Origin of the sequence: Microbacterium sp. MMO-20 (genome assembly GCF_037147735.1) — a bacterium.
Classification (GTDB): Bacteria; Actinomycetota; Actinomycetes; order Actinomycetales; family Microbacteriaceae; genus Microbacterium.
In genome coordinates this window covers 1-55,339 of record NZ_JBBCUU010000012.1, presented here as the reverse complement: position 1 = coordinate 55,339, position 55,339 = coordinate 1, and the positions used below count along the sequence as shown (strand labels likewise).

The window sequence follows — 55,339 nt, the reverse complement described above, 5'->3', positions numbered from 1 at the left end:
CAGCACAAGGCGAACGTGACCCGGATGCCGCGCCGCCGCCGCCTCGCGCGTGCGGCGGCGAGCGGCACGCCGGTGGTCACCTACACGCTCATGGGGGCGTCGATCTTCTTCTACCTGCTGGGATTGATCCCGGGCGGGTTCGGCAATATCGTTCAGGTCTGGCTCGCCTTCAACGGCCAGCTGGCCTATACGCAGCCGTGGCGACTCGTCACGGTCACCCTCGTGCATGCGAGCGTGTGGCACATCGCCCTCAACATGCTCGCGCTCTGGGCACTCGGACGCAGCCTGGAACCGCTGCTCGGTCGATGGCGCTTCCTCGCGCTCTACCTCCTGAGCGCTGTGGGCGGCTCCGTGTTGACCGCTCTGCTCGCTCCGACGACGTGGGTCGTCGGAGCCTCCGGCGCCGTCTGGGGTCTGCTCGGCGCGATGTTCGTGATCGGCCGGCACATCGGGGCCAATGTCACGGCGATCGCGGTGCTCCTGGGGTTGAACCTTCTCATCACGTTCCTGCCAGGGTCCGGCATCGCGTGGCAGGCGCACATCGGTGGCGGACTCGTCGGCGCGCTCGTGGGGTTCATCTTCGCGCGCACGCGCGCCATCCGGCAGCAACGCACACAGGTGTGGCTCCTCGTCGCCGTCACGGTCGGACTCGTCGCGCTGCTCGCGGTCCCGCTCCTCATCTATCGCTGAGCGGAGAGTTATCCACACCTTCGTCCACAGATGGGGATGAATAACACCGGTGTAATTCACACCCCGTGGAGGAAGGTGTGGAGAGCGATCAACGCCAGCGTGTCGTCATGAGGAACCCGACGAAGGCGATACCGAACCCGATCACCAGGTTCCAACCGCCGATGCCGGGGACGGGCAGCGCCTGACCGCTGAGGTAGAAGACGATCACCCAGAGCAGTCCGAGGATCATGAGGCCCAGCATGATGGGCTTGAACCACACCGGGTTGGGGGCGGCTTCGCCCTCCGGGCGCTCGGTGAGCTGCTCGTCGTCCTTGCCAGATCGTGCCATGCGGCGATTCTACCTGCCAGCCTCGGCACAGCCGAGCTGTGCGAGAATCCGACTATGGGGGAAACCGCGACGACGACACGGCGGCCACGCCGCGTACCGCGTCGGCGCGCATCGTTCGTCGGAGTGCTCGGCGAAATCCTCATCACCCTCGGCGTCGTCGCGTTGCTCTACGTGGCCTGGCAGATGTGGGTCGGCGACTGGATCATCAGCGCCGAGAAGCACAAGGAAGCCAGCGCGCTCTCGCAGAGCTGGATGACACCCTCGCCGACGGCCACCGACACGGCACCACCCTCTCCGACACCCAGCGCCAGTGCCGCCCCGGTCGAGACGGTGGTTCCGGTGCAGGCGCAGCCCGACCACGGGACTCCGTTCGGCGTGATGTTCATCCCCCGTTTCGGGCCGGCGTGGCAGTTCACGATCGCTGCGGGAACGTCGCGCACCGACATCCTGGATCAGGGTGAGATCGGGCACTACGCCGACACCGCGATGCCGGGCGACGTCGGCAACACCGTCTACGCCGCGCACCGCTGGACCTCGGGGGCCCCCTTCGACCCGATCGACCAACTCGTCATCGGCGATGCCATCGTCATCCAGACACCCGACGGCTGGTACACCTACCGATTCCGCACACTCGAGTATGTGCAGGACACTCAGGTCGAGGTCCTGCTGCCGGTCCCGCAGCAGGTCGGCGTCGCGGCGAACGGACGGTATCTGACCCTCACATCGTGCGCCCCGAAGCTCAACATGCTCGAGCGCATCATCGCGTACGCCGTCTTCGACAGCTTCACCCCCACCTCCGCGGGCCCGCCCGCTTCGCTCGCCGCGCCGACCGTAGGAGCCTCGTCCTGATGTACGCCGCACTCTGGCGCCTTCTTCCCGGTCCCGCATGGGTGCGGGTGCTCATCCTGCTCGTCCTCGTCGCCGCGATCCTCTACGGGCTCTTCTGGTACGTCTTCCCGTGGGCGCAGCAGTTTATCTCCCCGCAGGAGTCGACCATCGGTGGCTGATGTCCTCGTGGTCGACAACCACGACAGCTTCGTGCACACGCTCGTCGGCTACCTCCACGAACTCGGAGCGACGACGCGGATGATCGAGGCGGATGCCGTCGTGGACCCCGTCGCAGAGGTGCAGGGCAGTCGCGGCATCCTCGTCTCGCCGGGGCCGGGCCGGCCGGAGGACGCCGGCGCCTCGATCGATGTCGTCCGCACGGCGGCGGCGCGCGGCATCCCGCTCCTCGGTGTGTGCCTCGGCCACCAGGCGCTCGCGGTCGCGTTCGGCGCGCGCGTGACGGAGGCCCCCGAGCTCATGCACGGCACCACGAGTGCGGTGCAGCACGACGGCGACGGAATCTTCGCAGGACTGCCCTCCCCCCTCACCGCGACGCGCTATCACTCGCTTGCGGTCGATGAGGCGACGCTTCCGGACGACCTCGTCGTGACGGCGCGCACGGCGTCGGGCGTCGTCATGGCGCTCGCCCATCGGACGCTGCCGTTGTGCGGGGTCCAGTTCCACCCCGAAGCCGTGCTCACGGTGGGGGGCTATCGACTGCTCGGGAACTGGCTCACGCAGATCGGCGCCCCGACGCTCGCGGGTGCGGCGGCGCGCGGAGCGGTGCTGACGCCGCACCGGCTCGTCGGCTGAGTCAGCGCCGCGGCGCACGTCGGATCAGGGCCGGCCGGTGCAGACGGTGAGCTCGACCGTCGAGTGGATCGGCACGTCGCCGGGGGGGAGGGACTGGGCCGAGACAGTCGGATCGCCGCGCCCGGCGGGGCAGGACGCGTCCTCCACGACCGAGGGCGTCAGCTTCACATCGTCGGCAGTGAGCGTACGCTGGGCAGCCTCGACCGTGTACCCCACGACGTCGACGAGGGTCACCGTTCCGCTCGCGACGACGAGGTTGACGGCGGTGCCGATGGGGATCTGGTCGCCGGGTGTCCGATCGGCGGAGATGACCGTGCCGGCGGTGAGCTCCGGATCGTTCCGTGTCGTCACCGATCCGAGCGCGAGCTGGGCCGATGTCAGGGCCGCGGTCGCCGCCTCGGTGGACAGACCTGCGAGCTCCGGCACCGTGCTCACCTCTTGGCCCGTCGAGACGTACACCTTGACCGTCTGGTCCGGCGCCACGGTGATGCCCGCTGCGGGCTCGGTGCGGATGACGTTGCCTGCGGCGATCTTGTCGCTGCTCTCCTCCAGGCGATTCGCCTGCAGGTCCTGTGCGAACAGCATCTCGTTCGCGCGCTCCCACGACATGTCGACGACGTCGGGGACGACGCGCGCGTTGTCGGGGATCGTCGTTCCGGGTCGGCTCGTGACGACCCAGAACAGCACCGAGATCAGGACGACCGCGAGGACGGTGATGCCCGCCCAGATCCACGCCGCGGGCGGACCCGCCTGCGTGCGCTTCATGGTCGTGTCGGTGGAGAGCTGGCGCAGCGATCGGGCGGTCTCCGCGGCGTGGCGCGGGTTGTCGCCGTACAGCTCGCTCGTCAGCGCACCGACCTGCTTCTTGCTGGGCACGTGGCCTTCGGCCGTGGCATCCAGCGCCTGGCGGAACGCACCGGCATCCTGGTAACGCTGGAACGGATCCTTCGCGAGCGCGCGGAGTGCGACGGCATCGAGCGACCGCGGGACGGTCTCGACGATCTCCGACGGCGCGAGGGGCGTCTCGCTCACATGCTGATACGCGACCGCGACCGGGGTGTCGCCGCGGAACGGCGGCCGACCGGTGAGCATCTCGTAGAGCACGACACCGGTCGAGTACACGTCGGCGCGGGAGTCGACGGGTTCGCCCTTCGCCTGCTCGGGCGAGAAGTAGGCCGCGGTGCCGATGATCGCCGTCGTCTCAGCGACCGTGGAGGACGAATCCGAGACGGCGCGGGCGATGCCGAAGTCCATCACCTTGACCTGACCGTCGCCGGTCACCATGACGTTGCCGGGCTTGATGTCGCGGTGCACGACGCCGGCGCGATGCGAGTACTCGAGTGCCTCGAGAATGCCGTCGGTGTAGCGCAGGGCATCGGGGATCGGCACGGGGCCGTCGTCGATGATGTCCTTCAGCAGATGCCCCGACACCAGCTCCATGACGATGTAGGGCACCGGATGGGTCGTGCCGTCGGCATCCGTATCGCAGTCCTCGCCGGCATCGTAGACGCGCACGATCGTCGGATGCGACATACGCGAGGCGGCCTGCGCCTCCAGCCGGAAGCGCGTGCGGAAGGCGGGGTCGGCGGCGAGCTCGCGCTTGAGGATCTTGATCGCGACCTGGCGTCCGAGGGTGACGTCCTGACCGCGGTAGACGCTGGCCATGCCGCCGCGCCCGATCAGCTCGTCGACCCGATAGCGGTCGGACAGCACGCGCGACTTCACAGACACTTCTCCCCCTGGCAACACTCCGCCGCCAGCCTAACCGACCGCGTCCGAGTACTTCCCGTCAGCTGCCGGGCGTCGCTGACGGCGTCGGCGTGATCGTCGCGACCGTCTGCGCGGAGCTCGGCGACGTGCGCACGTTGCCGGAGCTGTTCTCGCACTCGACGACGTAGTCCACGACGACCGTCCCCGAGGGCCCGGCGATGATCACCGCCGGCTGCTGACCGATGAGGAAGGAAGCCTCGGTGCCGCCTCCGGCCTGGAACGTCCCCCCGCTGACGGTGAAGACGTAGTTGGTCGGCGTGTACCCGGCGGGGCACGAGTAACCCTGCCAGGTGGCGTCGAGCTCGCCGCCCGCCGCGACAGAGGTCGCGCTCAGCGTCGGCGATCCCGGCTGAGCCATGGGCGTCTGGTCGGCGTACACGGTCAGCGTGACGACTGTCGTCGCGGGGACGTTGCCGCCGCTCGGGTCGGTCTTGTAGACCTTGCCGACCTGGTCCTCCGAGGGGGCGGCGTCGCCATCGGCGCAGGTTGCGGCGGCGGTGAATCCGGCGGCGGTGAGCGCGCTCTTCGCCTCGTCGCAGGTCTTGCCCTTGAGCTCGATCGCGCCCAGGTTGATGTTGGCGACCGTCGGCGACGCGCTCGGTGTCTTCGAGGGCGGCGCCGAAGACGGGGCCGACGAGGTGGTCTCCGCCGGTGCCGGCTTCTGGTTCGCGAACAGGGCGAAGAGCGTCCCGCCGAGGACGAGCAGCAGGAGCACGATGAGCGCGATGAGCGGCCACGTCCACGGGCTGCGCTTCTTCTTGGCGGGCTCGGCTGCCGGGTCGGCATCGGTGGCGACGGCCGCCGCGGCAGGAGCGGCGCCCGCCATGGGCAGGATGCGCGTCGTGTCTTCACCGCTGCCGGCCCCACCCGGTGTGAGCAGCTGCGTCGCGGCATCCACACGTCCGGCGCCCGCGATCGCCGGGACGATCGCGACAGCGCCGGCGATGTCGCCGCGACGGAGGGCGGTCGCGGCCCGAGCGACGGCGGACGCCGTTGCAGGCCGGTCCTCCGGCTTCTTCGCGATCATCGACATGACGAAGTTGCGCACCGGCTCGGCGATCGTCTCGGGCAGGGGAGGCGGGGCGTCGTTGATCTGCGCCATCGCGATCGCGACCTGCGACTCGCCCGTGAAGGGGCGCTTGCCGGCGAGGCACTCGTACGCGACGATGCCCAGCGAATAGATGTCGGTTGCGGGGGATGCCGGGTGGCCGGAGGCCTGCTCGGGCGAGAGGTACTGCACCGTGCCCATGACCTGGCCGGTCGCGGTCAGCGGCACCTGGTCGGCGATGCGGGCGATGCCGAAGTCGGTGATCTTGACGCGCCCGTCGGGCGTGATGAGGAGGTTTCCGGGCTTGATGTCGCGGTGGACGAGGCCGGCCGCGTGCGCGGCCTGCAGAGCTGCCGCGGTCTGGGCGACGATGTCGAGCGTCTTGTCGGTGGAGAGGGTCGTCTCGCGCTCGAGGATCGTCGACAGTGCCTCTCCCGGCACGAGCTCCATCACGAGGAAGGCCGAGCCGTTCTCCTCGCCGTAGTCGAAGACGCTCGCGATGCCCTCGTGGTTGACGAGGGCGGCGTGACGGGCCTCGGCACGGAAGCGCTCGAGGAAGCCCGGGTCGCCCATGTACTCGTCCTTGAGGATCTTGATGGCGACCGTGCGCCCGATCACGTGATCGGTGGCCTCCCAGACCTCGCCCATCCCGCCGATCGCGATCCGCGAGTCCAGTTCGTAACGTCCCCCGAAGCTCACACCTTGCGTCGGTCTCATCTGCTCAGCACCGCCTCTAGTACTTTCTTCGCGATGGGGGCCGCGATCCCGTTGCTCGTCCCGGACTGTCCGAGCCCTCCGCCGTTCTCGATCATGACCGCGACGGCGACCTGGGGGTCATCCGCCGGGGCGAAACCGGTGAACCAGAGAGTGTACGGATCACCTGGTCCGTGCTCGGCCGTGCCGGTCTTCCCGGCGACGTCGACGCCGTCTATTCTTGCACCGCTCGCTGCGCCGTCGCTGACATTGGCGATCATGAGCGAGGTCATCGTCGCGGCATCCGCATCGCTCAGCGCACGATCGAACTGTGCGTCCTCGAACGTCTGCTGCACGGTGAGATCGGGCGCGACGACCCGATCGACCATGCGCGGGTTCATGACGATCCCCTTGTTCGCGATGCCGGCGGCGACAAGGGCCATCTGCAGCGGCGTCGCCTGCACGTTCTGCTGGCCGAAGCCGGTGAGGCCGGTCTGCGCGTCATCGAGGGGGCCGGCGGGGTAGACCGAGGCATCCGTCGTCAGCGGAATCTCGAACGCGGTGCCGAAGCCGTACTTCTTCGCCTCGGCGCGGATCGCGTCGTCGCCGAGCGCGATCGCGAGTTGCGCCATCGGGATGTTGCAGCTGAGGCGAAGGGCCGTCGCGAGGGTGACGGTGTCGCCGGGGCCGCACGCGCCCCCGTCGAAGTTGTGGATCGTCTGCGACGTCCCGGGCAGCACATAGCTCGACGGGTTCTGGAACGTGGAGTCGGGCGTGAACTGTCCCGAGGCGAGGGCGGCGGATGCCACGACGAGCTTGAACGTCGATCCGGGCGGGTTGAGGCTCGAACCGATCGCACGGTTCCACAGCGGGTTCGTCGCGCTCGCCACCAGGTCGTCGTACGTCGCGTTGACGGCCTCGGCGTCATGGACGGCGAGGGTGTTCGTGTCGTAGCTCGGACTCGTGACCATCGCGAGGATGCGCCCGGTCTTCGGCTCGATCGCCACGACGGCCCCCTCGTAGTCGCCGAGGGCCTGGTACGCCGCGCGCTGGATCGCGGGGTCGAGCGTCAGCAGCACATTCGAGCCGCGCGGCGGCTGCCCCGTGATGATGCGGTCGATGCGGGAGAGGAACTGCGATCCGGCGGTGCCGGACAGCTCGCTGTTCATCGCGCGCTCGATACCCGTCGCCGAATTGAGAACGGGGTTGATGTACCCCGTCACGGGAGCCCACATCGCGGCATCCGTGTATTGGCGCTGCCAGCTGTAGATGTCGTCCGACGGTACCGACTGCGCGATCACCTCGTCGCCCGCGATGATCGACCCGCGTTGCACCTCGAACGAGTCGTAGAGGGCACGGCGGTTGTGCTCGTTGTCGGCGAGGTCCTGCGCTTGGACGACCTGGATCCAGCTCGTCGCGCCGAACAGGGCGACGAACATCGCGAGCATGATGAGGCTGAGGCGCCGGAGCTCTTTGGTCACCCGATCACCACCCGCGGGCGCGAGCGGACCGCATCGGAGATGCGCAGCAGAAGCGCCACGATGATCCAGTTCGCGATGAGCGACGATCCGCCGGCGGCGAGGAACGGCGTCGTGAGTCCCGTGAGGGGGATGAGCCGCGTGACGCCGCCGACCATGATGAACACCTGCAGCGCGATCGTGAACGACAGGCCCGTCGCGAGGAGCTTGCCGAAGTCGTCCTGACCCGCGAGACCGACCCGGACGCCGCGGCTCGTGAAGACCATGTACAGACACAGGATCGCGAACACGCCGATGAGTCCGAGCTCCTCGCCGAGGCTCGGGAAGATGTAGTCGCTCTGCGACAACGGGGTGAGGCCCGGTCGGCCCTGGCCGAGACCGGTGCCGATGAGGCCGCCGTGCGCCAGTCCGAAGATGCCGCTGACGAGCTGATAACTCGATCCGTCGACCGTATCGGGGTCGAACGGGTACAGCCAGTTCGTGAAGCGCGCCTGCACATACGGCAGGATGCTCGTCGCGGCCGCGACGCCGATGGCGGCGAGCGTCAGGCCGATCACGACCCAGCTGGTCTTGCCCGTCGCGACGTACAGCATGGCGACGAACATGCCGAAGATGAGCATTCCCGTGCCGAGGTCGCGCTGCAGCACGATGATCGCCATCGCGCCGGCCCACAGCAGGAGGAGGGGGCCGAGCTCGCGCGGGCGGGGCCACGTCATGCCGAGGAACCGCGTGCCGACGGAGGTCAGCGCTTCACGCGTGCGCACGAGGTAGCCGGCGAAGAAGATCGCGAGGCAGATCTTGGCGAGCTCGCCCGGCTGGAACGAGAAGAACCCGCCGATCGAGATCCAGACGTCCGCGTTCTGATCGGTGCCGAGGCCCGGGATGAACGGCAGGAGCAGCAGCAGGATGCCGGCGAAGCCGAAGACGTAGGTGTACCGCAGGAGTACCCGGTAGTTGCGGAGAGCGATGACGATCGCCACGGCCGCTGCGATGGCGATCGCGAGCCATGCGAGCTGGCGGGTGGAGTACGCTGCCCAGCCCGAATCGCCGTCCTCGATGTCGATGCGGTAGATCATCGCGAGTCCGAGACCCGACAGCACCGTCGCGATCGGCACGACGAACGGGTCGGCCTGCGGCGCGCGGTAGCGCAGCACGATGTGCATGCCCAGGACGAGCACCGTGAGGCCGCCGCAGTAATACAGGAAGGTCCAGTCGATGTGCCCGGTCGCGCCGAGCTGCACGAGCGCGACGGCGGACGCGTTGATGAGGAACGCGAACACCAGCAGACCCAGCTCGCGGTTGCGCTGCGTCTGCGGCATCCGGATGCGTCGGAGCGCCTTGATGATCGTCGTGTCGGTGGTGACGGGTGCGGCCGTGTCGGTCACGGTGAGCCCCCTTCCGTCGTGTCCGTCCCGTCGCTCGTGCGCAGGGTGTCGACGATCTCCTGCGCGTCGGCGAGCGAGCGGGCCGAAATCGTCTGCTGCACCGCGAGGCGTTGGTAGAACGGCAGATCGGCGAGCAAAATGCCGGTGTCCTCGTACGGTGTCGACAGCGAGATCGGGCCGAGATCCTGTTGGATGCCGCGGTAGATGACGACCGAGTTCTCGTCGGACCCGACGAAGTAGCGTGTCTGCGTCCACGAATACGCCGCCGCGAGTCCCGCGATGAGAGCGGCGATCACGACGACGAGGCCGACGATCCACCAGAGGCGGCGGCGGCGCGAGCGGCGTCGGTCCTCCTCGATGAGCTCCTCGAGGAACTCGGGCGCCGGCTCGAAGTGCGTCGGCTCGTTGGCGGCCTGACGATTCGGGTGCAGCCAGCTCGTGCGTCCCGGCCGCGCCGCCGGCACCTCGACGCCCTGCGGATTGGAGGCCGACCCGACGATCGTCGCCGTGCCGCTGAACATCGGGTGGCTGCCGCCCACGTCGACGATGACGACCGTGACGTTGTCGGGAGCCCCGGCATCCAGTGCCTGCTTGAGCAGCAGATCCGCCGTGCGCCCGGGAGGAAGGTGCTGATCGAGGGTCTTCGCAGTGTGGGCGTCGTCGACGACGCCGGAGAGGCCGTCGGAGCACAGCAGCCAGCGGTCGCCGGGCTGGGTCGGCATGATGAACGTGTCGACCTCGGGGTCGGGGTCCATGTCGCCGAGAACGCGCATGAGGACGGAGCGGCGCGGGTGGTAGCGCGCCTCTTCCGGTGTGATGCGTCCGGAGTCGACGAGCCGCTGCACGAACGTGTGGTCGGTCGTGATCTGGGTGAGGGCGTCGTCGCGGTAGAGATAGATGCGCGAATCGCCGATGTGCGCGATGACGGCGTAGTCGTCGACGAAGTCGAGGGCGCTGACGGTCGTGCCCATGCCGGCGAGCTCGGGGCGCTCGGCGACCGTGTCGATGAGGACGGTCGCCGTCGAGGCGATGGCCTGCTGCAGCGCCTGCTCGGCTTCGGTGGGGGTCGCGAACGGCTGGTCGAGGTCCTTCAGCCGATGGACGGCGATGCTGGATGCCACGTCGCCGCCGGCGTGGCCGCCCATGCCGTCGGCCACGACGAACAGGTTCGAGCCGCTGTAACCCGAATCCTGATTGTTGGAGCGCACTTTCCCCGTGTGGGAGATGGCGGCGCTCGACCCCTCGAAGACCATGCCGGCGCCGGGCTACTTCCGCAGCTCGAAGGTCGTCGCGCCGACCTTGATCGGGGCGCCGATCCGCACGGGGACGGGACTCGCGACGCGCTCGCCGTCGTGCCAGGTGCCGTTGGTGGAGTCGAGATCCTGCAGCATCCACTGATCGCCCCAGAGGAGGAGGCGTGCGTGGTGGCTCGAGGTGTAGTCGTCGCGGATGACGAGGCCCGATTCGCTCGAGCGCCCGATCGTGAGCGGTTCGCCGGTGAGCGGCAGTTCGAGGCCCGACTTCGGGCCGCTCGTGATGACGATGCGCGAGACCGCATCGCGTGTCGCCTTCTGCGGACCGGCGGCGCGCGCTGCGGGCGCGGACGGCGTGGGAGCGGCGACGGGGGCCACGGGTGCTGTGACGTCCGCGGCGGCTGCGGCGGGGCCGGCGGCAGGCGCGGGGTCGGGGAGTTTGCGCACCTTGACGCCGAAGAGGTCGGCGCGCAACGAGTAGACGACCGCGAAGACGAAGGCCCACATCAGGATCAGGAACCCGATCTGCAGCAGGAGCAGGGTGAGCTGGCTCACGTGAGTCCGCCGATCCCGAAGGCACGCGTCGCATCTGCGGCCGAGGTTGTCGGACGAGGGGGCGTCGCCTGCGCGATCACACGGAAGGTGATGTCGGTGCGCCCGATCGTGATGATCCCGTCGGGGGGCAGCGGGGCCTCGGAGATCTTGCGTCCGTCGAGCTGGGTGCCGTTGGTCGATCCGAGGTCGCGGACCATCGCCCGTTCCCCGTCCCACAGGATCTCGACGTGGCGGCGGCTCGTCCCGGCATCCGCGATCGTGATGTCGGCGTCGGTGCCGCGGCCGATGACCGTGCGGCCCTTGGTGAGAGGATGCCGCTTGCCCTCGACGTCCACGACACCGCGCCACGCGACCTGACCGGCCGCGGTCTGCGAGACGATGCGCAGTGTGCCGGTGGGCAGCTGCTCGTCGGCGGCGAGCGCGATCGAGACGGGCCCGGCGAACGAGAAGCCCTGCGCCTGCGCGTGCTTCTGCACGAGGGCGAGGAGTTCGTCCTCGAGGGTCGTGCCGAGCGAGCCCATGCGCTCTGCGTCGGCGGGGGCGAGGCGCACCTCGAACGCGTTCGGCGCGAGGATGCGGTCGCGGCTGACGACGGCGGCCTTGGCATCGAGTTCGGTCCGCAGCGCAGCCGCGATCTCGACCGGTTGGATGCCGCTGCGGAAGGACTTCGCGAACGCACCGTTGACGGCGCGCTCGAGACCCTTCTCGAAGCTGTCAAGTAGTCCCACGGGGCTCCTCTGGCTGGCTGGCCGGTGCGTACATGCTAGTTGGCCAGCCTGAGTGCGAGCGCATTCGGCGATTCTGAGGGTCCGCGCGCCCGTGATATCCTCGGGAAGTTGAGTTCCCGTCATGCGGGAGCGCAGCACGCGCGAGTGGCGGAATAGGTAGACGCGCTGGCTTCAGGTGCCAGTGCCCGCAAGGGCGTGGGGGTTCAAGTCCCCCCTCGCGCACCATTCACATCGACCCCCGCCGGGATGTCCCGGGCGGGGGTCGCTGCGTTCACGGGGCCGTCGACTCACGCGATGCCGTGCAGGTATCGGAGCATCTGCTCGGCACCGTCGGAGTCGCGGACCGCGATGCATTCGCGAAGCCGCACGTACCCCTCGTTGCGACTCAGCGGCCCGGCGAGGAAAGGGCGCCAGCCGTGCAGGTTGCGCTGGATCGCGAGGGCAGCCTCGCGGATCACCCCGATGAACATCGCATTGCCCGTCGCCTTCGTCACCTCGACGAACATCTCGGTGGATGCCTCGAACAACCCCACAGCGTCGGCGCGCAGCGCGGCGGCGACCACGGCATCCGCCAGTGCGACGATCGCGGCGTGCTGATCGTCACTGCAGCGCTGCAAAGCGATGCGCAGCGCGTTGCCCATCAGATACGCGGTGAACTCGCCGGTCTCGTCGCGGAGCCGATTGTCGGGAGTCGAGACACGGGTATAGCGGCCGACGGCGATCTCGACGAGCCCGAAACGCTCGAGGCGCTGCAGGGCTTCGCGCACGGGCGTACGGGAGACGCCGAGTTGGCGGGCGAGATCGACGTCGCGGAGTCGTTGTCCGGGGCGGAGGGTGCCGTCGAGGATGGCTGCGCCGATGCGTGCATGCACCTCATCACCGAGGATCATGCCGCCGGCGACCTCGATCGGGGAGAGGGGGGCGATCATCGAAGTGAATTCTACGATCGGTACTGATGAAGCGGAGACCGATCGCCGCCGCAGCTTCTGCACGCACGGTCTGCTCGCGTGTTCGTAGCGATCTCACGGCGGATTCCCACGCATTCCGGCGCCGGGTGCGCGGGATCCCTCAGTACAGTGGGCGCAGTCGCGCCGAGCGCGGCCTATCCGGGGGGATCCGTCGACGCCCGAGCGACGCGCATCGCGCGAAACGCTCGGGCGTCGAATGGTTCATGCAACGTTTGTGTCACCATCACCGTCATAGTCCTGCGCGGCGAGCTCTCCCACAGTACGGTTGAGGCGTCGGCGCGTCTGCGTCGGCATCGCACGTCAAGTAAGGCAGTCATGGCAACGCAGGGCACCGTCAAGTGGTTCAACTCGGAGAAGGGCTTCGGCTTCATCGCTCCCGATGAGGGCGGCGCTGACGTCTTCGCTCACTATTCCGCCATCGAGTCGAGCGGCTACCGCTCCCTCGAGGAGAACCAGCGCGTCGAGTTCGAGATCGCCCAGGGCCCCAAGGGCCTGCAGGCGGAGAACATCCGACCCCTCTGATCCGACCAGCGGCCCGCGTTCGCGCGGGCCGTCAGTCCTCGATCAACAGCAGGGCGCGCAGCGCGTCGACATCGTCGACGGCAGCTGTGGCGCCCTCGCTTTCGTGGGGCCAACTGAAACCCCACCGCACGAAGATCACCGGGACGCCCTGTGCGGCGCCGCCCTCGACGTCGTGATGCCGGTCGCCGATGAGCACGGGGCGGCGCGTGTCGGCGCCGGCGGCCCGGAGGCGCCGCAGCGCCTCGGCGACGATGTCGGCCTTCGACGCGAGCGTCTTCTCATCGGGCGTCGCGCCCGCCATCGCCCGCAGATGCGGGGCGAGGTCGAAGTGCTCCATGAGGGCTACGACCTGCACTTCGGGCTTCGAGCTCGCCGTCGCCTGGGCGATGCCCGCGGCATCCAGATCGGCGATCAGCTGCGCGATGCCGGGGTACAGCTTCGCGCCCGTCGTGTACCCGTCGGCCTTGCCGATCGTGCGGTAATAGGCGACCGCTTCGGTCGCCTCGGCGGGCGTCATGCCGACGTTGGTCTGGAACGAGTCGAACATCGGCGGACCGATCCAGTGGACGAGCTCGGCGCGCGTGGGGGCCGGCTTGCCGAAGTGCTCGAGCGCGATCTTCAGGCGACGCAGGATGCCGTCCGAGGCATCCACGATCGTCCCGTCGACGTCCCACAGCACGCACGTGAACGGCGATCGCGAAGTCATGCGATCAGCCTATCGACCGGTCAGGGCGCGATCAGAACAGCCGCGGCGCGCCTGACTCGATGCCCTTCATGCCCTCGTAGTCGAGCGTGACGCAGCGGATGCCGCGGTCGCCGGCGAGCACCTTCGCCTGCGGCTTGATCTCCTGCGCGGCGAACACTCCCACCACGGGAGCCAGATGCGGATCGCGGTTCAGGAGGTCGAGGTAGCGGGTGAGCTGCTCGACCCCGTCGATGTCGCCGCGGCGTTTGACCTCGACGGCGATCGTGCCGCCGTCGGGATTGCGCAGCAGCAGATCGACCGGGCCGATCGCCGTCGGGAACTCCCGCCGCACGAGCGTCGCGTGCGGATCGATGACGTCGGTCTGCTCGGCGAGCAGGCGCTGCAGGTCGGCCTCGACGCCGTCCTTCTGCAGGCCCGGGTCGACTCCCAGCTCGTGCGCCGACTCGTGCAGCACCTCGTAGATGCGCACGAGCAGCGCATCGCCGGTCTTCGCATGGGTGACACGCCAGTGCTCGCGCACGCCGGCCGACGCCGACTCGGCATCCGGCTCCTCGACGGTGAGCGTGCAGGGCGGGCTCATCCAGTTGAGCGGCTTGTACGAACCGCCGTCGGAGTGCACGAGCAGCGAGCCGTCGCCCTTGTGCACGAGCAGGCGTGTCGCGAGCGGCAGATGGGCATTGAGCCGCCCGGTGTAATCGACGGAGCAGCGGGCGATGACGAGGCGCACCCGTCGAGTGTACGCGGGGCGAGCACGCCGGAGGCCGGCGGTGCACGCCGGACGATCAGTGGTGTCCCGCGCCGACCTTCGACCCGGCGATCGGCTTCGCGGCGCCCGAGGCGATGCCGCTCATGACGATGAGCGCGACGATGATCCAGAGCGTGTTGAGGATGCCGATCTGGTGGCTGATCCACCCCAGCACGGGGGGTCCGCACAGGAACGCGACGTAGCCGATGGTCGCCGCCGCCGAGACGGATGCCGCAGCCTTGGCCGGGTCGTCGGCGGCCGCAGACATGCCCAGGGGGAATCCGAGCGACGCGCCCGCCCCCCACAGGGCGACGCCCACGAAGGCCACCGGCAGGGTCGGCGCGAGGATGAACACGATGAGGCCGACCCCCGCCGTCACGGCGAGCCCGCGCAGGGCCCACACCCGGCCGATCCGGTCGACGAGGGGCCCGCCGACGGCACGGAACACCGTCATCGAGATCGAGAACACCGTGAGGAAGATCGCGCCGGTCGCCTCCGACTCGCCGTGCCCGTCGACAACCGCGATCGTGAGCCAATCGTTGGCGCTCCCCTCGGCGAATGCCATGCCGAGGATGATCGCCCCGATCGCGTACGTGCGCGGGTCGCGCCACACCTCGAGCGCGGCGTGCAGTCGCTCGCGACGCGTCGTCGGACTGGCGGATGCCGCGGCATCCGCCAGCGCGGCATCCGGAGCCGGGACGAAGCGCAGCGCGACGATGGTCACGGCCAGCCACACGACCGACACGGCGCCCAAGTGCCACGACGCGCCGATTCCCCACGCCGCCATCGCGACGCCGATGCCCGCGCCGGCGACCGTGCCGAGGCTGAAGAAGGCGTGGAAGAGCGGCATGAGCGTGCGCCCGGTCGCCTGCTCGACGGATGCCGCTTCGACGTTGATCATGACGTCGGTCGCCCCGAAGCACAGGCCCATGAGCGCCAGTCCGATCGCGGCGAGCGGATAGGAGCCGAGCGCGTCCACGCCGAGCGCCGCCAGGAAGAGGCCCACGGCGACTCCCACGATGGTGAAGGAGAGGCCGCGCTTCGCGCCCCAGCGGGCGACGATGACGTTCGCCGACATGACGCCCACGAGCGACCCTGCCCCCATGGCGAACAGCAGCACGCCGACCTCGAAGTCGTCGATGTCGAGGTTCTGCTTGACCGCCGGCAGCCGCGACGCCCAGGACGCGAACGTCACTCCGCACAGCAGGAACAGGGTGAAGACGGCGAGGCGCCAGTGCGCCAGCCGCGTTCCGGTCACGGGGGTGTCGAGGGTCACCACGACACTCTACCGAATCGATTCGACCAATCGCCGCCGCGGGTTACGATGCAGGGATGACGACGCGACGCGCGACCATCTCCGACGTCGCCCGCGAGGCGGGTGTCTCGCCGTCGACCGCGTCCGTCGTCTTCAGCGGCAAGACCCCCGTCTCGGACCTCACGCGCCGCCGCGTCCAGGCGGCCGCCGCCGAGCTCGGCTACACAGGGCCGGATCCGCGGGCCGCATCGCTCCGCCGTGGCCGCAGCGGTATCGTCGGCGTCGTCGTCGGGTCGAGCCTCAAGGACCTCTTCCTCGACCCCGTGCAGCGCGTGCTGATGGATGGCCTGTCCGAAGCGGTCGCGCCCTTGGGCGCGGGACTCCTGCTCCTGCGCCGGGGATCCGATGTCGATAACGCGCCCTCGCTCCTGACGGCTCCCGTCGATGCGGCCGTGCTCCTCAGTTGCGACTCCGCGACGCGCGACTCGCTTTCCGAGGTGGCGGCGCGCGGCATCCCGGTCGTCGTCGTCGAAGGCGACGCAGGTCCCGGTGTCACGCGCATCGCCCTCGACAATCGTGATGCGCAGCGGCAGGCGGCCGAGCACCTGCGCGCGCTCGGCCACACCGACGTCGCGATCGTCACGCTCTGGCGGGACGAGGCCGGCACCCGCGGATTCATCGCCCCGGGCGCCTCGATCGGCATCGAGGTGACCCGCGAGCGCCTCGAGGGCGCGCGTGACGTCTACCCGGATGCCCCCGCGCTGGCGACGACGGCGAGCTCCATCGACGAGGGTCTCGCCGCGGGGCGTGCACTGTTCGCCGACCCCGACCGGCGCCCGACGGCCGTCATCGCTCAGAGCGACCTGCTCGCGGCCGGCGTCATCCGCGCCGCCGAAGAGGTGGGCCTGCGCGTCCCCGCCGACGTCAGCGTCACCGGATTCGACGGCGTCCCCGTCGACGGCCTCGCCCCGTACGAGCTGACGACGCTGGTGCAGGATGCCGCGGGCAAGGGTCGCGCGGCGGGGCTCGCCGTCGCGGCACTCCTCGACGGCGAGCGGGCGGCATCCGTCTTGCTGACCTGCCGATTCCGCCCCGGGAACACGACCGGTCCCGTGCCCCGGTAGACTGGGATCCCGACCCCCCGCGACCGTCAGGAGGCCAGTTTGCTCTTGCTCCTGGCTGCGTTCGCGGTCTTGCCGCTGGCGCTGCCGTCGCTGGTGCGGCGGATCGGACCTCGCGCGTTCCTCGTCGCGGCGCTCGTGCCGCTCGCAGGCTTCGTGCAGGCCGCCGTGATGACGCCGCGGGTGCTCGCGGGCGAGGTTCCGACCGAGTCGTACGTGTGGGTGCCGCAGCTCGGCCTCGAGCTGTCGATGCGCATGGACACGCTCGGCTGGCTGATGGCGCTCATCGTGACCGGTGTGGGCGCGCTCGTCATGATCTACTGCCGCTGGTACTTCGCCGGCAAGAAGGCGGGCGTCGGCCAGTTCAGTGCGGTGCTTCTCGCGTTCGCGGGCGCCATGTACGGACTCGTCCTCACCGACGACCTCATCGTGCTCGTGATGTTCTGGGAGATCACGAGCATCCTCTCCTACCTGCTGATCGGCTTCTATCACGCGCGAGGCGCCAGCCGCCGTTCCGCGCTGCAGGCGCTGCTCGTGACGACCCTCGGCGGGCTCGCGATGTTCGTCGGCGCCGTCATCCTCGTGGTGCAGGCCGGTACGAACAGCCTGTCCGCGATCCTCGCCGCGTACTCGGCTCCCGGATCGACGCTCACGGGCCCCCTCATCGACACCGCGATCGTCCTGCTTCTCGTCGGCGCGCTCAGCAAGTCGGCGATCTTCCCGTTCCACTTCTGGCTGCCCGGCGCGATGGCCGCCCCGACCCCCGTCAGCGCGTACCTGCACGCCGCCGCGATGGTGAAGGCCGGCATCTACCTCATCGCGCGCTGCGCCCCGGCATTCGCGTTCGCGGCGCCGTGGCGCCCGATCATCATCACCCTCGGTATCGTCACGATGCTGCTCGGCGGCCTGCAGGCGCTGCGTGAATCCGATCTCAAGCGCATCCTCGCGTTCGGCACCGTGAGCCAGCTCGGCATGCTGACGATCGTGCTCGGGTACGGGGAGCGGGGCTCCGCCCTCGCGGGGCTCGCGCTCCTGCTCGGGCACGCGCTCTTCAAGTCGTCGCTGTTCCTCGTCGTCGGCGTGATCGACCGTCAGCTGTCGACGCGCGACATCGGCGAGCTCTCCGGCGTCGGTCGGCAGGCGCCGACGCTCGCGACGTTCTCGATCATCGCGATCGCGTCGATGGTCGGACTGGCGCCGACGGTCGGCTTCGTCGCGAAGGAGGCGGCGCTGACGTCGCTCCTCGACGGCGGCGGCCGCCCCGAGGCGCTCATCCCGCTCATCGGGATCGTCCTCGGCTCGGTGCTGACGACGGCCTACGGCATCCGCTTCGTCTGGGGCGCCTTCTGGACGAAGAAGGATGCCTCGGGGGTTCCTCTCCCCACGACCGAGTGGCCCGATCCGCCGATCGGGTTCCTGGCGGCGCCCATCATCCTCTCCGCGCTCACGGTCGTGGGCGGCGTGGCGGCACCGCTTCTCGATGTCGCGTTCTCCGGCTACGCCGACACGCTCCCGGCCGCGGGCGGCGAAGTCGGCTACCCCTACCACCTCGCCCTCTGGCACGGCCTCGAGCCGGCGCTGTTCCTCTCCCTCGGGTCGATCGCGGTCGGCGCCGTGCTCTTCTGGCTCACATACCGCCGGGCACCGCTGCGCCGCTTCCTGCCGTTCGCCGCCGCAGACGTGTACAACGGCACCCTCCGCGTCATCGCCCGGATCGCCGTCTGGACGACGACCTTCACGCAGCGCGGCTCGCTGCCGGTGTACGTCGGCACGATCTTCGTCGTCTTCGTCGCGGCGCAGGGGACGGCGTTCGTCGGCGGCCTCGTCTCGGGCGCCGAGTGGCAGGTGTTCGTGGATGCCTGGCAGACGCCCATGCAGCTCGTCGTCGCGCCGATCATGATCCTCGCCGGCGTCATCGCGGTGCGGGCGCGGAAGCGCTACACGGGCGTCGTCCTCGTGTCGGTGACGGGCCTGGGCATGGTGGCGCTGTTCGCCACGAGCGGCGCACCCGACCTCGCGCTCACGCAGATCCTCATCGAGACCGTGACGCTCGTCGCGTTCGCGCTGGTGCTGCGCCGGATCCCGTCGCGGATGGGCGAGCACAACGCGTCGGTGTGGCCCGTCGCCCGCGCCGTGCTCGCGATCTCCGGCGGCGCGACGATGGCCCTCGTCGCGCTCGTCGCGACCGGCTCGCGCGTCGCCGAGCCCGTCTCCACCGCGTTCCCCGAGCTCGCGTACGAGCTCGGCCACGGCAAGAACGTCGTCAACGTCGCCCTGGTGGACCTCCGCGGCTGGGACACGATGGGCGAGCTGTCGGTGCTGATCCTCGCCGCGACCGGCGTCGCGTCCCTCGTCTTCGTGACGCACCGCTCCGACCTGCTCTCGAGCGCGATCTCGTCGCTGCCGACCGGCGTCACGCGCACCCGCCGCCCCCTCGTCGAGACCGACGAGGGACCCCGCCCGCGTTCCACGCAGCCGGGCAGCACGCGCCAGGCGTGGCTCGTCGGGGGGCAGCGTGTCAAGCCGGAGAACCGCTCGATCCTGCTCGAAGTGATCGTGCGCGTCCTCTTCCACACGATCATCGTCGTGTCGATCTACCTGCTGTTCGCCGGACACAACCTCCCCGGCGGCGGGTTCGCCGGCGGACTCGTCGCGGGCATGGCGCTCGTCATGCGTTACGTCGCCGGCGGCCGGTACGAGCTGGGCGCGGCCGCACCGACGGATGCCGGGCGTCTACTCGGCGCCGGCATGACGCTCGCGATCGCGTGTGCCGTCGTGCCGCTGCTGTTCGGCGCCGCCCCGCTCACGAGCGCCGTGTGGGAAGCCGATCTGCCCGTCCTCGGCCACGTCGAGTTCGTCTCGTCCACGTTCTTCGACATCGGCGTGTACCTCGTCGTCATCGGCCTCGTGCTCGACGTGCTGCGTTCCCTCGGTGGCGAGGTCGACCGGCAGACGCAGGAGCTGCGCGAGCGCCAGGGGACGGGAGCCGTGTCATGACCGTCTCCGGCGTCCTCATCGTGATCATGGCGATCCTCTACGCGGCGGGCATCTACGCGATGCTCGAGCGCAGCCTCACGCGCGTGCTCATCGGATTCCTGCTGCTCGGCAACGCGACGAACCTCTTCCTGCTCGTCGTCATGGGGCGCCCGGGCGTCGCCGCGTTCTTCGGAGCGGCGGAGACCGAGGACATGAGCGACCCGCTCCCCCAGGCCCTCACCCTCACGGCGATCGTGATCACGTTCGCTGTCTCGGCCTTCCTCCTCGCCCTCATCTACCGCTCCTGGCAGCTCGGTCAAGCCGACACCGTCCACGACGACGAAGAGGACATCGCGCTGCGTGACCGTGGTGCGGTCGAAGAAGACCAGATGGATGACGAGACGTCGATCGAGAACGAAGACGACGACGCCACGACCGACTTCATCGGAACGGACACCGCTCCCATCACCGTGCTGCATCACCGCGACTTCGAGGCGATCCGCGACGACGCCCCGTCTGACCACCCACGACCGGGCGGGGGTGATGCGTCATGAGCTCGCTCGTCCCCCTGCTCGTCACGCTGCCGCTTCTCGGCGCCGGCGTCGCGCTGATCTTCGGCCGCCGCCGCCGCGTGCAGGTCGGCGTGTCGATCGTGACGCTCACTCTGACTCTCGTCATCGCGTCGGTGCTGCTGTACGCGGTGGACTCGACGGGGCAGGCGCTCGCCGTGTCGGTCGGCGGCTGGCCGATTCCCTTCGGCATCATCCTCTACGTCGATCGCCTGGCGGCGCTCCTCGTCGTGGTCTCGTCGATCGTCCTCCTCGCCGTTCTCTTGTTCTCGGTCGGGCAGGGTGCGGCGGACGGCGATGACGACACTCCGGTCACGATCTTCCACCCGTCGTACCTGATCCTCGCGGCGGGCATCTTCAACGCATTCATCGCGGGCGACCTCTTCAACCTGTACGTCGGGTTCGAGATCCTGCTCGTCGCGTCCTACGTGCTCATCACCCTCGGGTCGACCGAGTCGCGCATCCGCACGGGCGTCGTCTACATCGTCGTCTCGCTCGTGTCGTCGATCCTCTTCCTCGCCGCGATCGCCGCGATCTACGGCGCGCTCGGCACGGTGAACATCGCGCAGCTCGCGGAGCGGATGAGCGAGCTGCCCGATGCCACCCAGCTCGTCCTCCACCTCATGCTGCTGCTCGCCTTCAGCATCAAGGCCGCCGTCTTTCCGCTGTCGTTCTGGCTGCCCGACTCCTACCCGACCGCGCCCGCGCCCGTCACCGCCGTGTTCGCGGGCCTTCTGACCAAGGTCGGCGTCTATGCGATGATCCGCACCGAGACGCAGATCTTCCGCGACAACGATGTCAACACGCTGCTCCTCGTCGTCGCGCTCGCGACGATGATCGTGGGGGTGCTCGGTGCGCTCGCGCAGGCGGAGCTCAAACGCATCCTGTCGTTCACGCTCGTCAGCCACGTCGGCTATCTCGTGTTCGGCCTCGCGATCGCGACTCCCGTGGCCCTCGGCGCGACGATCTACTACATGGTCCACCACATCATCGTGCAGACCACGCTGTTCCTCGCGGTCGGGCTCGTCGAACGCCGGGCCGGGTCGACCTCGATCCTGAAGGTGAAAGGACTCATGAAGGCGGCGCCCGTGATCGCCGTCCTCTACTTCATCCCCGCGATCAACCTCGGCGGGCTCCCGCCGTTCTCCGGCTTCATCGGCAAGTTCGCCCTCTTCGACGCGGCCGCTCAGGTCGGCACGCCGCTGATGTACGTGCTCATCGTCGGCGGCATCATCACGTCTCTGCTGACGCTGTACACGCTCATGCGCGCGTGGAACCTGGCGTTCTGGCGCGAGGACGAGGACCACACGGAGGAGACCGGCGTCGTCGAGCGCATCGAGTACCTCGGCGCCGCGCCCGCCGCCGACGACCAGAGCGCCCGCCGCGTTATTCCGCGCATCATGACCGCGACGACCGCCGGAATGGTCGCCGTCACCGTCGCGCTGACGCTCTTCGCGGGCCCGCTGTACGCGCTCTGCGCGAACATCGGCGACGCGCTGTTGACGCCCGTGACCCTCGTCCAGCTCGAGCAGGAGGCCGGCCGATGAGCCCGACGGCGAAGGCGGTCGCGGCATCCGTCTGGCGGCAGCTGCCGTTCTTCCTGTGGCTCATCGCGCTGTGGATGCTGCTGTGGGGGCAGTTCACGGTGCTCGCAGCGCTCACGGGTTTCGTCGTGGCCGTGTTCGTCACGCGCGTCTTCCGGCTGCCCCCCGTCGAGCTGTCCGGACGCGTGAACCTCTGGTACGGCGCGGTGTTCATCGTGATGTTCTGCCTCGCCCTCGTGCGCGGCTCGCTCCTGGTCGCGTGGCAGACCCTCAACCCGATGCGCTATCCGGGGACGGCCGTCATCGCCGTGCCGCTGCGCACCGACGACGACCTGATCATGGCGCACGTGGGGGTGACCGCATCGCTCATTCCCGGTTCGCTCATCATCGACGTCGACCGGGATCGCCGCATCCTCTACCTGCACGTGATCGGCGTCTCCTCCGACCGGGATGTCGATCATCAGCGTCGCGCCGTGCAGGGCTGGGAGGCGCGGATCGTCCGCGCCGTCGGCTCGCGCGCGCAGCTCGAGGCGATCCGCGGGAGCGGCGCGATGTCGCCGCGCGAGGGAGGTGCCGGCTGGTGAGCATCCTCATCGTCCTGATCTATGCCGTGCTCGGTATGTCCGGCTTGCTGACGCTGTGGCGGATCGTCTTCGGTCCGTCGATCCTCGACCGGGCCGTGGCATCCGACGTGCTGCTGACCCTCATCATGTGCACTCTCGGGGCGGACATGGTGATCAACCACCACACGCGGAGCCTGCCGGCCCTCCTCGTGATCGCCGCCGTCGGCGTGTTCGGGTCGATCGCGATCGCGCGTTTCGTCGCGAGAAGGGACAACACCGACCGATGAACGAGATCCTCGACGTGGTCGCGCTCGTCCTCGTGCTGATCGGGGCGCTGCTGTGCCTCACGGCATCCATCGGCCTGCTGCGCTTCCATGACGTGCCCACTCGCCTGCACGCGGCGACGAAGCCGCAGGTGCTCGGCTTCATCCTCATCTGCATCGCGGTGGCGCTCGCTCTGCGGGCATGGCCGGTGGTTGCGTTCCTCGTCCCCGTCGTCATCATCCAGCTCGCCACCGCCCCGCTGTCGGCGCACATGGTCGGGCGCCAGGCGTACCGCAACGGCACGATCGACGAGCGTTCGCTCTACGTCGACGAACTCGCCGAGGCGCGGCGCACCCCGCCCGCGGCGGGAGGCTGAACCGACCCGCGACCCCCGAAACGGCATGCAGCGCGGCATACGGCGCGCCGTCCCCCGCGCTGCATGCCGTTTGGCGGGGGCGGGCGGGGTCAGGGTGCGAGTGAGGGTGTGCGGCGCACGCCGAACTCGTGCTGGAGCGCGCTGCGCGCAGCGAACCATCCCGACTGGCCGTGGACGCCGGGGCCCGGCACCGTCGACGCACCGCACAAGTACACGCCCGGCATCGGGGTGCGCCAGGGGTCGAGGCTCAGCACGGGGCGCGCGAGCAGCTGGCCGAGGGTTGCCGCGCCCGCGCCGATGTCGCCGCCGATGTAGTTCGGGTTGTCGGTCTCGAGCTGGGCGGCCGTCGTGCCGAGCGACGCGATGACGACGTCACGGAATCCCGGTGCGTACTCCTCGATGACGCGTGTCACCGCCTCGGTCTGATCGATCGTCGATCCCGAGGGCACGTGCGTGTACGCCCAGAGCGTCTGAGCGTCGCCGGGTGCCCGTCCTGGATCGAAGCGCGAGGGCTGCGAGACGAGCACGTAGGGGGATGCCGCGTGCCGCCCGGCGAGTACGGCTCCCTCCGCCGCCGCGATCTGCGCGCGAGTGCCGCCGAGGTGCAGAGTCCCGGCATCCCGCAGCCGCTCGTCCGCCCACGGCACCGGACCCGACAGCGCGAACTGCACCTTCGCCGCACCGCTCCCGTAGCGGAACCGCTCGAGACGCCTTCGGTAGGCCGAGGGCATGCGTGCGCCGGCGAGGCGGATGAGCGCGCGCGGGGTGACGTCGAGGACCACCGCGCGGGCCGTCAACTCGTCGAGCGTCGTGACCTCGTGATCCGTGACGATCTCGCCACCGTGCGCGCGCAGGTCGTCGGCGAGGGCATCGGAGATCGCCTGCGATCCACCGACCGGGATCGGCCATCCGCCCGCGTGGGCGTGTGTCTGAAGGGCGAGTCCGGCTGCGGCCGCGACAGGGCTCGGCTGTCGGACGATCGCGTGCGCGGCGACGCCCGTGATCATCGCGGGGGCGACCTCGCCCGCGAAACCGGCGTTCCAGAGCGGGCTGCCCTGCGCGAGTGCGCGCAGGCCGAACCGCGCCGTGACGATCGGATGCGGCGGCACGCGCAGCAGCGCCGAGCCGGTGAAGCGGGCCACCTCGGCGGCGTGTGCGGCGAGCGGCGCGATGAGGCGTCGATAGGCGGCTCCGTCCCGCCCGAGGGCGTCGACCGTGCGCTCGAGGTCGCGGTACGCGATGCCCGACCCGCCCGCGCGCGGGTGCAGCGGGTGGGCGAACGAGATCTCCGGCGTCACGAAGTCCACGCGTCGCGACAGTCCGAACGCGCGGAAGAACGGCGACGCGATCGCGAGTGGATGCACTGCCGAACACGTGTCGTGCCAGAAGCTCGGCGCGACCGCCTCGATCGTCGAGGCGCCCCCGCCCGCGTGCGACATCCGCTCATAGACCCGCACACGAAGTCCCGCGCGAGCGAGGGTGACGGCGGCGGCGAGCCCGTTCGGACCCGAGCCGACGACCTCGACGTCGGTCACGCGGTGTCCCCGCGGTTCTCGTCGTCCCGTGCGGCATCCGGCCGCGGGACGATGGGCCGGGCGGTACTGCCCCCCGCCTCGCGCTCGCGCCGTCGCCCCTCCGCGAGGAACCGCAGGCGGCGCAGGGTCTCTTCGTTGCGCAGACGCAGGACGGGCGCCCAGAAGAATCGCGGCAGCCGGCGGGCGATGCCGGCGACGGGCTCTTCGCCCATGCGGACGACGCAGCCGTCGCCGCGGGGGCGGACTTCGATCACGACGACCGCACGGCCGAGCGGCCCGGCCTTCGCCCGCAGGCGGATGCGTCGGGGAGGGTCCCATTCGACGACCTGAGTGTCGTCGTCGAAGAGCACAGGCCATGCGCCCAGCGAATGGTGCAGATGCGCACCTTCGGCCGGCCATGCGGGGTCGACGGCGCGCATGCGTGACGCGCCGACGACCCAGGTCGGGTAGAGCCACCCGTCGCCGAGGACGGCGAAGACGTCGTCGGGGGTGCACGCGAACGCACGGACGCTGGCAGTCGCCATCGGGGCCTCCTTCACCGGGGGTCCCTTTCGATCGTAGGCGAGCCGCCCGATCGGGAATCAGGGGTTGACTCAGGATGCCGGAGTCAGCACGAGGGTGTGCGTCGCGGCATCCCGCACTCGATCGAGGGTGAAGAGCCACGGTGTCTGCCTGCCGTGCTGCCACGCATCGAACTGATCGTCGTAGTTCGGGTGGAACGCGTGCCCGCTCGTGCCGGTGAGGTGGTTCCACCGCGACGCATCCGGGTCGGCGAGATCGATCGTCATGCGCATCGAGGGGACGGTCGTCGTCGCGAAGTCGCCCGCACCCAGGGTCCACCCGGTCGCGTCGACGACCGACGCGCCGCCGCCCACGGGGAACGGGCCGCGGTTGAAGAGCGCCTCGATCGGCGCGATGCCGCTCTTGCCGAAGGTACCGCTGGTCAGGGTGATGGCGTGGAGTCCGCCCCAGTTCCAGCGCGCCGGGTCGGTGCCCTGCACAGACGCGAGACGCTGCGCCGCCTGCGTCGCCGCCAGACGGAGCATGTCGTCCCGTCCCGCGACGCCGAGCGTCTCGTTGGTCCACCATGCGCTGTCGGCGTCATCGAGCAGACGATCGACGACGACGAACAGTCGGCTCTGCCCGGTGAGGGGCGCCGGGTTGGCGCGGCGTCCGAAGAGGTCTTGTGCGAGTTCGTCCCAGAGGACGTTCGCATAGGCCGCGGCCGGCGAGTTGGCGTCGTTCTGACCGTCCCAATCGGCGAGCAGGTCGATCGCTTGACGTGCCCCCGGATCCTCTATGGTCAGATCGGCATATGCACCTGCGAGCCGCGTGCCCATCCAGAACTGCTGATCGGCCTGGATGCTGCTCATGTCGTCGGCCGTGACCGAGCCTGCAGCGAGCTTCTGACGCAGCAGTTCGGTGATGCGGGCCGCTCGCCACCCGTAGTCCCAGTCCGACCCCAAGAAGTACGGGTAGTCCTCGCTCGTGACGGCGTTGTTGGCGGTGACGATGTACCCGGACTCGGGGTTGTTGACGACGGGGAGCTCGGAGAAGGGGATGAAGCCCCGCCAGTCGTATGCCGAATCCCACCCCGGCTGTGGCATGGTGCCGTCGCCGGCGCCTCGGATCGGAAGCTTGCCGGGTGCCTGGTAGCCGATGTTGCCGGATCGGTCGGCGTAGACGAGGTTCTGCGCGGGGACGTCGAAGAGGGATGCCGCGGCGCGGAAGCCCGCGAAGTCGTTCGCCTCGTTGAGCGCGAAGATCGCGGCGGCCGTCGTGCCGACATCGAGCGCCGTCCACCGGAGCGAGACCGCATATTCGCCGGGTGGAATGTCTCCGGTGGAGGTGAGCTCATCGGGTCGCACAACGGCGTCGGTCGTTCCGCTGAACGGGTCGTCGGCCACCGTCGCGAAGTCGCCGGCGAGGTCGCTGAGGATCGGCCCGTGGACGGTCGAGCGGACCTGGATGGTGACATCGTCCCCGCCCGCGACGCGGAACGTCTCGGTGCGGGTCTCGAGCGGCACGAGGGCCCCGTCCCGCCAGTACTCGTCGCCCTGCACGCGTTCGAGGTAGAGGTCGGTGACGTCGGCGGTGAGGTTCGTGAAGCCCCACGCGATGTCGGCGTTATGTCCGATGACGACGCCGGGCACGCCCGAGAAGCCGAATCCCGCGACGTCGAAGGGACAGGCATCCGTGACGTCACGGCACCGCAAGCCGATCTGGTGCCAGACGCTCGGCAGGGAGGCGCCGAGGTGCGGGTCGTTGCTCAGAAGCGGCGAGCCGCTCGCGGTGTGCGCCCCCGAGACGACCCAGGAGTTCGAGCCCACTCCTTCACCGACGCCACCGCCGATGTCACCGCCGATGTCACCGCCGATGTCACCGCCGATGTCACTGAGCAGCGCGCTCGCCGCCTCGACGACCGAACCGACCTCGCTCCACCGGACCGATGCCGTCGCGACGGCCACACGGTCCGGCGTCGGCACGTCGCTCGTGATCGTCGGCACGATGACGGGGTGATCGCCGTACGGATACGCCGGGTACAGCTCGGCGATCTGCGCGGGCGAGAAGTCGGGGGCGAGCAGTGCGCGCTCGGTCTCCTCTTCGATGTTGCTGCGAAGATCCCACGCCATCGCCTTCAACCACGCGACCGAGTCGGCGGGCGACCACGGCTCGATCTCGTAGTCCGAGTTCTGCAGGCCGAGCACGGCGTACTCGAGTGACGCGTCGGCGCCGCGGTGGTCGGCGAGGTAGGCGTTGACTCCGTCGGCGTACGCCTCGTAGTAGCCGCGGGTCGTGGCATCCAGCGCCTGGACTTCCTGCTCGGCGATGCGCCGCCAGCCGAGTGTGCGCAGGAACTCGTCGGTCGGCAGCTGCGAGGCGCCGAACAGCTCCGAGAGGCGCCCGCTCGTCACGTGCCGCCGGAAGTCCATCTCCCAGAACCGGTCCTGCGCCTGCACGTACCCCTGGGCGAAGAAGAGGTCGTCGGTGGAGTCGGCGACGATCGTCGGGATGCCGAGGTCGTCGCGGTAGACCTGGGCATCGGCATCCAGCCCTCGCACCGGGGCGGTGCCGTCGAGCTGCGGGAACGAGCGCTGGATCGTCCAGACGACGACGCCCGCCGCGATCAGCGCGATGACCGTGAGCCCCGCGACCACCGTGAAGGCGACGATCCCGATGCGCCTGCCGAGGCTGCGGCGCGGCTTCGAGGGCGTGCGGTCGTCGGGGGCGGGGGAATCTGACATCGTCGTCGAGGCCTTCCTGGGCTGGTGCTTCGGAAGCCTATCCCGCCCGCCGCGCGGCTACCCGATGAGGCTCGGCTGCAGGTCGCGCAGCGTGCGGCGATGCGTCATCCGCGTGACGCCGATCGCCGCGAGGGCCGGTGCGCCGACGAGCCACATGAGCAGCACGCCGACGTCGGCGCCCACGCGGGAGAGGTCGCCGCCGTACATGAGCTGGCGCATGGCATCCACGACATATCCCATCGGCAGCACGTGATGCAGCCACGCGAGCGGGGCCGGCAGGGTCTGCCAGGGGAAGGTGCCGCCGGCTGTGACGAGCTGCAGCACCATCATGATGAGTCCCACGAACTGGCCGACCGACCCGAGCCACACGTTGAGCGCGAGGATGATGGCCGCGTACGTGAACGAGGCGAACATGAGGATGCCGAGGGTGCCGAGCGGATTCGCGAACGCGAAGCCGAGCGCGAGGGACAGGACGCCGAAAAGCGCCACCATCCCGACGGCGCCGAGGAGAGCCGGGGTCAGCCACCCCGCGATCGTCACGCGGATAGGGGAGCGGAGCGCCGTCACGGCCCGGCGCGAGATCGGCTTCACGATGAGGAACAGCGCGTAGATGCCGATCCAGCCCGCGAGGGCGGCGAAGAAGGGCGCGAGGCCGGCGCCGTAGTCTCCCGCGGACGTCAGTGCGCTGGAGTCGACCGCGACCGGGTCGGAGATGGTCTTCGCCTGCGCGTCGCGTGTCGCGGCATCCGTGTCGGGGATCGCGGCTACGCCGGAGGCAAGGCCGTCGCGCAGCTGCGCCGAGCCGTCCTTCACCTGCGCGGCGCCGGCGGCGAGGGCCGCGGCGCCGGATGCCGCCTGATTCGCACCGTCGGTGAGAGCGGCTGCGCCCGAGGAGACCTGCGCGGCTCCGGCGGAGACCTGGCCTGCGCCCGCGGCGAGCTGATCGACCTGACCGACCGCCGCCTGCAGACGCGCGTTCGCGGTCCGAGCGGCGTCTCCGACCGGGTCGAGCCGCGCGAGCACGGCGTCGATCTCGGCCTGGTCGAGCCCCTGTGCGGCGAGCAGCGCCGCGATGTCGGCGCGCGCCTGCGGGAGGGCGTCGACGAGGTCCTGGCCCGCGGCGCCCGCGCGATCGGCGTACCCGTCGAGGGTCGCCGTGCCGTCGGCGACCTGGGCCGCCCCGTCCGCCACCTGTGCCGCGCCGGATGACAGCGCCCCGGCGCCCTGCGCGAGCGCCGCGGTTCCCGACTGCAGCTGGGTGCTCCCGTCGGAGAGCTGCGCGGCGCCGTCGGCGAGGGTGGTCGCCCCCGTGGTCGCGTCGACGAGCTTGCCGCGGATGTCGCTGATCGCGGTGAGCAGGCGCGATGCCGCCTCTTGCCCGACGAGCTCGGCGACCGAGCGCCGGATCTTCTCGACGGCCTGAGTGCCGATCGTGGAGGCCAGGTAGTTGTTGGCGTCGTTCGTCTGCAGCCCGATCGTCGCCTGGCGGGGTGTGTCACCGGCAGCGGACGACAGGGCGGCGGAGAAATCGGCGGGGAGCGTCACGACGAAGTCCACGTCGCCGTTCTTCAGGGCCGTCGCCGCCTCGTCTGCCGAGAGGGTCTTCCAATCGAATGCGGCGCCCTCGACGAGCTGGTCGGTGATGCGATCGCCGTAGACGGTGGCATCCGCTCCTTCACCGCTGCCCTCGTCGAGGTTGACGAGCCCCACGGGAACCTCGGAGAAGTTGCCGTACGGGTCCTGGTTCGCCCAGAGGTATACGCCGCCGTAGAGGACGGGGACGAGCATCAGCGCGACGAGGGCGATCACCGACATGCGGGTCGCGGTGAGGCGCCGCAGCTCGGCGGCGATCATGGCGGGGATCTTCATCGGATGCCTCCGTCGATGAGGTGGGCCGCCCGTCGTGGGCGCACGCGGCTCGGTCGCAGGCGCGCGTGGCTGGCACGCTCGTCGGCGACCGCCTCCTGCGCCGCCGCGAGTGCGGCGCGGGATGCCGCCCCCGCGATCACGAGCACGGCGAGACCGCGCGCGGCGAACTCTTCGGCGATGCCCCACCACGTCGACGGCTCGCCGCCGTGGCGGTCGGGTGCGACCAGGACGAGACCGTCGACCCGGGGGCGGGCGGAGGCGAGCTCGAGGAGGATGCGGATGCGGTCGGCCGGTGCGAGGTCGCCGATCGGAAGGCGGGACAGTCCGCGGAGTCCGTGCTCGTGCAGCCAGCGACGCGCGGAGATCGGGTCTGAGGCGAGCCCCGCGAACATGAGCTCTTCGCCCACGACGCCGGCCACGGTCACGTTGGGGGCGGGATCGCTCACATCGGGGGCATCCACGAGCGCGACGCGGCGGCGGAGGTCCGAGACCGCCCGGCGGCCGGTCGCCCCGTCGAGGGCGACCGTTCCGGTGTCGGGGGCCATCCGCCCCGTCGCGATGAGACCGAGCACCGTCGGCCTCTGCTCGGTCTCGGCGGCGACGAGGGTCGCCCGTCCGGACGAGTAGGAGAGCGAGGTCGGCGGGAGCGCGGCATCCTTCCGTCCCTTGGCGACGCCGTCGAGCACGACGCGCATCAGCGGGTGCTCCGCGCCGCGTCGGCGACGATGTCCGGATGGGTGGCGAGGAGCGTCTCGGTCTCGCGCCACGAGAGCCCGGCGATGCTGAGGACGGCGCGCACGGCGAGATCGGTCGCGGCGGGGGAGGAGGCGTCGATCCGGCTGACCGCGAGACGCGCGGCCTCCTCGATGAGACGCGCGAGCGTCGGCGCGGTGATATCGGTGCGGAGCGTCCCCGCCTCCTGCCCGCCGCGGACGATCGCGGCGACCGTGCGGCGGAGCGGCGCGAGGGCTGCCGCTGTCTCCTCGACGTGCGCCTCGGTGAGCGCGAGCGCCGCGGCGATCTGCACGTGCGCGGCCTCGGTCCACAGCCTCGCCGTGAGTCGGGCGAGGGCGAGCGGCGCGTCGGTGTCGTCGATGGACGCCGCGATCGCGTTGAACCGCTGCGATCCGCCCATGATGAGCTCTGTCAAGAGCGCGTGCCGGTCGTCGAAGTGGCCGTACAGAGCACGGCGACTGAGCCCGGCGGCGCGCGCGATCTGGTCGATCGACGCAGAAGGGTCGCTAGCGAGCATCGTGGCGGCAGCGCGCAGGATGCCGGCGCGGTTGGCCGCGGCGTCCTTCCGGGGACGACGGACTGGAGCGGTGGTGGTCACCACTCCAGTGTACGAAAGTGCACACAGGTGTGCAACTTAAGCGATCCGCTCGGGATCAGTCCGCACCGAAGTCGTACATCGCCGACTCGGATGCCGCCTCGACGGCATCGGCGAGCGCTTCGTCTGCGGCATCCGCCTGCTCGGCGTGTTCGGTGATCTCGCGGGCTTCGCCCGATGCGAGCTCGCCGACGAGCTCGGCCGTCGCGCCTCCGATGAGGCCGAGGCCCGCGTACTGCTCGAGGCGTGCACGCGAGTCGGCGATGTCGAGGTTGCGCATCGTGAGCTGGCCGATCCGGTCGACGGGGCCGAACGCCGCGTCTCCGACGCGCTCCATCGACAGCTTCTCGGGCCCATAGGAGAGGTTCGGCGACGTCGTGTCGAGGATCGTGTAGTCCTCGCCGCGGCGCAGACGAAGCGTGACCGTGCCCGTGATCGCTGAGCCCACCCAGCGCTGGATCGACTCGCGGAGCATGAACGACTGCGGCTCGAGCCAGCGGCCCTCGTACATGAGGCGGCCGAGGCGGCGACCCTGCTCGTGGTACGTCGCGAGGGTGTCTTCGTTGAGGATGCCGTTGACGAGGCGCTCGTACGCGATGAACAGCAGTGCCATGCCCGGGGCCTCATAGATGCCCCGCGACTTCGCCTCGATGATGCGGTTCTCGATCTGGTCGCTCATGCCCAGGCCGTGGCGGCCGCCGATGGCGTTCGCCTCCATCACCAGGGCGACGGCGTCGGTGAAGCTCTGGCCGTTGATCGCGACGGGCCGGCCCGCCTCGAACGTGATCGAGACGTGCTCGGTCGCGATCTCGACCGACGGGTCCCAGAAGCGCACGCCCATGATCGGCTCGACCGTCTCGAGCGAGACGTCGAGGTGCTCGAGGGTCTTCGCCTCGTGGGTCGCGCCCCAGATGTTCGCATCGGTCGAGTACGCCTTCTCGACCGAGTCGCGGTACGGGAAGTCGTGCGCGACGAGCCACTCGCTCATCTCTTTACGGCCGCCGAGCTCGGTGACGAAGTCGGCATCCAGCCACGGCTTGTAGATGCGCAGCGCGGGGTTCGCGAGCAGGCCGTAGCGGTAGAAGCGCTCGATGTCGTTGCCCTTGTAGGTCGACCCGTCGCCCCAGATGTCGACGCCGTCCTCCTTCATCGCGCGCACGAGCAGGGTGCCGGTCACGGCGCGGCCGATCGGCGTCGTGTTGAAGTAGGTGCGCCCCGCCGAGCGGATGTGGAACGCGCCGCAGGAGAGGGCGACGAGGCCCTCCTCGACGAGGAGCGGCTTGCAGTCGATGAGGCGCGAGCCCTCGGCGCCGTACTGCAGCGCTCGGCCCGGGATCGACGCGATGTCGTCCTCGTCGTACTGGCCCAGGTCACCCGTGTAGGTGAAGGGGACGGCCCCCTTGTCGCGCATCCACGCGACGGCCACCGAGGTGTCAAGACCCCCGGAGAAGGCGATGCCGACGCGCTCGCCGACGGGCAGGGACTGAAGGACCTTCGACATGGTGCCCCAGTCTAGCGAGGGCGGACCCGGGGCTTGTTGGTCGGGAGGCCTCGCCGGACCTGATAGCGAGGCGGTGCAGGCCGCTCGACATAACCGAGTGCGGCGGTTCTGTCTTCTTGGGGGAGGAGATCGTCATGCGCGCGCACACACCGTCGTCAGCTTTCGAACCGAATCGGGGGGAACCGGCTCGTGGTCGGGGTGACGAGCATCACGGGGCCGACCCCGGGCGGACAGCTCACCGTCGGCGATGTCGCGACCCTGAAGGGCACCTGGGATGCCACGGCCGCGAACCCGCAGCCGGGCGAAGCCTTCACGATCGGCTTGCCCGCGCAGTTCGACTTTCCCGAGGCGATCACGTTCCCGCTGTGGGGCGTGGACGATAACGGCGATCCGATCTCGTACGGAACCTGCATCACCGACCCGGCGACGAGTGTCGCGACGTGCACGCTCAGCGACGCGGTCGCGGGGCGCATCGACATCAGCGGCACGTGGGAGTTCGACATCGAGGCCGTCGAGGCGACCGAGCTCAAGGCGGTCGAGTTCGACCTCAACGGGGCGAAGGTCCCCCGGTGTGGTCCGGCACCGGTGTCGAGATCCAGGGGACGTCGGCGGTGGTGACGGTCGCGCGGGATGCCACGGCATCCGTCGCTCTCGAGAACCACGCGGCCACCTCGACGGAAGGACTCAGCCTGATCAAGGGCATCGCCGGTGCCGCCAAGGGCGAGGTCGACGCATCGACCGAGTTCCCGGTGACGGCGACCTGGCGGGATGCCGATGACCAGCTGCAGTCGCGTGATCTGCTGATCAACGCCGTCGAGCCGACGCCGCTCGGCGTGCAGCTGCCCGCGGGTACGGTCGTGACGCTCACCGAGGGTGCCTCGCCGGAGTTCCCGACGGTCGACTGGGGTTCGGTCGTCTTCTCCGGGGACCGTGTGACCTCCACGGGTGAGCGCACCGCGACGGTGGTCGTCTCGGATCAGCAGAGCGACACGACGCTCGTCACCGTCGGCGGACATGGCGTGAACGGGGCGCCGTCGGCCCCGCCCGATAGACTGAGGCGTAACCGTCCGATAACGGGGGAGTGAGCCCATGCCAGGCATCGTGATCGTCGGAGTCCAGTGGGGAGACGAGGGCAAGGGCAAAGCCACCGACCTCCTCGGGGAGCGCACCGACTGGGTCGTCAAGTTCAACGGCGGCAACAATGCCGGTCACACGGTCGTGATCGGCGATGAGAAGTACGCGCTGCACCTGCTTCCCAGCGGCATCCTCAGCCCCGGCGTCAACGCCGTCATCGGCAACGGCGTCGTCGTCGACCTCGAAGTGCTCTTCGGCGAACTCGAGGCCCTGCGCGCGCGCGGCCTCGACACGTCGCGTCTGAAGATCAGCGCGAATGCGCACGTCATCACGCAGTACCACCGCACGCTCGACAAGGTCACCGAGCGCTTCCTCGGCAAGCGCATGATCGGCACGACCGGGCGCGGAATCGGCCCGAGCTACGCCGACAAGATCAACCGCGTGGGCATTCGCATCCAAGACCTCTTCGACGAGAACATCCTCCGGCAGAAGGTCGAGGGGGCCCTCGATCAGAAGAACCACCTGCTCGTGAAGGTCTTCAATCGCCGCGCCATCACGTGCGACGAGGTCGTCGATGACCTGCTCTCCTATGTCGAGCGCCTCCGTCCGATGGTCGCCGACACGGGGCTGCTGCTGAACGAGGCATTGGATGCCGGTGACGTCGTCGTCTTCGAGGGCGGCCAGGCCACGATGCTCGACGTCGACCACGGCACCTACCCCTTCGTCACGTCCTCCTCGGCGACGGCGGGCGGCGCCTCGACCGGCTCGGGCGTGGGGCCCAACCGCCTCGACCGGATCGTCGGCATCGTGAAGGCGTACACGACGCGCGTCGGGTCTGGCCCCTTCCCGACGGAGCTCTTCGACGAGCAGGGCGAGTGGCTGCGCAAGCGCGGCTTCGAGTTCGGCACGACCACGGGGCGCCCGCGCCGGGTGGGCTGGTACGACGCCCCGATCACGCGCTATGCGACGCGCGTGAACGGCATCACCGACCTCGTTCTGACGAAGCTCGACATCCTCACGGGGCTCGAGGAGATCCCCGTGTGCGTCGCGTACGACGTCGACGGGGAGCGCTTCGACGAGGTGCCGGTCAACCAGAGCGATTTCCACCACGCGACGCCGATCCTCGAGTACTTCCCGGGCTGGCAGGACGACATCTCCGAAGCGCGCACGTTCGAGGATCTGCCGCGCGAGGCGCAGGAGTACGTCCTCGCGCTCGAAGCGATGAGCGGAACGCGCATCTCGGTCATCGGCGTCGGCCCCGCGCGCGACGCGGTGATCGTCCGCCACGACCTCGTCGACTGACTCGAGCGACATGCGGTTCTGGGTCGGCGGCTACACCGCGGATGCCGACGGCGCAGCCGCGGGTATCGGCGTGCTGCACGCGGGAGCGGTCGACAGCCCGCTCGCCGGCGGTGATCTCGCGTTCCGCGGGGTGGCGGCATCCGCCCCGTCGCCGTCGTGGATCGCCGCGCACCCGAGGCTCGACGTGCTCTACGCCGCGCAGGAGTTCGCCGGCACCGTGCGCGCCTTCGTGCGGGTCGGCGAAGAGACCTACGCGCCGCACGGCGCGGCGATGGATGCCGGTGACGCCGTCTGCCACGTCGCCGTCGCCCCCGACGGCTCGTCGCTCGTCGCCACCTGCTGGGGGGACGGGAGGGTCGTGCAGTACCCCCTGAGCCCGGACGGGCGCATCGGCGCGGCACGCATCGCGGCTGCGGCCGACGACGCCACCGCCGACAGCGGCGAGGGCGCGGACGGTGCGACGCAGACCCAGCTGGCCGAGCTCTCGGCGCTCGCCGGAATGACGGGGTTCACCACCCTCGGCGACCTGCCGCTCTTCGGCGCCGAGGTGCAGGGCGTCGAGGCTCAGTCCGGAGACACACGCGCCGGTGAGGGCGTGGACGAGCCGGAGCACGCGCTCCCGGCGCCCGTCCGGGCGTCACGCGCCCACCAGACGCGCTTCCTGCCCGGAGGTGTCGTCGTCACGACCGATCTCGGCTTCGACCTCGTTCGATTCTGGACCTCGGGCCCCGCCGGTCTGCGCCTGACGCAGGAAGTCACTCTGCCGCGCGGCTGTGGCCCACGGCACACGGTGTGGCATCCGAGCGGGCACCTGTACGTGGTCACGGAGCTCTCGCTCGAGGTGTTCGTGCTCGCCTCCGACCCGGCGGCCTCTGCGTCGGAGCGCTGGCGGGTCGTCGGCAGCGCTCCGCTGGGCGCCGGTACGGCACCCGGATCCGACTTCGCCGCCGAGATCGCGCTCACGCGGGACGCGGCGTATGCCGTCGTCGGCATACGTGGAAGCAACACGCTCGCGACCGTCCGTGTCCGCGACGGCGGCCGCGCCCTCGCGCTCGTCGCCCTCGCGGAATCGAGCGTGGACTGGCCGCGGCATCACGTCATCGAGCGCGACACCGTGCTCGTCGCGGGGCAGCTCTCGAACGAGGTCGTGAGTCTCACGCTCGATGAACGCACGGGTGTGGTCGGGCGCGCCCGCCGGCGCATCGAGGCGCCGTCTCCCACCCGCCTGCTCGCCGCCCGCAGCTGACCCCGATCCGGATCAGGTCGCGGCATCCTGCTTCGGGATGAAGACCTTCTTGATGATGAGCAGGATCGAGGCGGTCACCGGGATCGCGACGAGCGCGCCGAGCAGACCCATGAGCGTGCCTCCCACGAGTGCGCCGATGACGACGAGCGAGCCCGGCACCGAGATCGCCTTGTTCATAACGCGCGGGGTGAGCACGTACGCCTCGATCTGCATGTAGACGAGGTACGCGGCGGCGAAGATGAGCGCCGACAGCGGGCTCGCGAAAAGCGCCACGATGCTCGCGACGCCCCAGAACAGCACGGTACCGACGAGCGGGATGATCGTCAGGCAGAACGCCACGACCGCCATCAGGGCGGGGAAGGGGAGGCTGAGGACCGTGTACAGGATGAACGTCACGACCGCGTTGAAGAAGGCGAGCACGACCATGCCGCCAAGGTAGCCGCCGACGGACTCGGTGATCTCCTCGGTCAGCTCGCTCGTGAGCGGACGGTTGCGCGCCGGCACCATGCGGTAGAACGCCTGCTTGATCTCGGGGAGCGTCGCGAGGAAGTACAGGCTCAGCACGATGATGATGATGAAGCCCGAGATCGACGTTCCGATCGAGATGCCGATCTGCAGCACGCCCCCGCCGATCGTCGCGATGTTCGCGGGGTTGGTGAGGAACTTCTGGACCTCGGCGAGCAGTTCCGGAACCTGCGCGCCGAACTGATCGTGCAGCCACGCGTAGAGGTCGGTGCGCTGGAAGGACGACACCATCGTCGGCAGGTCCCTCACGAACTGCGCGATCTGCGACACGACCGTGGGGATGATGAGCCACAGCACCCCGACGAGGACGACCGCGAACGCGAAGTACACGATGACGATCGCCCAAGAGCGTTTCGTTCCGTGGTGCTCGAGGCGTCGCACGAGCGGGTCGAGGCCGAGCGCCGCGAAGAGGGCGAAGGCGATGTAGATCCAGATCGTCACGAGGCTCGAGATCGCCGCGCCCAGCGCGACGGCGGCGAGTCCGCCGAACGTCAGGAAGAAGCCGACGACGAACGGGCGGTTGATGCTCGACAGCACGTGCGTTCCGCGCTCCGCCTTCGCGGGACCATGCGCCGAGGAGGCAGCCGTCGTCGAATGCGCCGGCTCGGGGGTCTCGCTGCGTCGAAGCTTCATGGGTCACACTTTAGAGGTCGGCCCGGGCGGTAGTGTCGATGCCATGACCGACGCCGCCGATCCGACCGCGACGCTGCGCCGACTGCGTGGCTCGATCGACAACATCGACGCCGCCCTCATCCACATGCTCGCCGAGCGATTCAAGGCGACGCAGCAGGTCGGCGTGCTGAAGGCGGAGTATGGAATGCCGGCCTCCGACCCGGCCCGCGAGGAGCAGCAGATCGCACGCCTCCGGCGCCTGGCATCCGACGCCGACCTCGATCCGGAGTTCGCCGAGAAGTGGTTCAACTTCGTCGTCGCCGAGGTGATCCGCCACCACACGGCGGCGGCCGAGGGCGCATAGCCCCCGGCCGCAGGTCCGTGCGCGGCGCCGTCAGGGCGTCGCACGCCGGAGCGTCGCGAACGCGATGCCGCCGATCACGGCCGCGGCCGCGAGCATGCCGACGATGAGGGCGGGCACCGTGAGCGCGGCCATCCACTCGCCGACGGCGACCCAGGCGTTCGCGCGCCCGATGAGCCAGAGCGCACCGACGAGGGTCAGGCCTACGCCGACGAGGACGACGGTGAGGCCGAGCGCGCCGGCCCGCTTGTAGATCGTCGATCCGAGGAAGCCCGTGACGAACAGCAGCAGGGCGCACGCTGCGTAGAACACGCCGGCAGCGAGGGCGCCGGCGCGCCACACCCAGTCGAGGTAGAAGAAGTAGCCGTTGACGCCCCATCCGCCCGTCGCCTGCTCGAGGGCGCCGCCGACCACGAACACGCCGCCCAGGATGAGGGCGGTGACGACGGCGGCGAGCATCGTCCCGAAGAAGAAGTCTCGGCGCGTGATGCTCAGGGCCTGCGAGAACGGGAACGTGTAGCTCAGCGACATGATTCCAACTGCGAAGAAGTACCAGATCGGCGCCTGGCTGCCACCGCCGACCTTCACGCCGTCGTACGGGATGATCGCGAAGACCATCAGCGACAGAGCGAAGGTGCCGCCGAGAATGATCAGCGGCAGCCACACGAACGTGTACTTGTTCACGAACTGCATGCGGGTGACGGTCAGCGTCCGGTTCATCGGAGTGCTCCTTCGTCGAGGGCGTCCGCGGACGCGTGCTGGGTGGTGCGGACGATCAGTTGCTGCAGAGAGACCGGGGCGATCTCCACGCCCGCCCGTGTGAGCGCCGCGCGGTCGTCTGCGGTGAGGGGTCCGAGGACTGTCGCGGCGGTGACGGTGCCGAGGTTCTCGCGATGGAGGACCTCGCGGCCGACCGTGAACGGCTCCACTGCGCGCGCGTCTCCCGTGAGGACGGCCGCCCGTCCGCGCACCGCATCCGTCTCCTCATCCATGACGATGCGACCACCGTCGACGACGATGACGCGCTCCAGGAGATTCGCGACCTCGTCGATCAGATGGCTGGAGAGGATGATCGTGCGCGGGTGCTCCGAGTAGTCCTCGAGCAGCCGGTCGTAGAAGATCTGGCGGGCGACGGCATCCAGACCCAGGTACGGTTCGTCGAAGAACGTGATCTCGGCGCGCGAGGCGAGGCCGATGATGACGCCGACCGCCGAGAGCTGGCCGCGCGAGAGCTTCTTGATCCGCCGCTTCATCGGCAGGCGGAACTCGGCGACCAACCGGTCGGCGAAGCCCTGGTCCCAGTGCGGGAAGAACATCGCCGCCATCCGCAGGGCGTGCGTGGCGTTCGCGTCGTCCGGGTAGCGCTGACTCTCCCGCACGAAGCAGATGCGGCTGAGCACCCGAGCATTCTCATACGGAACATCGCCGAAGACGCGCACGTCACCGCTCGTCGCGAAGTTCTGGGCAGTCAGGATCGACATGATGGTCGTCTTGCCCGCGCCGTTGCGTCCGAGGAGGCCGTAGATGGTGTTCTCCTCGACGGAGAAGCTGATGTCGTCGAGTGCGAGGGTGTCGCGGTAGCGCTTGGTGAGGTGTTGCACCTCGATCACGGATGTCATCGTGCGTTCCCTTCCAGGTGGTCTGTCGCCGCGCGCTCCTGAACGAGGCGGGCGAGGTCGTCGGGGCCGAGGCCGAGGGTGCGCGCCTCGGCGATCAGCGGTTGGATGTAGCGATCCGCGAAGGCGGAGCGCCGTTCGGCGAGAAGTGCCTCGCGGGCGCCGGCGGCGACGAACATGCCGATGCCGCGCCGCTTGGCGAGGATGCCTTTGTCGACGAGCATGTTCACGCCTTTCGCCGCGGTTGCGGGGTTGATGCGGTGGAAGGCGGCGAGCTCGTTGGTCGAGGGCGCGCGCGAATCCTCCGGCAGCGAACCGTCGAGAATCGCATCCTCGACACTCTCCGCGATCTGCAGGAAGAGCGGCTTGCCTTCTTCGATCACGAGGCCTCCCTCCGGCTTCCATGGTTAGTTACTCAACTAAGTAACCACAGAACCCGTGCGACGTCAACCCTTCCACGAGGGGTGCGCGGTGCGGGTCAGTCCGCGGCGGCTGCCGGGGCGTCGGATGCCGTGGCATCCAGGGGCAGTGCGACCTTCTTCTCCAGCACGACGATCGCCTCGTCGGAGACGACGATCAGTCCGTCGAGCTCTTCGCGCACGCGCTTGTAGGCGACCTGACGCTCCGCGGGGGTCGCTGCGTTGTCGACCGCGACCGACAGCAGCTGCTGCGCGGTCGCGAGCCGCTTGCGTTCGGTTTCGGTGAAATCGGAATCCTTGAGGCGCCGTGCTTCGCGTTCGGCGACGTCGAAGGCGACCTCGTAGTCGGTGACCGCTCCCGCGTAGGCCGCGAGCTCCTGATCGGTCAAGTGCGCCTTGGGTGAGGCGGGGCGCAGCCGGTCGGCAGTCTTCTTCGCGCGCAGGAATGCCGCCGTGAGCGGCTGGCGCCCATCGCTGATGGTGGGGTAGGCGATCAGTTTCGCGACATCCAGCTCGTAGTCGAGCCACCGCGCGGTGACGGCATCGTGCTCGGCGAACAGCTTCTCGACCTGCGGCTGTGTGGGGGATGCCTTCGTGATGGGCTTCGGCTCGGTCGCATGCGCGACCTGCTTGGGTGGCGTCGCGGCCTTCAGCGCCGCCTTCGCCTGCAGGATCTCCAGGCGTCGTTTATGCCGCGAGCGCGCGGTGAGCTCCCACCGTCGCGCGAAGCCGCCGGCGACCGCCATGATCGGGAACGCGAGCCACCAGTAGTTTTGCGCGAAGGCCCAGAACTCGTTCACGCGGTCAGCCTACGCGTCGTCGCCGCGGTGATCGCCGCGTGTGTCACGCGACGGGTCGCGAACGGTGTCGCCGCGTTCGCCATCGTGGGCGTGCGCGCCACCACGCGGGCGCGGCGCGGTCGCGCGGGCCAGCGCCTCCGCTCCGCGCGCGAGGACCGTCTGCGTCAGGTTCTGCGCGATCTCCTGAGCCGTGAGCACCCAGTCGGCCGCGCGGGGCGAGTCGGGGCCTGGTCCCGCAGGCGCGGACCCCGCCGCACGCGCCCGCCGCCAGGCCTCCGCCTCGGCCGCCTCGAACGTGTGGTGGAGGCGGGCGACGGCATCGCGATAGGCGCCGAACTGGGCGGGAGTGATGCGGGCGGTCGCCGTCGCCGGGCGCAGGGCGCGCGCAGTGCGGTGCTCGGAGAGGAACGCGGCGGTCTGCGGCACCCGGGCATCGCTCATCGCCGGGAACGCGAGCTGGCGCGCGGCATCCGTCTCGTACTCCATCCAGCGCGCGGTCACCGCGTCGTCGGCGGCCATGACGCGGGCGAGCGGCAGCTGTGCGGGGTCGGAGCTGCGGCCGAGTGCGGCGCGGTCGGCCGCGAGGCTCGCGCGTCGTGCGCGCAGGGTCGCGGCCGCGGCGCGGGCGGCACGCTGCGCGGCATCCAGTGCGCGACGCGCTGCGCCGACCTCGTCGGCTCCCGCGTATCCCGCAGTGCGTCCGGCCTGTGTGCGCGCGAGCTCGGCCCGCGCGACGTGCACGCCGTGGCGAGTTGCCTGCACCTCCTGCTGCGCTTGGCGCACCGCGTCGCGCGAGGCGTCGTACGCGAGCCGGCGCGCCTTGGCGCTCATGCGCCTGCCCCGCTGGCCGCGCAGCCCGAGCCAGCCGAGGGCGCCCGCACCGATCGCAGTCGGCCCGATCCACCAGAACTCGGCGAACGCCGCGAGGAACGGTTCCACCCCATCATGCTAACCAGCATGCCTGAACGCGGGCGGGGCAGTCGCCGCCGAGAAACCACACCGACCGCGAGAAACCAATCGTGCGGTGGTTTCTCGGCCGTCGCGTGGTTTCTCGCGCGCGTCAGCCGAAGATGAGCGCGAGCACCGTCGCGCCGCCGCCGACGAGGATGAGAGCCGCGATCACGACCCACGCGACGATCCGCGTGCGGCGGGTGCGCGCCTCGTTCATGCCCTGGTACTCGTCCTGATCGGTCATGGTCCTCAGCCTAGGGGTGTCGCCGGTGGATGCCGGTGGAGTGGTCGTGAAGCGGGCGGATTCAAAGCGCGGGCTCGGCGATCACGGCGCCGAAGGCGGCCGGGAGTGTCGCCTGCGAGATCGCGCGGAGCTCCGGCACGGTGAGAGTGAAGACGTCCTGCACCTCGAGCGCCGGCTCGTCGCCGACTGCGGCGGGGTCGGTCACGCCGATGCGGAGCACCGGATACCCGCGGCCCTCGCAGAGTCCGCGGAACTTCACGTCCTCCTCGCGCGGCACCGACACGATGACGCGGCCCGTCGACTCCGAGAACAGAGCGGTCGCGGCATCCACGCCGTCGCGCTCCATGATCTCGCGCAGCCACACGCGGGCACCGACGCCGAAGCGCATCACGGCTTCGGCGAGGGCCTGCGCGAGGCCGCCGGAGGACAGGTCGTGGGCGCTCGAGACGAGCTCCTGCTGCGACGCCGCCTGGATCAGCTCCGCGAGGCGGCGCTCGGCCCCGAGATCGACCGCCGGGGGGCGGCCGCCGAGGTGGCCGTGGATCGTGCCGGCCCAGGCCGAGCCGGAGAGCTCGGTCGAGGTGACCCCGAGAAGATAGATGTTCTCGCCGGCATCCTGCCAGCCCGACGGGATGCGGCGGGCGACGTCGTCGATGATGCCGAGCACCCCGACGACCGGCGTCGGGAAGATCGGGGTGTCGCCGGTCTGGTTGTAGAAGCTGACGTTGCCGCCGGTGACGGGGACGCCGAGCTCGAGGCACGCGTCGGCGAGGCCGTCGACGGCCTGCCCGAACTGCCACATGACCTCGGGGTTCTCCGGGCTGCCGAAGTTCAGGCAGTCGGTGACGGCGGTCGGCACAGCGCCCGTGACGGCGACGTTGCGGTACGCCTCGGCGAGGGCGAGCTGTGCTCCGGCGTAGGGGTCGAGCTGGCAGTAGCGGCCGTTGCAGTCGGTCGCGATCGCAAAGCCGAGACCCGACTCCTCGTCGACGCGGATCATGCCCGCATCGTCAGGGAACGACAGGGCGGTGTTGCCCATGACGTAGTAGTCGTACTGGTTGGTGACCCACGCGGTGTCGGCGAGGTTCGCGCTGCCGAGGAGGGCCTCGAACTGCTCCTTGAGCACGGCGGGGTCGTCGGTGCGGGCGAGGGCGGCGGCCGAGTCGAGCTGCAGCGCGTCGATCCAGGTCGGGTAGGCGACCGGGCGCTCGTAGACGGGGCCCTCGACGGCGACCGTCGAGGGGTCGACGTCGACGATCTTCTCGCCGTGCCAGAAGATCTGCAGGCGTCCGTCGCCGGTGACCTCGCCGAGCACCGACGTCTCGACATCCCACTTGCCCGTCACGGCGAGGAAGGCATCCAGCTTCTCGGGCGCGACGATCGCCATCATGCGCTCCTGCGACTCGCTCATGAGGATCTCTTCGGGAGTGAGCGTGGGGTCGCGCAGCAGGACGTTCTCGAGGTCGACGCGCATACCCGAGCCGCCGTTCGCGGCGAGCTCGCTGGTCGCGCACGAGATGCCCGCGGCGCCGAGGTCCTGGATGGCCTCGACGAGTTCTCCCTTGTAGAGCTCGAGACAGCACTCGATGAGCACCTTCTCGGCGAAGGGGTCGCCCACCTGCACGGCGGGGCGCTTGGTGGGGCCGCCGTCGGCGAAGGTGTCGGATGCCAGGATCGACGCCCCGCCGATGCCGTCGCCGCCCGTGCGCGCCCCGAACAGGACGACCTGGTTGCCGGTGCCGGTGGCGTTGGCGAGCTTGATGTCCTCGTGGCGCATGACGCCGACGGCGAGGGCGTTGACGAGGGGGTTGCCCTGGTAGACCGCGTCGAAGACGGTCTCGCCGCCGATGTTCGGCAGGCCCAGGCAGTTCGCGTACGACGAGATGCCCGAGACGACGCCGTGGACCACGCGCGCCGTGTCGGGGTGGGAGATGTCACCGAAGCGCAGCTGGTCCATGACGGCGACGGGGCGCGCACCCATCGAGATGATGTCGCGGACGATCCCGCCGACGCCGGTCGCGGCACCCTGGAAGGGCTCGATGTAGCTCGGGTGGTTGTGCGACTCGACCTTGAATGTGACGGCCCAGCCCTCGCCGACGTCGACGACGCCGGCGTTCTGGCCCATGCCGACCATGAGGCGCTCTTTCATCTCGTCGCTGACCTTCTGGCCGAAGCGGCGCAGGTAGATCTTCGACGACTTGTACGAGCAGTGCTCCGACCACATGACCGAGTACATCGCGAGCTCGCCCGACGTCGGGCGGCGCCCGAGGATCGTCTTGATCTCCTCGTACTCGTCGGGCTTGAGGCCCAGCGCCGCGTACGGCTGCTCCTTGTCGGGCGTCTCGAGGGCGTTTTCGACAGTGTCTGCGACGGGCGTGCTCACGCGGCGGGACTCCAAGACTCGGGATGCCGGCGGGGGATGCCCCAAGTCTAGCCGCGCGGCCGAGGCGCACGAACTCCGCAGAATGGCGGCTACTCCGCATCGACACCGCGTCTGCGTGCGGAGTTCGTGGGATTCTGCGGAGTTCGTGTCACTCGTCGTCGACGCCGAGGACGCCGATGCCGGTCGCCTCGTGGCTCGGTTCGTCGGTGCCCGCGGTGGTGTCGCCGCCGTCCGGGGCCGTCGGCTCCTCGCCCGGCTCCTTCTCGGTGCTCGGCTCGGCGAGCTCGTCGGTCGACGGCTGCTCCGTGGAGTCGGGATCGGCGGCTCGGCCCGCTGCGCTCGCCGCCGCTTCGGTCGTGGCGTCGTCGGGGTGGGTGGAGTTCGGGTCGGACATGGGGGTCTCCTCTTCGTTCGCGCCGCGGGGCGGGCATCGTCCGTCGAGTCTGCGCTGCAGAGTCGCCGTGGTCACGGGGCTTGATAGGCGGCGGGGGTCGCGCGTGTCCGAGCGCGGTCCTAGAGTCGGGCCATGACCGGTCTCACGCCCTACCTGCACTTCGACGGAGCAGCGCGAGCCGCCCTCGAGTTCTACCGCGACGTGTTCGGCGGCGACCTCGTCATCCACTCGTACGGCGACTTCGGCCGGGAGGACGGCCCGGCGGATGCCGTGGCCCACGGCATGCTCCAGGGCGTCGTCGAACTCTTCGCATCGGATGCCGCGCCAGGGGAGGAGCCGCTCGCGCTGCGCGGCATCCTCTTCTCGCTCCTCGGCACCGCCGAACCCGCCGAACTGGAGCGCTGGTTCGTCGCGCTCGCCGAGGGTGGCGCCGTGCTCGACCCGCTCGCGCTCAAACCGTGGGGTGACCACGACGGGCAGGTGCGCGACCGGTTCGGGGTGACGTGGCTGATCGGGTACCAGGGCTGAGCGGATGAGCGATCCGGCGGCGGTGCTCCGCGCGCGAGCGGCCGATCTCGATGCGCTGCTGGCCAGGCTCGACGCCGACGGTGACGCGGTGCGCGCCGACCGCGCCGATCAGACCGCCGACGACGAGCACGATCCGGAGGGGTCGACGCTCTCGGGTGAATGGCAGCGCATCGAGGCGCTGCGGCGCTCCGCGGCATCCGAACGGGCGGAGGTGGATGCCGCGCTCGAGCGCGTCGCCGCGGGGACCTACGGTGTCTGCGTCGTGTGCGGCCGCGTGATTCCCGCTGCGCGGCTGGAGGCGCGGCCATTCGCGACGACGTGCGTGGGCTGCGCCTGACGGCGGCTTCGCGATTGTTGTCGGGAACGCGGTGAGATGACACTAGATGTCACGTAGAACGCGCGGTTTCGGGCGGTCGGGGTCGACTTTGTCGTGACACTTTCCCGGCGTCGGCGGCTGTCCTGCGGGCTCAGAGCTCTTGGCGCACCGGAGCACCCGCGCGTCACGATTCGGAAGGATCGTCCTCTTCATCCTCGCGAGGTTCCAGCGACTGCTGCTTGGTTGCCTTTGCGTTGTCGTCGAACAGGCGCTGCAGTAGGAGGGTGGGGTCTTCGTTGCGCAGCTCCGGATGTTCCTCGAGAACACGGTCGACTCCTGCGCTTACCTCCTCCGGCGAGAGCTCTCTCATCGCTTGAGCAAGCTCTTGGGTAGCGGGATCATCGGCGATCCGAGCGCCGGCCAGCTCGCGCCACTTCTCGGCGCTGATCCCCTGGTGAACCTTCCCGGCGACTCCGTGCGCGACGGCATCGAAAAAGAGCTGGTACCACTGGTCGCTGGTCAATGAGGGATCAGTCTCGACGACGTCGTCCCCCGGTGTGCTGGTCGTGACAGCTCCAGGCTCGGCGATGGCGACGCGTTCGGGAGTACTTTCGCGCTCCGGGGCTTCTGCCGCGGCCGTTGCTCGACGGTCGGCTAGGTACTGCTTGAACTTCGGGACACCGTGCTTGATGGCGGCTTCACCGCCTGCAATTGCCGCTGCGACGGCGAGGTTGAGGAGGAAGTCGGCGTACCCGCTGTTTATGAACTTCGTCATCTTGCTCGGGATCTCGTGCAAGACAACCTGGCTCGAGACGCCGTCGGGACCATGCACCAACGGGCTGGACGCGCCCGGAACCTTCTTGGATGGAGTGAGCTCGGCACCAGCTGGTATTTCGACCAGCATCTTCTTCATGATCGGCTTCGCGTTCTGCGCCTCATTCCCCATGTCGCCACACTAGCGACGAGTGGGTTGCGACGGGATGCGCGCTCGGCAGGCGACAAGAGCATCTCGCGGACCTGAGTCGGCTATCTCGTGGCGCTTGTGTGGGACCGAGACACGTCGCCGCGGCTGCAGGGGCGATATCGGGCGTTCGCCTGGGAGGATGTCACCGTGGTTGCGACGGGGGCGAGGGCGAGGGAGCTGTACGCCATCCTTTCGGACGCAGGGTGGAGACCTTCGACGAAGCCGTCGGCGCCGCGACTCGATCGGCTGCCGGCGGAGTTTGCTGAGAGCATCATGCGCGTGTACCACGATCTTGGCGGAGTGCAGGAATACCCCCGGCTCGCCCCGGGCAGTTGGGACCTCGCATACTCCGACTTGCTCGTCGAACTCGACGAGTCGTTTCACTTCAATCGATACCGCGAGTCCACTCTCGGAACTCCATGGGCGGCATCGCTGCCCTGGGTCGATGTCTACCTCGAACACTGCAAGCGGTGGGAGCGCTTCGCTGGTACCGGTGGGAAGCGGTGGTCGAACGACTCGGCCAAACGCATGTTCGGCGGCGCTGACCCGGATGGCGAGTTCGACGTCTACGGCGCGCCGAGATGGAAGCAGCGTGCGCTGTACGACGCAATGAAGGATGCCGCGGCGGCGTCGGGTCAGGTGAATCTCGCGCGGGTGTCGATCTACGACCAGGTCGAAGGCATCCGGCTCGACGACGTGCTGTACCGCAGGGCTCACTTGCCCGCTGATCGCGTGGCGGAGTTCGTCCTGTCCAGGGCTGCTGTGAGTGGGGCATCTACCGCAGATTCCCTGGAGGTCTGATGGGCAACGTGAAGCGTGCGCACATGGTGTCGAGGAGCTACCTCCGAGCCTGGGCCGACGAACGGAACCGAGTGGACGTGCTCGATATCCAGCAGGGGCGCGGGTTCACAAGCGCGATCGGCAACGCAACAGTTGTCAGCTACGCGTATGAGCCAGAGGTTCTCCCGCACAATCTTGAAGGTGAGTTCGACCGAATCGAGAGCCGCGGTGTGCCAGCGATAGTCAAGTTGCGTGCCGGGCACGCTCTGACGGCTAGCGACAAGGACGACGTCATCGCATTCCTCGACATGCATCTCGACCGCGGACGCTACGCAGACCAGTCAGAGGTTCGAACCCCCGCGGTCCTCGTCAAGACTGACGGTAGCTCAGAGGACGCCTCACTCAGCCTTGGCGACCGTCTACTGCTCTCGCGCCACATGGAAGGCGTAGTCCGACTCACCGCGCTCGGCGTCGCTCAATGGCCGTGGCAGGTCCTGGAGTCGAGGAGCCTCGCGACCGGCGATGGGGCGGTCCTCCTGTGGAGGCAGACAGACGGTGCGGAGGTCTCACTTGTGACCTTCCCGCTGTCGCCGACGCAGTTGCTCGTGATCGGAGAAGGGTTCCCAGAGCGGGCGCCACTGAACACTTTGCTCGCACAGCACAGCCGGCGATGGGTCGTCGGCACAGTCGGATCGCTTGTGAAGGGTCAAGCGGCCGTGATCGCTGCCCTCCGTCGTGCTGAGTCCGGCGGAGAGTGACGTCTTCAGTGCGCTGAGTCGATGTGTCCCCCGGCCGAGGTCGCCGACGGTAGTCCGATGGGGTGGTCGTCGGCGCCATCCGTCTACGCGGACGCCCACCTGCTGAGCTCTTCTGTAACCGAAGGGGCACCCTTGGCGAGCTGGGTGCGCCAGTCGAGGTGGCCGTGGTGCTGAAGGAACCCCACGATGACGATCTCGTGAACACCAAGCCGTTCGGCTTGTGTGGACACCCAGTTCTGCCGAATCGGGCGAGGCGGGGTGGGAAGGCCGCCTGGAATGGCCCACTCGCCGGCAAGCTGGTTGGTCGCCTCTTCGTCTCCCATGGTGTGCGTTTCACCGTCATCGATGAGGATGATGCCGCCGGGGCGCACGTCACCGCGGACAAGGTGCGCGAGCTCGTGCAGGAGGGTGAACAGAACCTTGTCGAGTCGCTTACCTCGTCCGGAGATCGCAATCACGGGCTGGGTTTCGTCGTCGTCGAGGAGGAACGTGGCCCCGTTCATCTTGCTGCCGGGGAACGCCTCGATGTAGACAAGCCGCACACCAACGTCGGCAAAGAGCGTCGCCAGATCTGCGAAGGATGAGACATCTCGCACCTTGCGCGCGAGGTTCTCGGCGAGCTCGCCGAGGGCCTCTCTGTCAAAGGCCTCAACAGTGAGTGCGCGTGCTTGTCGACGGGCGACCGCGAGCCAGGCCTTCTGGGTGGGGGTGAGGGGCACGTCGGGGTTGGCGCGTCGAGCGGCGGCCGCGAAAACGGGCTCCTCGTCGATCGATTCGATCTCGAACAGGTCTCGAATCTCGGCTTCGAGCTCGTCGAGACTGTTTCCGGTGATGTAGCCACGCTTACGGAGCACGGAGACGGGTGCGAGCTGGTTCAGTTGGGCACGCACCTTCACGCTGTGAAGCTGGCTCTGCGTCTCGGTGTCTTGGGCCTGACGAGACAGTAGGTACCGGTTCTGTAGGTTCAACCAGAACTCAGCCGACGTCCCGAGCGCGGCCGCGATCTGTGCGGCCGACTCACGCGTGATCTCCTTCTTCCCGGACATGATCTCGGAGACGAACTGGGTGGGGCGGCCGAGGATCTCTGCGAACTCTGCCTGGGACCAATGCCGCGCCTCAAGCTCCTCCGCGAGGATCTCTCCGGGTGGAACCTGGTCGGCAAGGTGCTTGTCCATGGTGCTCCTCCTCAGTGCTGTTGGACGGCTTCGATGATGGCGGTGGGGGTACCGCCGGTATCCGGATAGGAGACGCGCAGCTGATGCTCGTCGTCGATCCGCAGTGTCGCGCCGCGCACGCCTCGCGTTGTCGAAGACCGCACCCGCAGGCTCATCAGTGCCTCCAGATCGCCCGGCCCGGTTGCGGCGCCGATCATCTGAAGGACTCGCCGGTAGCGGCGCAGGAGCGATGCGGACCAACCGTCCGCGGTGGACGCGGTCTCATAAGCGAGGCGTTCCAACTCCCCGTCCCCGAACTGCAGTTGCAACGCGCATTCCGCTCTTCACCCCTGAACTGATACCGCAACGATAACCGACGTCCGTGTGGGTGGTGAAAACTCACCCCCGTGTCTCCATGTTACACTAGCTACATCACCCCAAGGGTGATTAGGTGATGACCAGATATGGGTCTACAAACGAAGGAGTGTCGCATGACGACGCAGCCGAACCTCGCGGATGCGAGCAACAAGAAGAACCCGGTGATGACGATCACGATCGACTCGAAGCAGTACCAGGTGCAGGACGACGACTGGGAGGCGCGCGCCCTGCTCCTCCTGGCAGGCCTTGATCCGGCCGAGTATGACCTGGCTCAGATCAAGCGCAACGGCACGCTGAAGCGGTTCAAGGACCGGCAGATCGTCAAGGTCGAGGATGGCGACGAGTTCGAGTCCGTCAAGCAAGACGGACCCGTCGCCTGATGAGCACCTCGGGGCAGGGCGTGCAGGGGTTCATCGACGACCTCGCCGAGTGGGGCGCGCCGGCAAGAGTCGTGGAGTCCTGGGTCGTGTTCCCGGTGCGCGCGCCGAGCGGTGTGCGGGAGGGCGAGGTGCTCGAGAGTGCCGTCGCCGCGAATGAGCTCGCATCCTGGCCGCTGATCCCTCCCCACTGGGTCCACTTCCCTTCGTCGGTGACGCTCCCGCAGGTGCACGCCGATCAGTCAGACACGCGTCCGGGGTGGACGCGACACTCGCGGCAGATCGAGCGATGGGAGCAGGTGACAGAACCGGGCCGCGCCTGGCTCGGTCACGTCCGCGCCACCCTGGCCGGGGCATCATGACGGGCGAGCGGCGATACTCGGTCGCGATGCCGGCCGCGGTCGCCGAGATCCTCACGGCGCATCTGGACCGACAGGACGGGCAGGAGGATGTGGTCCTCGCCACCTACGCTCCTTCGACGGGGAGGGAACGAACCTCGGCGCTCCTGCGCCGCGTGTTTCTCCCGCAACCTGGCGAGAGGCACGTTCACGGGAACGCATCTTTCACCGCCGACTACGTGATGCGCATCACAGAGGAAGCTGCGGCTGCAGGGGAGGGCCTGGTTCTGCTGCACTCCCACCCTCGAGGGACGACGTGGCAGTCGATGAGCACGACGGACCGAGCGACTGAGTCGGGGTACGCCGGACTCGGAAGTGCGGCGACCCGGCTCCCAGTGATCGGGATGACCTGGGGAGGCGCCGGGCAGGTGTGGTCGGCACGGTTCTGGTTCTCGCGAACGAGCGTGGTTGACGCGGAATCGGTGCGAGTGGTTGGGGCGACGTTCGCTCCCTCGTTCAATCCGGCTCTTGTCCCAGCGCCGGAAGCAACGTCGGCACAGATCCGGACGGTGAGCGCCTGGGGCTCGGCTGTACAGGCTGATCTCGCCCGGATCCGAGTGTTGGTGGTGGGGACAGGCAGTGTTGGCCTGGACGTCGCACAGCGACTTGTGGCGTCCGGGATCCGCACCGTCGGCGTGATGGATTTCGATGCCGTGGAACACCGAAACCTCGACCGGATGATCGGGGCCCGCCGCCAGGATGCCCGTGACCAGGTCGCGAAGGTTGACGTCGCGGCCCGGCTCCTCCGGGCACAGGCCACCGCAGCCCATCCGGACATCCGCCGGCACGAGATGTCGATCTGTGGCCCGGACGGGCTGCGCGTCGCGCTGGACTACGACATCGTCTTCTCTTGCGTGGACAGACCGTGGCCGCGAGCGGTGCTCAACCAGATCGCCTACGCGGACCTCATCCCGGTCATCGACGGCGGTATCAACATCGAGGTCGCCGACGACGACACATTCAACCGGGCAACTGCTCGCGCGCACACGCTGGTTCCCGGCCAGCCATGCATGGCCTGCACGCGTCAGCTGAAACCAGCCAGAGTGGCGCTGGATCGTGAGGGGCTGCTCGATGACCCTGAGTACGTTCGACGCTCTGAAATCGACCTGGAGCGCGCTGGCCAGAACGTCGCGACGCTCTCCGCGATGGTCAGCGCACTGCTTCTCGCTCAGTTCGTGAGTCTGACCGTCGCGCCTGGCGGGCGTGGCGTACCAGGTCCGGTGTGCTACCACTACCGCCCGCACGTCCTCGAAAAGCTCGAAGACGCTTCGGCACCATCCTGTCCGTGGGAGACGGCACTCGCCGTTGGCGACTCACGGATTCCGATTGCGACGGGGCACGCCCACGCCGAGGAGATCGTCCTGTCGCGGCACCGCGCCGCGCGCACACTCCGCGGGCGATTCCGCCGGCTGCGAGGGTGGCTCGCCGACAGCTACGGAAGCTGAGGCGTCCCGATCGCTGAAACTCGCTACCGGCCCGATGTCGACCGGGCATCGGACACTAGCCAGCTAGCCCATTCCACCAATCTGACCAACCACATCAACAAGGAGACACCGCTATGGCGATCCCCGTAGTCCTTCCATCATTCCGCTGGCCTTCCAAGAAGGCGGCATTCGACGACTTCAGACTCCTGCACACCGGCGGCCCCTACGCCCCCTACGACCGCATCACCGATCCGTCACACGACCTGATGCTTCGCGAAGTGCTGGATCTTCACCCCGACGCCTCCGAGAAGATCGGCGAAGGAGTCGACTACTTCTACGTCGGCCTGACTAGCGACGGCGACAAGTTCAACGTGCGGTCTGACGCAACGGGCATCTGGATCAAACGCGTGGACGGGTCGCAGGTGGACTTCAGCTACCGCACCTGCATCAGCAACCACACAGAAGAATCCGACGCGAAAGAGGGGCTACGACTCGCAGTCGAAGACCGCCGACTGTCCTACCGCGACGACCGCATCAAGGAGGGGACGTTCGCGAGCGATATCTCCGGAATCGTCTTCTCAGACCGCAACGAGGCACATGTCATCTACGACGAGCCCTCATGGGGACAGCTGACTTACCGGTTCGCCGAGGCCGAGGGCGGATGGGACCGAATCCTCGTCCACTCGGGGTACGGCGGCGTGCTCATTGGCAGCCACCTCATGGACACGGACGTCCACACGAGATGGCTCGAGTTCTACGACCGACACGCAAACCGCCGGCTGGCGACCGCAAGCGAGGCCGCCGCCCGTCCGCGACCTCAGCAAGACGCGTGGACACCCTGACAACTCCGCCAGGCCTCCTGGCCACGCAACGACGCCACCCGCTGGAGGGCAGTCGGGTGGGTGATCCCAGTGTCGGTGGCCCTGGGCATCATTTCGAGCAGACACGTCAAGTACCGCCTGGGGGAGGTCTGAGTGAGCAGTATCGTCGCGGAACACAGTCGCGTCATCGCGGCCTTCGATGAGCCGACGCTGTCTCTGCTGCGGGGGAGTCTCGCGCCGGTGAACGTCGCGATTCTTCGCTCCGGATTCCCACAGGACTCGAAGACCCAGCCCACTGCCCGTCTGCACCAGATGGTGGACTCACTCCTCAGAGAACTTCGCGAACGCGGGATCTCCCACGTCCCGGACGGGGATGGGCGAGAGGTGTGCATGGGGTGGGTGCGACGGCGGTGGCTGACCCGCGACGTCGACGGACAGAGCTACACGCTCACGTCCTACGCGATGCAAGCGCTCGGCCTGGTGCAATCCCTGACGCGAGACCGGGTGAATCTGTCCGAACACCGCATCAAGAACATCGTGGAAACCGCGAACCGGTTGAACGCCGCATCCAACCCCGACCGTGACGCCCGCATCGCCCGGCTCCGCGCGCAGATCATCCAGCAGCAAGCGGAGTTGGATCGGCTCGAGGCGGGCGAGCCGATCGCCCGCGTCACCGCCGACTTCATACTCGAGGGGCTCGTCGAACTGCAGGATCTCGTTTCCGGTCTGCCCATCGAGTTCGCCCGGGTCGGTGAGGTCGTCGAGGCCCTGCAGGACAGGTTGCGGGAGGACTTCCGGGCAGACGAGCGACCGCCCGGGGAGATCGTCGCCGACTTCCTTGTCCGCGCAGACGACTTGACGACCGCGACACCGGAAGGGCGCGCGTTCGAGGGGGCGTTCAACCTGCTGGATGACGATGCGCTCACCGATCAGCTGCGCTCAGACATCACCGCGCTGGTCGAGCATCCCGACATCTCTCCGGTTCTCACCATCGCGGAGAAGCAGACGATGATCGGGATCGTCCGCGTCGTGCGCGACGGAGCGCGAGACACGATGGCGAAGATCGTCGACACCATCGAGACCCTCAACACCTTTATCCGATCGCGGAACATCTCCGAAGATCGCGAGCTCGACAGGGTGCTGATGCAACTGGAAGCCGGCCTGAGCGCGTGGATGCAGACAGCGGGGCCACGCGAAACTGTTCCAGTTGCGATGCTGCCCGACGGTTTGGACATCTTGCACCTAAAGGAGAAGCTGTACGACCCCGCCTCGGACGTTCCTCTCGACCCGCTCGAGGACGGCGCCGAAGAGGATCGTCCAGAAGCCATGTCGCTCGATGAGCTTCGCCGCTACGGGGGACCGCACCTGGACACGCTCCGCGGTGCGCTTGACGAAGCTGCAGCATCGGGCGGCGAGTGGACGATCGGTGCAGACGTCTTCCCCCGGCTCGCAGCTGACGAGCGGCGACCGGTGGACGCGTTGGGCATCCTGCACCTGATCGCGGACCGTGACGACCTGGTGCGCACGGGCACGCACGAGCCATACGTCACCCGCCGGCCCGACGGTACCGAACAGGTACTGCTCCTGCCGCAGATCACCCCGACTCGGAGGCTCGACGATGACCAGTGAGTTCCAGGAGCTCGACGACACGGTTACCGACCTGTCTGTCGATGACCTGACCGATCGCACGCCAGAGGATCTGTACGACGCGCCGGAGGAGGAAGTCGACGACGACTTGTCAACGGTGGAGTTCGACGGAGACACCGGGACACTCGCCGCCGAGGTCCGCTCTGCGCTGGTCGCCATCCTCAACGAGCGCTTCATCACCAGCGACACCCACAAGAAGGAGTGGCAGACGCTCACCGTCGCCCATGCACAGGTGAAGTCGAGACTCAACGACATGTATCTCGACCTCGAATACGACGCCAAGTACGAGGTTGCGTTCAAGGTGCAGGTACGTAACGCCGACAGCACACGGGGTTTCCCCGCGCTGTTGCGGGCGATGTCCTGGAATCGAGACCAGACCGCTGTGCTCGTCCACTTGTGCCTCACCCACCGGGATCAGACTTCAAGCGGGGCGAGCCGCGCAGTCGTCTCGAGGAGTGACATTCACGCGTTCATCGGCGGCAACCGTCCGAAGACAGCGACCGATCAGTACATGGATGCAGGCCGAGTCAATCGCGCGATCGATGCTGTCGCCGCTGCCGGGCTTCTCGACAAGACAGCAGAGGACGGCGTGTACACGATCTCGCCGGCACTGCCCCGACTGCTGCCCCTCACGAGGCTGCGCGAACTGGTCACCTACTTCACGGAGGCAAAGGACGATGAGTGACATCTCCGCAGGCATCCCGCTCCTGCCGAGCTCGCAGTGGCGGATCGAGCAGATTCAGCTCGTCAACTGGGGCGGTTTCCACCAGCGCACGGCAACGTTCGCGTTCCACCCCGAGACGACCATCGTCACCGGCGCATCCGGTGTGGGGAAGTCCACGGTGCTTGACGCCTACCTCGCGCTCATGATGCCCTCCGACGTCCCTTTCAACGGTGCTTCGAATGCAGCGACCGTGGGGCGTGCGAGGGGGGCAGAGCAGCGGAGTGTGCTGACCTACCTGCGCGGGAAGACCGATGACACTGTCGAGGATGGTGTCACCGTCGACAAGGTGCTCCGCGGCCAGGGCAAACCCACCTGGGGAGCGATCGCGGCGACCTTCATCGCTGAGACGGGGGACCGGTTCACCGCCATGCGCGCGGGTCAAGTCCCGTGGCGTGGTGTCATTCCGTTGTTCCCTGTGGGTGGGTGGTGGTCAGGCGGTGAGGTAGAGCTCGGGGCGGGCGGGTTCTGTGTGTTCGTGCAGGGTG

59 protein-coding genes and 1 tRNA gene (1 of these 60 cut by a window edge) are annotated in these 55,339 nt (G+C 69.0%); 29 read left to right on the top strand and 31 right to left on the bottom strand.

Translation table 11 applies throughout. The features are described from left to right. On the top strand, positions 1 to 690 hold the 3' portion of the coding sequence (locus tag WFI52_RS13345) for a rhomboid family intramembrane serine protease (RefSeq protein WP_336627404.1). 168 nt of this gene lie to the left of the window's left edge; 690 of the gene's 858 nt are visible here — the last part of the coding sequence; its start codon lies beyond the left edge, outside the window; its stop codon occupies positions 688 to 690. An 88-nt stretch (positions 691 to 778) separates the two neighbouring features. Here WFI52_RS13345 and WFI52_RS13340 read toward each other — a convergent pair whose 3' ends face one another. Further along, entirely contained in the window at positions 779 to 1,018 is a 240-nt protein-coding gene (locus WFI52_RS13340) for a cell division protein CrgA (RefSeq protein ID WP_336627405.1), read from the bottom strand. 54 nt (positions 1,019 to 1,072) lie between these two features. Here WFI52_RS13340 and WFI52_RS13335 point away from each other — a divergent pair, with 54 nt between their 5' ends. Genes WFI52_RS13335 through WFI52_RS13325 form a run of 3 tightly spaced genes read left to right on the top strand, consistent with a single transcriptional unit; the run spans position 1,073 to position 2,659 of the window. Further along, positions 1,073 to 1,867 carry a class E sortase gene (locus tag WFI52_RS13335; RefSeq protein ID WP_336627406.1) on the top strand — a complete coding sequence of 265 codons (795 nt, stop codon included), beginning with the start codon at positions 1,073 to 1,075 and terminating at the stop codon, positions 1,865 to 1,867. Continuing rightward, a complete protein-coding gene (locus tag WFI52_RS13330; protein ID WP_292860390.1) occupies positions 1,867 to 2,025 on the top strand; it encodes a hypothetical protein in 159 nt (52 codons plus the stop codon). Before WFI52_RS13335 ends, WFI52_RS13330 begins: the two co-directional genes overlap by 1 nt. Then, entirely contained in the window at positions 2,018 to 2,659 is a 642-nt protein-coding gene (locus WFI52_RS13325; RefSeq protein ID WP_336627407.1) for an anthranilate synthase component II, read from the top strand. The genes WFI52_RS13330 and WFI52_RS13325 overlap by 8 nt, the downstream gene beginning before the upstream one ends. Before the next feature lie 24 nt (positions 2,660 to 2,683). Here WFI52_RS13325 and pknB read toward each other — a convergent pair whose 3' ends face one another. From pknB to WFI52_RS13290, 7 genes are all read right to left on the bottom strand, one after another. Further along, positions 2,684 to 4,390 carry a Stk1 family PASTA domain-containing Ser/Thr kinase gene (pknB, locus tag WFI52_RS13320; protein WP_336627408.1) on the bottom strand — a complete coding sequence of 569 codons (1,707 nt, stop codon included), beginning with the start codon at positions 4,388 to 4,390 and terminating at the stop codon, positions 2,684 to 2,686. A gap of 58 nt (positions 4,391 to 4,448) precedes the next feature. Beyond that, positions 4,449 to 6,194 (bottom strand): serine/threonine-protein kinase, encoded by a 1,746-nt coding sequence (locus tag WFI52_RS13315; RefSeq protein ID WP_336627409.1) that lies wholly within the window; start codon positions 6,192 to 6,194, stop codon positions 4,449 to 4,451. Further along, positions 6,191 to 7,651 (bottom strand): peptidoglycan D,D-transpeptidase FtsI family protein, encoded by a 1,461-nt coding sequence (locus WFI52_RS13310; protein ID WP_336627410.1) that lies wholly within the window; start codon positions 7,649 to 7,651, stop codon positions 6,191 to 6,193. Before WFI52_RS13310 ends, WFI52_RS13315 begins: the two co-directional genes overlap by 4 nt. Beyond that, on the bottom strand, positions 7,648 to 8,967 hold the full coding sequence (locus tag WFI52_RS13305) for an FtsW/RodA/SpoVE family cell cycle protein (RefSeq protein WP_336627460.1): 1,320 nt from the start codon (positions 8,965 to 8,967) through the stop codon (positions 7,648 to 7,650). The genes WFI52_RS13310 and WFI52_RS13305 overlap by 4 nt, the downstream gene beginning before the upstream one ends. Positions 8,968 to 9,029: 62 nt before the next feature. After that, positions 9,030 to 10,286 (bottom strand): Stp1/IreP family PP2C-type Ser/Thr phosphatase, encoded by a 1,257-nt coding sequence (locus WFI52_RS13300; RefSeq protein WP_336627411.1) that lies wholly within the window; start codon positions 10,284 to 10,286, stop codon positions 9,030 to 9,032. Between the two features lie 12 nt (positions 10,287 to 10,298). Continuing rightward, positions 10,299 to 10,841 (bottom strand): FHA domain-containing protein FhaB/FipA, encoded by a 543-nt coding sequence (locus tag WFI52_RS13295; protein WP_336627412.1) that lies wholly within the window; start codon positions 10,839 to 10,841, stop codon positions 10,299 to 10,301. Beyond that, the gene (locus WFI52_RS13290) at positions 10,838 to 11,569 is read right to left on the bottom strand and encodes a DUF3662 and FHA domain-containing protein (RefSeq protein ID WP_336627413.1); all 732 of its coding nucleotides are present in this window, start codon (positions 11,567 to 11,569) and stop codon (positions 10,838 to 10,840) included. The genes WFI52_RS13295 and WFI52_RS13290 overlap by 4 nt, the downstream gene beginning before the upstream one ends. A gap of 138 nt (positions 11,570 to 11,707) precedes the next feature. Between WFI52_RS13290 and WFI52_RS13285 the strand changes: the two genes are divergently transcribed. Beyond that, positions 11,708 to 11,794, top strand: a tRNA-Leu gene (locus WFI52_RS13285). Between the two features lie 62 nt (positions 11,795 to 11,856). On the opposite strand, the gene WFI52_RS13280 is transcribed toward WFI52_RS13285, so the two are convergent. After that, entirely contained in the window at positions 11,857 to 12,498 is a 642-nt protein-coding gene (locus WFI52_RS13280) for a GntR family transcriptional regulator (RefSeq protein ID WP_336627414.1), read from the bottom strand. A gap of 354 nt (positions 12,499 to 12,852) precedes the next feature. On the opposite strand from WFI52_RS13280, the gene WFI52_RS13275 reads away from it, so the two are divergent. Beyond that, a complete protein-coding gene (locus WFI52_RS13275) occupies positions 12,853 to 13,059 on the top strand; it encodes a cold-shock protein (RefSeq protein WP_018173742.1) in 207 nt (68 codons plus the stop codon). 31 nt (positions 13,060 to 13,090) lie between these two features. On the opposite strand, the gene WFI52_RS13270 is transcribed toward WFI52_RS13275, so the two are convergent. From WFI52_RS13270 to WFI52_RS13260, 3 genes are read right to left on the bottom strand one after another with little or no spacing between them, the layout of a single operon-like run. Then, complete coding sequence (locus tag WFI52_RS13270) at positions 13,091 to 13,765, bottom strand: HAD hydrolase-like protein (RefSeq protein WP_336627415.1); 675 nt, start codon at positions 13,763 to 13,765, stop codon at positions 13,091 to 13,093. Positions 13,766 to 13,796: 31 nt separating this feature from the next. Beyond that, positions 13,797 to 14,492: an endonuclease NucS gene (gene nucS / locus WFI52_RS13265; protein ID WP_336627416.1), complete on the bottom strand. Its 696-nt coding sequence runs from the start codon at positions 14,490 to 14,492 to the stop codon at positions 13,797 to 13,799. 55 nt (positions 14,493 to 14,547) lie between these two features. Beyond that, positions 14,548 to 15,786, bottom strand: coding sequence for an MFS transporter (locus WFI52_RS13260; protein WP_336627417.1), 1,239 nt, complete (start codon positions 15,784 to 15,786; stop codon positions 14,548 to 14,550). Positions 15,787 to 15,842: 56 nt separating this feature from the next. Here WFI52_RS13260 and WFI52_RS13255 point away from each other — a divergent pair, with 56 nt between their 5' ends. From WFI52_RS13255 to mnhG, 7 genes are read left to right on the top strand one after another with little or no spacing between them, the layout of a single operon-like run. Then, a complete protein-coding gene (locus WFI52_RS13255; RefSeq protein WP_336627418.1) occupies positions 15,843 to 16,889 on the top strand; it encodes a LacI family DNA-binding transcriptional regulator in 1,047 nt (348 codons plus the stop codon). A 39-nt stretch (positions 16,890 to 16,928) separates the two neighbouring features. Next, the gene (locus tag WFI52_RS13250; RefSeq protein ID WP_336627419.1) at positions 16,929 to 19,883 is read left to right on the top strand and encodes a Na+/H+ antiporter subunit A; all 2,955 of its coding nucleotides are present in this window, start codon (positions 16,929 to 16,931) and stop codon (positions 19,881 to 19,883) included. After that, a complete protein-coding gene (locus tag WFI52_RS13245; RefSeq protein WP_336627420.1) occupies positions 19,880 to 20,416 on the top strand; it encodes a Na(+)/H(+) antiporter subunit C in 537 nt (178 codons plus the stop codon). Before WFI52_RS13250 ends, WFI52_RS13245 begins: the two co-directional genes overlap by 4 nt. Continuing rightward, a complete protein-coding gene (locus WFI52_RS13240; RefSeq protein ID WP_336627421.1) occupies positions 20,413 to 21,978 on the top strand; it encodes a Na+/H+ antiporter subunit D in 1,566 nt (521 codons plus the stop codon). The genes WFI52_RS13245 and WFI52_RS13240 overlap by 4 nt, the downstream gene beginning before the upstream one ends. Next, a complete protein-coding gene (locus tag WFI52_RS13235; RefSeq protein WP_336627422.1) occupies positions 21,975 to 22,559 on the top strand; it encodes a Na+/H+ antiporter subunit E in 585 nt (194 codons plus the stop codon). The genes WFI52_RS13240 and WFI52_RS13235 overlap by 4 nt, the downstream gene beginning before the upstream one ends. Next, entirely contained in the window at positions 22,556 to 22,825 is a 270-nt protein-coding gene (locus tag WFI52_RS13230; protein ID WP_336627423.1) for a monovalent cation/H+ antiporter complex subunit F, read from the top strand. Before WFI52_RS13235 ends, WFI52_RS13230 begins: the two co-directional genes overlap by 4 nt. Beyond that, on the top strand, positions 22,822 to 23,178 hold the full coding sequence (gene mnhG / locus WFI52_RS13225) for a monovalent cation/H(+) antiporter subunit G (protein WP_336627424.1): 357 nt from the start codon (positions 22,822 to 22,824) through the stop codon (positions 23,176 to 23,178). Before WFI52_RS13230 ends, mnhG begins: the two co-directional genes overlap by 4 nt. An 89-nt stretch (positions 23,179 to 23,267) precedes the next feature. Here mnhG and WFI52_RS13220 read toward each other — a convergent pair whose 3' ends face one another. From WFI52_RS13220 to argG, 7 genes are all read right to left on the bottom strand, one after another. Beyond that, positions 23,268 to 24,713, bottom strand: coding sequence for a phytoene desaturase family protein (locus WFI52_RS13220; RefSeq protein ID WP_336627425.1), 1,446 nt, complete (start codon positions 24,711 to 24,713; stop codon positions 23,268 to 23,270). Next, positions 24,710 to 25,237: an SRPBCC family protein gene (locus tag WFI52_RS13215; protein ID WP_336627426.1), complete on the bottom strand. Its 528-nt coding sequence runs from the start codon at positions 25,235 to 25,237 to the stop codon at positions 24,710 to 24,712. The genes WFI52_RS13220 and WFI52_RS13215 overlap by 4 nt, the downstream gene beginning before the upstream one ends. A 69-nt stretch (positions 25,238 to 25,306) precedes the next feature. Beyond that, complete coding sequence (locus WFI52_RS13210) at positions 25,307 to 27,958, bottom strand: penicillin acylase family protein (RefSeq protein ID WP_336627427.1); 2,652 nt, start codon at positions 27,956 to 27,958, stop codon at positions 25,307 to 25,309. Positions 27,959 to 28,015: 57 nt separating this feature from the next. Beyond that, positions 28,016 to 29,827, bottom strand: coding sequence for a YhgE/Pip domain-containing protein (locus WFI52_RS13205; RefSeq protein WP_336627428.1), 1,812 nt, complete (start codon positions 29,825 to 29,827; stop codon positions 28,016 to 28,018). Next, a complete protein-coding gene (locus WFI52_RS13200; protein WP_336627429.1) occupies positions 29,824 to 30,522 on the bottom strand; it encodes a hypothetical protein in 699 nt (232 codons plus the stop codon). Before WFI52_RS13200 ends, WFI52_RS13205 begins: the two co-directional genes overlap by 4 nt. Continuing rightward, positions 30,522 to 31,160, bottom strand: a complete 639-nt coding sequence (locus WFI52_RS13195) for a TetR/AcrR family transcriptional regulator (RefSeq protein ID WP_336627430.1) — start codon at positions 31,158 to 31,160, stop codon at positions 30,522 to 30,524. Before WFI52_RS13195 ends, WFI52_RS13200 begins: the two co-directional genes overlap by 1 nt. A gap of 55 nt (positions 31,161 to 31,215) precedes the next feature. Beyond that, the gene (gene argG / locus WFI52_RS13190; RefSeq protein ID WP_336627431.1) at positions 31,216 to 32,658 is read right to left on the bottom strand and encodes an argininosuccinate synthase; all 1,443 of its coding nucleotides are present in this window, start codon (positions 32,656 to 32,658) and stop codon (positions 31,216 to 31,218) included. Between the two features lie 198 nt (positions 32,659 to 32,856). Between argG and WFI52_RS13185 the strand changes: the two genes are divergently transcribed. From WFI52_RS13185 to WFI52_RS13170, 4 genes are read left to right on the top strand one after another with little or no spacing between them, the layout of a single operon-like run. Continuing rightward, complete coding sequence (locus tag WFI52_RS13185; protein WP_336627432.1) at positions 32,857 to 33,276, top strand: Ig-like domain-containing protein; 420 nt, start codon at positions 32,857 to 32,859, stop codon at positions 33,274 to 33,276. Next, positions 33,228 to 33,743 carry a DUF5979 domain-containing protein gene (locus tag WFI52_RS13180; RefSeq protein WP_336627433.1) on the top strand — a complete coding sequence of 172 codons (516 nt, stop codon included), beginning with the start codon at positions 33,228 to 33,230 and terminating at the stop codon, positions 33,741 to 33,743. The genes WFI52_RS13185 and WFI52_RS13180 overlap by 49 nt, the downstream gene beginning before the upstream one ends. A gap of 4 nt (positions 33,744 to 33,747) precedes the next feature. After that, a complete protein-coding gene (locus tag WFI52_RS13175) occupies positions 33,748 to 35,034 on the top strand; it encodes an adenylosuccinate synthase (protein WP_336627434.1) in 1,287 nt (428 codons plus the stop codon). 10 nt (positions 35,035 to 35,044) lie between these two features. After that, a complete protein-coding gene (locus WFI52_RS13170) occupies positions 35,045 to 36,280 on the top strand; it encodes a lactonase family protein (RefSeq protein ID WP_336627435.1) in 1,236 nt (411 codons plus the stop codon). Positions 36,281 to 36,292: 12 nt separating this feature from the next. Here WFI52_RS13170 and WFI52_RS13165 read toward each other — a convergent pair whose 3' ends face one another. Beyond that, on the bottom strand, positions 36,293 to 37,438 hold the full coding sequence (locus WFI52_RS13165; RefSeq protein ID WP_336627436.1) for an AI-2E family transporter: 1,146 nt from the start codon (positions 37,436 to 37,438) through the stop codon (positions 36,293 to 36,295). A 43-nt stretch (positions 37,439 to 37,481) separates the two neighbouring features. Between WFI52_RS13165 and WFI52_RS13160 the strand changes: the two genes are divergently transcribed. Continuing rightward, entirely contained in the window at positions 37,482 to 37,781 is a 300-nt protein-coding gene (locus tag WFI52_RS13160) for a chorismate mutase (protein ID WP_336627437.1), read from the top strand. Between the two features lie 30 nt (positions 37,782 to 37,811). Here WFI52_RS13160 and WFI52_RS13155 read toward each other — a convergent pair whose 3' ends face one another. The 8 genes from WFI52_RS13155 to WFI52_RS13120 all read right to left on the bottom strand — a co-directional run bounded on the left by WFI52_RS13155 (position 37,812) and on the right by WFI52_RS13120 (position 44,585). Beyond that, positions 37,812 to 38,498: a hypothetical protein gene (locus WFI52_RS13155; RefSeq protein ID WP_336627438.1), complete on the bottom strand. Its 687-nt coding sequence runs from the start codon at positions 38,496 to 38,498 to the stop codon at positions 37,812 to 37,814. Further along, a complete protein-coding gene (locus tag WFI52_RS13150; protein ID WP_336627439.1) occupies positions 38,495 to 39,397 on the bottom strand; it encodes an ABC transporter ATP-binding protein in 903 nt (300 codons plus the stop codon). The genes WFI52_RS13155 and WFI52_RS13150 overlap by 4 nt, the downstream gene beginning before the upstream one ends. Then, positions 39,394 to 39,777, bottom strand: a complete 384-nt coding sequence (locus tag WFI52_RS13145) for a GntR family transcriptional regulator (RefSeq protein ID WP_336627440.1) — start codon at positions 39,775 to 39,777, stop codon at positions 39,394 to 39,396. Before WFI52_RS13145 ends, WFI52_RS13150 begins: the two co-directional genes overlap by 4 nt. Positions 39,778 to 39,872: 95 nt before the next feature. Continuing rightward, positions 39,873 to 40,613 carry a hypothetical protein gene (locus WFI52_RS13140; RefSeq protein WP_336627441.1) on the bottom strand — a complete coding sequence of 247 codons (741 nt, stop codon included), beginning with the start codon at positions 40,611 to 40,613 and terminating at the stop codon, positions 39,873 to 39,875. 9 nt (positions 40,614 to 40,622) lie between these two features. After that, positions 40,623 to 41,552, bottom strand: coding sequence for a hypothetical protein (locus tag WFI52_RS13135; RefSeq protein ID WP_336627442.1), 930 nt, complete (start codon positions 41,550 to 41,552; stop codon positions 40,623 to 40,625). A 121-nt stretch (positions 41,553 to 41,673) separates the two neighbouring features. Further along, positions 41,674 to 41,808 (bottom strand): hypothetical protein, encoded by a 135-nt coding sequence (locus WFI52_RS13130; RefSeq protein ID WP_336627443.1) that lies wholly within the window; start codon positions 41,806 to 41,808, stop codon positions 41,674 to 41,676. Between the two features lie 61 nt (positions 41,809 to 41,869). Further along, positions 41,870 to 44,191 carry a phosphoribosylformylglycinamidine synthase subunit PurL gene (gene purL, locus WFI52_RS13125; RefSeq protein WP_336627444.1) on the bottom strand — a complete coding sequence of 774 codons (2,322 nt, stop codon included), beginning with the start codon at positions 44,189 to 44,191 and terminating at the stop codon, positions 41,870 to 41,872. Positions 44,192 to 44,339: 148 nt separating this feature from the next. Next, positions 44,340 to 44,585, bottom strand: a complete 246-nt coding sequence (locus tag WFI52_RS13120; protein ID WP_336627445.1) for a hypothetical protein — start codon at positions 44,583 to 44,585, stop codon at positions 44,340 to 44,342. Positions 44,586 to 44,717: 132 nt separating this feature from the next. Here WFI52_RS13120 and WFI52_RS13115 point away from each other — a divergent pair, with 132 nt between their 5' ends. Then, the gene (locus WFI52_RS13115) at positions 44,718 to 45,113 is read left to right on the top strand and encodes a VOC family protein (protein WP_336627446.1); all 396 of its coding nucleotides are present in this window, start codon (positions 44,718 to 44,720) and stop codon (positions 45,111 to 45,113) included. Positions 45,114 to 45,117: 4 nt separating this feature from the next. Continuing rightward, the gene (locus WFI52_RS13110) at positions 45,118 to 45,450 is read left to right on the top strand and encodes a TraR/DksA family transcriptional regulator (protein ID WP_336627447.1); all 333 of its coding nucleotides are present in this window, start codon (positions 45,118 to 45,120) and stop codon (positions 45,448 to 45,450) included. Positions 45,451 to 45,613: 163 nt separating this feature from the next. Here WFI52_RS13110 and WFI52_RS13105 read toward each other — a convergent pair whose 3' ends face one another. Then, on the bottom strand, positions 45,614 to 46,375 hold the full coding sequence (locus WFI52_RS13105) for a hypothetical protein (RefSeq protein WP_336627448.1): 762 nt from the start codon (positions 46,373 to 46,375) through the stop codon (positions 45,614 to 45,616). Positions 46,376 to 46,672: 297 nt separating this feature from the next. Between WFI52_RS13105 and WFI52_RS13100 the strand changes: the two genes are divergently transcribed. Together WFI52_RS13100 and WFI52_RS13095 are read left to right on the top strand one after the other, a co-directional pair. Continuing rightward, positions 46,673 to 47,194, top strand: coding sequence for a DUF7255 family protein (locus tag WFI52_RS13100; protein ID WP_336627449.1), 522 nt, complete (start codon positions 46,673 to 46,675; stop codon positions 47,192 to 47,194). After that, positions 47,194 to 47,931, top strand: a complete 738-nt coding sequence (locus WFI52_RS13095) for a DUF4238 domain-containing protein (RefSeq protein ID WP_336627450.1) — start codon at positions 47,194 to 47,196, stop codon at positions 47,929 to 47,931. The genes WFI52_RS13100 and WFI52_RS13095 overlap by 1 nt, the downstream gene beginning before the upstream one ends. Before the next feature lie 83 nt (positions 47,932 to 48,014). Here WFI52_RS13095 and WFI52_RS13090 read toward each other — a convergent pair whose 3' ends face one another. Together WFI52_RS13090 and WFI52_RS13085 are read right to left on the bottom strand one after the other, a co-directional pair. After that, on the bottom strand, positions 48,015 to 49,106 hold the full coding sequence (locus WFI52_RS13090) for a HigA family addiction module antitoxin (RefSeq protein WP_336627451.1): 1,092 nt from the start codon (positions 49,104 to 49,106) through the stop codon (positions 48,015 to 48,017). Positions 49,107 to 49,117: 11 nt separating this feature from the next. Continuing rightward, positions 49,118 to 49,414, bottom strand: a complete 297-nt coding sequence (locus WFI52_RS13085; protein WP_336637418.1) for a hypothetical protein — start codon at positions 49,412 to 49,414, stop codon at positions 49,118 to 49,120. A gap of 162 nt (positions 49,415 to 49,576) precedes the next feature. On the opposite strand from WFI52_RS13085, the gene WFI52_RS13080 reads away from it, so the two are divergent. From WFI52_RS13080 to WFI52_RS13050, 7 genes are all read left to right on the top strand, one after another. After that, complete coding sequence (locus WFI52_RS13080) at positions 49,577 to 49,843, top strand: hypothetical protein (RefSeq protein ID WP_336627453.1); 267 nt, start codon at positions 49,577 to 49,579, stop codon at positions 49,841 to 49,843. After that, positions 49,843 to 50,202: a hypothetical protein gene (locus tag WFI52_RS13075; protein ID WP_336627454.1), complete on the top strand. Its 360-nt coding sequence runs from the start codon at positions 49,843 to 49,845 to the stop codon at positions 50,200 to 50,202. The genes WFI52_RS13080 and WFI52_RS13075 overlap by 1 nt, the downstream gene beginning before the upstream one ends. Then, entirely contained in the window at positions 50,199 to 51,683 is a 1,485-nt protein-coding gene (locus WFI52_RS13070; protein ID WP_336627455.1) for a ThiF family adenylyltransferase, read from the top strand. The genes WFI52_RS13075 and WFI52_RS13070 overlap by 4 nt, the downstream gene beginning before the upstream one ends. Positions 51,684 to 51,796: 113 nt before the next feature. Then, positions 51,797 to 52,504 carry a DCL family protein gene (locus WFI52_RS13065; protein ID WP_336627456.1) on the top strand — a complete coding sequence of 236 codons (708 nt, stop codon included), beginning with the start codon at positions 51,797 to 51,799 and terminating at the stop codon, positions 52,502 to 52,504. Between the two features lie 132 nt (positions 52,505 to 52,636). Continuing rightward, the gene (locus WFI52_RS13060; RefSeq protein WP_336627457.1) at positions 52,637 to 54,112 is read left to right on the top strand and encodes a DUF3375 family protein; all 1,476 of its coding nucleotides are present in this window, start codon (positions 52,637 to 52,639) and stop codon (positions 54,110 to 54,112) included. Further along, entirely contained in the window at positions 54,102 to 54,815 is a 714-nt protein-coding gene (locus WFI52_RS13055) for a DUF4194 domain-containing protein (protein ID WP_336627458.1), read from the top strand. Before WFI52_RS13060 ends, WFI52_RS13055 begins: the two co-directional genes overlap by 11 nt. Then, positions 54,808 to 55,339, top strand: a 532-nt coding sequence (locus WFI52_RS13050; RefSeq protein ID WP_336627459.1) for an ATP-binding protein, incomplete at its 3' end; no start/stop codon positions are given. The genes WFI52_RS13055 and WFI52_RS13050, both read left to right, overlap by 8 nt.

Coding starts and splice junctions, on each gene's coding strand:
- WFI52_RS13115 (WP_336627446.1), top strand. CDS start 44,718: ATGACCGGTCTCACGCCCTACCTGCACTTCGACGGAGCAGCGCGAGCC.
- WFI52_RS13065 (WP_336627456.1), top strand. CDS start 51,797: ATGGCGATCCCCGTAGTCCTTCCATCATTCCGCTGGCCTTCCAAGAAG.
- WFI52_RS13300 (WP_336627411.1), bottom strand. CDS start 10,286: ATGGTCTTCGAGGGGTCGAGCGCCGCCATCTCCCACACGGGGAAAGTG.
- WFI52_RS13235 (WP_336627422.1), top strand. CDS start 21,975: ATGAGCCCGACGGCGAAGGCGGTCGCGGCATCCGTCTGGCGGCAGCTG.
- WFI52_RS13160 (WP_336627437.1), top strand. CDS start 37,482: ATGACCGACGCCGCCGATCCGACCGCGACGCTGCGCCGACTGCGTGGC.
- WFI52_RS13315 (WP_336627409.1), bottom strand. CDS start 6,194: ATGAGACCGACGCAAGGTGTGAGCTTCGGGGGACGTTACGAACTGGAC.
- WFI52_RS13150 (WP_336627439.1), bottom strand. CDS start 39,397: ATGACATCCGTGATCGAGGTGCAACACCTCACCAAGCGCTACCGCGAC.
- WFI52_RS13240 (WP_336627421.1), top strand. CDS start 20,413: ATGAGCTCGCTCGTCCCCCTGCTCGTCACGCTGCCGCTTCTCGGCGCC.
- WFI52_RS13170 (WP_336627435.1), top strand. CDS start 35,045: ATGCGGTTCTGGGTCGGCGGCTACACCGCGGATGCCGACGGCGCAGCC.
- WFI52_RS13255 (WP_336627418.1), top strand. CDS start 15,843: ATGACGACGCGACGCGCGACCATCTCCGACGTCGCCCGCGAGGCGGGT.
- WFI52_RS13075 (WP_336627454.1), top strand. CDS start 49,843: ATGAGCACCTCGGGGCAGGGCGTGCAGGGGTTCATCGACGACCTCGCC.
- WFI52_RS13200 (WP_336627429.1), bottom strand. CDS start 30,522: ATGCGCGTCGTGCTCGACGGCGTCGCCAAGGGACGGAAGGATGCCGCG.
- WFI52_RS13090 (WP_336627451.1), bottom strand. CDS start 49,106: ATGGACAAGCACCTTGCCGACCAGGTTCCACCCGGAGAGATCCTCGCG.
- WFI52_RS13120 (WP_336627445.1), bottom strand. CDS start 44,585: ATGTCCGACCCGAACTCCACCCACCCCGACGACGCCACGACCGAAGCG.
- WFI52_RS13305 (WP_336627460.1), bottom strand. CDS start 8,967: ATGCCGCAGACGCAGCGCAACCGCGAGCTGGGTCTGCTGGTGTTCGCG.
- WFI52_RS13205 (WP_336627428.1), bottom strand. CDS start 29,827: ATGAAGATCCCCGCCATGATCGCCGCCGAGCTGCGGCGCCTCACCGCG.
- argG (WP_336627431.1), bottom strand. CDS start 32,658: ATGTCGAAGGTCCTTCAGTCCCTGCCCGTCGGCGAGCGCGTCGGCATC.
- WFI52_RS13155 (WP_336627438.1), bottom strand. CDS start 38,498: ATGAACCGGACGCTGACCGTCACCCGCATGCAGTTCGTGAACAAGTAC.
- WFI52_RS13080 (WP_336627453.1), top strand. CDS start 49,577: ATGACGACGCAGCCGAACCTCGCGGATGCGAGCAACAAGAAGAACCCG.
- WFI52_RS13280 (WP_336627414.1), bottom strand. CDS start 12,498: ATGATCGCCCCCCTCTCCCCGATCGAGGTCGCCGGCGGCATGATCCTC.
- WFI52_RS13335 (WP_336627406.1), top strand. CDS start 1,073: ATGGGGGAAACCGCGACGACGACACGGCGGCCACGCCGCGTACCGCGT.
- WFI52_RS13110 (WP_336627447.1), top strand. CDS start 45,118: ATGAGCGATCCGGCGGCGGTGCTCCGCGCGCGAGCGGCCGATCTCGAT.
- WFI52_RS13130 (WP_336627443.1), bottom strand. CDS start 41,808: ATGACCGATCAGGACGAGTACCAGGGCATGAACGAGGCGCGCACCCGC.
- WFI52_RS13105 (WP_336627448.1), bottom strand. CDS start 46,375: ATGGGGAATGAGGCGCAGAACGCGAAGCCGATCATGAAGAAGATGCTG.
- WFI52_RS13330 (WP_292860390.1), top strand. CDS start 1,867: ATGTACGCCGCACTCTGGCGCCTTCTTCCCGGTCCCGCATGGGTGCGG.
- WFI52_RS13270 (WP_336627415.1), bottom strand. CDS start 13,765: ATGACTTCGCGATCGCCGTTCACGTGCGTGCTGTGGGACGTCGACGGG.
- WFI52_RS13340 (WP_336627405.1), bottom strand. CDS start 1,018: ATGGCACGATCTGGCAAGGACGACGAGCAGCTCACCGAGCGCCCGGAG.
- WFI52_RS13165 (WP_336627436.1), bottom strand. CDS start 37,438: ATGAAGCTTCGACGCAGCGAGACCCCCGAGCCGGCGCATTCGACGACG.
- WFI52_RS13055 (WP_336627458.1), top strand. CDS start 54,102: ATGACCAGTGAGTTCCAGGAGCTCGACGACACGGTTACCGACCTGTCT.
- WFI52_RS13215 (WP_336627426.1), bottom strand. CDS start 25,237: ATGGCGACTGCCAGCGTCCGTGCGTTCGCGTGCACCCCCGACGACGTC.
- WFI52_RS13095 (WP_336627450.1), top strand. CDS start 47,194: ATGGGCAACGTGAAGCGTGCGCACATGGTGTCGAGGAGCTACCTCCGA.
- WFI52_RS13210 (WP_336627427.1), bottom strand. CDS start 27,958: ATGTCAGATTCCCCCGCCCCCGACGACCGCACGCCCTCGAAGCCGCGC.
- WFI52_RS13275 (WP_018173742.1), top strand. CDS start 12,853: ATGGCAACGCAGGGCACCGTCAAGTGGTTCAACTCGGAGAAGGGCTTC.
- mnhG (WP_336627424.1), top strand. CDS start 22,822: ATGAACGAGATCCTCGACGTGGTCGCGCTCGTCCTCGTGCTGATCGGG.
- WFI52_RS13070 (WP_336627455.1), top strand. CDS start 50,199: ATGACGGGCGAGCGGCGATACTCGGTCGCGATGCCGGCCGCGGTCGCC.
- WFI52_RS13175 (WP_336627434.1), top strand. CDS start 33,748: ATGCCAGGCATCGTGATCGTCGGAGTCCAGTGGGGAGACGAGGGCAAG.
- WFI52_RS13245 (WP_336627420.1), top strand. CDS start 19,880: ATGACCGTCTCCGGCGTCCTCATCGTGATCATGGCGATCCTCTACGCG.